The following is a 56542-nucleotide window of genomic DNA, read 5'->3' as shown; positions in this document are numbered from 1 at the left end:
ACTTCTCCCGGCGTTTTGCTGTTGATAAACACGGTGTATTCCGGCAGATAAATGGCCAGTATAGGCCGGACATTCCTGTATATATACAGCCGGCATTCACCGGTTTGATTCCCGTAGAATTTGCCGAGAAGATAGCCGCCTGTGGCGGCGCCGTTGGTCCTGCGTAGCGGTTCTTCCGGGAGGCTGTCGAGGAGCTCCGCCTCCAGAATGTCGTCTCTGGAAAAGGAGATATCATACATTCCCGCGGTCACCTCCACGTTGGCGCCGCGGAGGGAAAGCTGCGGCTGCACAAAATCCATCCGCACAAAGACGGCGCAGATCCAGACGAGGAGAAGGAGGGTTCCCGCCGTTATGGTGCCGGTTATGGCTTTTGCAGCCGGTTTGGCCATATTCATGCTGAAGTTGGCGCTGCACATGCGGTCCTGAACGAAGAAACGTTTATCGTCAGGATTGCTGTACCAGCCATTTTTCCAGTACAGGTCATCGTCTACCAGGAGCGGTGAGTGGTCGGCGGACAGGATATCATTCCGCTTATTTTCCAGCCACAGGATGGAGGCAGTAATCAATACGATCACAGTGATCTGAATGGTCAGGAAGAGGAATAATTCCAGTGTAGTTGTCGAACCGCGTACGGCCAGCGGAATCAGCAGAATGGCCATGGAGAGAAGCATAAGGTAATCGGAGGCGATCCACATCCCGGACCAGACACGCTTCGTTAAACGGTTGACTGCCAGATTGATCTTACTGTCATTGCTGTATACCACATTTTCCCGGTGACTGTACCAGACGTGTACGAACCAGAATATCGCTTCCATAAGAAGAACAGCGCCTGGCAAAAGAAAGCGCAGATAGCTGTCTCCGAAATATTCCCGGAGATGAGGAAGGAAAAACAGCGCCAGGATGCTGGCCAGAATTACCGGTAAGTGCCACCAGTGGGAAAACGGCAGCTTTTCAGACACGGAGGAGACTGAGGTATCCACGATCACCGTCCGGACGGGCTCGCCTACTATCCATTTCTTAGAAACTTTCAGGCTATACATGCGGCGGTGGGCAAAAGTCAGGAGCCCCATGGACACGATGCAGAATTCCAGGAGCCAGAGTGTCCAAACGATCATAAAGATGGAAAAATGTCCCAGGGAGAGAAGCGCAGCTCCCGTTCCTGCCACCAGATTGATGACGTAAAAATTCCGGTTTACTTTCCTGTAATGAGCGGTTAATGAAGCGGTGTCTTCATCCAGAACCGCCGATTCCGGGACATGGACACCAAATATCATGCCTTCCCGGTAGCGGTGTTTGCCGCCGTATACTGCGGCAGAGATTCCTACGATGCTCCAATCTGTGATTAAGAAAATGACAAATAGTGCAAAATCCATGTCTGTCCCTCCGTTGTTTCTGTCAGTGCTCTTATAAATGTGTCCTTATGAGCGTGTCCTTATGAATGTGTCCTTATAAACGTGTCCTTATGATGGCTCGATCGCCGGTTCCATATGCGCAAAAATTTCTTCGCAGATCGTCAGAAATTCCTTCTTATCCATTCCCTTTAAGCAGGCTTCCGCTCCAATCAGCTCCAGCTCTTCCTTTAGTTTTTCACGGTACTGTAAAGTCGTGTCCTTCATCGGACGCACGGTCGCGCCGTTTCTCCGGTCTATCTCGATAAAGCCCTCCGCACGGAGAATCTGATAAGTCTTGTTTACCGTCATGGTATTGACACCCGCATCGAGGGCCAGCTGACGTACCGTGGGAAGTTTTTCACCAACTTTCAGTTCCCCTCTTCCAATTCCGGTAACAATCTGGTTCCGCAGCTGGACGTATATGGGGACAGTGCAGGCCGTATTCAGACGAATAATCATGGAATAACCCCCTTTCTGAAATAAGTATTATTTGTATTATATATAGTAATACAAATAATACTTATTGTCAATAGAAATAGAAATAGAAATAGAAATAGAAATAGAAATAGAAACGGCCGCCGGACAATTCCGACGGCCATTCGTATGACTGTTACAGGGTTGGATAAACCAGTTCATGCAGAAGTTTAGGAAGCTGCTCTTCCATGGTTTCATCGCCAAACTGGCAGGTGCCGACGTTCTTGTGACCGCCGCCGCCGTATTTTAACATCAGGCTTCCGACATCGAGAGATGCGGTGCGGTTTAAGATGCTGTAACCGACTGCGACAGAGCAGCCGATGCCGCCCTTTCCATTGACGATCCATGCGGAAATATTCTGCTCCGGATACATGCTGTAGATCAGGAAACGGTTGCCCGTATAGATGGGATCGACTCCCCGCAGGTCTGAGATGATCACATCCTGTTCCACTCTGGTATGTTCGGCAATCATGGCCATGAATTTCTCTGTCTGCTCAAAATAGACCTCGATCCGCTCCTGTACATCCGGAAGATTTAAGATTTCCTCGGTGTTCATGGTGCGGCAGGCGTCGATCAAACGCTCCATTAACTGGTAGTTGGAGATTGTAAAATTTCTCCAGCGTCCCAGGCCGGTTCTCGGGTCCATGAGAAAGCCGATCAGTATCCAGCCCTTCGGATTCTGGATTTCATCGATGGTGAGGTGACCGGAGTCCACCTTGTCCACGGCCTCCATCATCTCATTAAAATGAGAGAAACGCTCATTTCCGCCGTAGTATTCGTAGATAATCCTGGCACAGGAAGGGGCCAGACGGCTCTCTCCTTTGTATTTACCTTCCAGCTCGAGTCTCTCGAACTCGCTGGAATGATGGTCGAACCAAAGGCCGCAGCCTTCTACAAAGGGGACATTTGCCAGACAGTCATCCTCTGTGATCTCGACGAGACCGTCCTGTAAGTCCTTCGGATGAGCAAATTTCCAATGGTCGATGACGCCTGCCTCTTTTAGAAGAGCGCCGCAGACGAGACCATCAAAGTCAGAACGTGTTACTAATCTCATGGTTTCATTTCCTCCTGCTTTTGACATTTTCGTACATTTTATGTAATTACTGTCTCTATCATATCACTTTTGAGGGCGGATGAACAGTAAATAAAAAAGTTTGCATCCTATGAAAAATGCTTGACAAGGCTTCCTTCATACGATAATATTAATATCGCAACAGAAGTAACAGGAAACAGAATAACAATTGAAAAGTACGTAATATCCCTTATTCAGAGTGATGGAGATAAAAGGATCTGTGAAGTCACGGCAACCCCGGCCTGAATGGCGCACATTGGTGTGCAGTCAGGAGAGGGCGGAAGGTGCCAACCTGAGCGAGAAATCGAGCAATAAGAGGATTTGATACATGATTTATCAAGTCCGCATTGCTGCGGGCTTTTCTTTTTGTTATTCCCGCGGACAACGAGCCAAAGTCAATCTTGTTTGAATTTGGCGACTGCCGCGAGGGTTGGAAAACCGGCAGCTGGCTACAGGCTATCTGACTCCCCCATGTACATAAGGAGGAAATGACAACATGGAGAAATTATTATTTACATCCGAGTCCGTGACGGAAGGCCATCCGGACAAAATGTGCGACCAGATTTCCGATGCGATTCTGGACGAGATGTTAAAGCAGGACCCGATGAGCCGTGTGGCCTGTGAGACTTGCTGTACCACAGGTCTTGTACTGGTTATGGGTGAGGTGACCACTCACGCATACGTGGATATCCAGAAGGTAGTCCGCGAGACGATTCGCCAGATAGGCTATGACCGCGCGAAATACGGCTTTGACTGCGATACCTGCGGTGTGGTCGTATCCCTGGATGAACAGTCCCCGGATATCGCTATGGGCGTAAACAAGGCTCTGGAAGCGAAGGAACACACGATGTCTGAGGCTGAGCTGGATGCAATCGGCGCCGGCGACCAGGGCATGATGTTCGGTTTTGCCAGCAATGAGACGGAAGAGTATATGCCTTATCCGATCGCCCTGGCTCACAAACTGGCGCTGCAGCTGACGAAGGTGCGCAAAGACGGCACATTAAAGTACCTGCGTCCGGATGGAAAGACTCAGGTTACGGTGGAATACGATCAGAATGGCCGTCCGATCCGTCTGGAAGCAGTGGTTTTATCGACCCAGCACGACGAGGCCGTTACTCAGGAGCAGATTCACAAGGATATCAAAGAGTATGTATTTGACGCTATTATCCCGGCTGATATGATCGATGAGGAGACCAAGTTCTTCATCAACCCGACAGGACGTTTCGTTATCGGCGGACCGCAGGGAGACAGCGGACTGACAGGAAGAAAGATCATCGTAGACAGCTACGGCGGATATGCGCGCCACGGCGGCGGCGCCTTCTCCGGTAAGGACTGCACCAAGGTAGACCGTTCAGCGGCTTACGCGGCCCGCTACGTGGCTAAAAACATGGTGGCGGCAGGTCTGGCGGATAAATGCGAGATTCAGCTGTCCTATGCCATTGGTGTGGCACATCCGACTTCCATCATGGTGGATACGTTCGGAACAGGTAAGTTAAGCAATGATAAACTGGTTGAGATCATCCGTGAAAACTTTGACCTCCGTCCGGCGGGAATTATCCGCATGCTCGATCTTCGCAGACCACTTTATAAGCAGACTGCCGCATACGGACATTTCGGAAGAAATGATCTGGATCTGCCGTGGGAGAAGCTGGATAAGGTGGAGCTTTTGAAAAAGTATTTATAAATGGAATAACGCGATCATTCCGGTGTCCGGCCGGGGTGGAAAATTAGTGAGAAAAGACAGGTGAGAAAGAATTGGCAAAGCGTTTCAAAGCGCTTGAAAGATTCTTTTTCACCTGTTTTTGTGTGATAATCCGCCAGGGACTGACAAGTGACTATCCTCTGGAGCGCCGCCGCGTGACTTTCCGCCATGAATATGTTATAGTCAGCTCAACAGATTATTAGAGGAAAATAAGGGATACATGAGCGTACAAGGACGTATGGTATCCATGAGAATGGAGGAATCGCAATGGGCTGTGACATACATCTCTTTGCAGAAGGGTATACCGCCGATGTTCGTGGCAACACGCTCTGGAACAGGGAGCCCGGTAACCGGCGCTGGAAGAACATTGAACACTGGTATCGGGACGATGTGTGGGCGGATTTAAGGATTCAGGGCGATGGCGGCTTCAGCCGTCGTGATTTGATCGATGGGCACCGCGATTATGGGTTGTTTTATCTGCTGGCCGGAGTCCGGGGAGAAGAGGAGGAAAGCTCCTGGCCCCCGATTGCGAAGCCGCGAGGCCTGCCGGAGCAGATGGACGACCTGGTTTTTCGGTATGAAACAGACGAGATGGAGATCGGAAGCATTGACTGCCACGATCTCTCCTGGCTGACGCTGCGAGAACTGAAGGAAAGCGGCTACGGAGGACGGATGCCGTTAAAAGGCTGGGTCAGGGAAGAGGACTACGAGAAAATGCTGGAGTTTGATGCGGCCGGGAAACCTTACCAGCTGGCGTTCATTGATGAAAAGAGCAAGGAGACACCGGATGCCGGGCTGGTCTACCGGGAATGGCTGGGGTACTTAAATCTGAACCTGACCATGCTGATCAGCCGGCTGGAGGCGCTGAAAGAGGAGTGGAGAATCAAAAGTGACGATGAGGTACGCATCGTGTTCTGGTTTGACAATTAGAGAGAGGCGGTGAGACCGGTTATGCCGGCATACTTTAGTGTGGTTTTTCAGTTTCGGAGAAAAGATCTGTATCCAGGTTTTGTATCAGATTTTTACCGTGATCTGGGGCAGGCTGGCTTTGCATTTCAGAGCGGATGCTATGAGGCGGAAAATATGAGTTTTGAAGAGATTGTCCGCTATAATCAGGCGCGCCTGGACGATAATTTTGAGTTGGGATACGAGGAGGATGGCAGGAATGATTATAAGCAGGTCTATTTCAGCCATCTGGAATATGAGGAGGTCCGGGGCTTTTGGATGAATTTCCGCGGAATCCGGGAAATCCGTTTTTGTCTCCTTATTCCGGAGTGGGAGATGATGGAGTGCGAAACGCTCTGGTATTTTAAAATGAAAAAACTCGCTCCGGTACAGCGCATGGCAGTATTGATGTGGTCCCGGGGCAGTGCGGCCGCAATTCAGACGGAACTGGAGCTGGATGACGGAGCCGTGAGAATGAGCGCACTCCAGAGCGGCGCAGAACCGTCAGTCAGACCATTTGCAGTGATTCCGGCCGCATGCGGCGGACATGCATACGTAAATCAGTACACGGTTCGGAATCTGGAGGCAAACGGCCTTCTGCTGACCGATGAAATGATTACAGAAGGGAACGGCAGTTTATAAAGGGACAGGCAAATTTTATAATAGTTTTATAAATGCGGTCTTCATTCTGTGTTATAATATTTTTGTATAAAATGGAATACTATAAGCAGAGGAGAGACGCACGTTGTGAAACTAAAATTAAGAACACGTCTGGCGGTCGCTTTTGTGATCATTACCGTGGTGCCGCTGGCGCTGATTTACGCGGTTGTGGCGGGACTCAGCAATTATCAGATGAAATCGTTCCGCAAGGCGTATAATTTAACGGAGCAGGTAAATCTCTTTTCCGGCAATTCCCTTCAGATTTTTAACCGGATGACGCAGGTTGAACAGAAAGAAATCGAGAAGATTTTAGACAGCAGCCCGGAGAAGTTTAGTGATATGGAATATATGCAGAAGCTGAATGAAAAGCTGTCGAATAAATATGCATATATGATTGTACGAAAAGACGACCAGATCGTATTTGACGGAAACAGTCATGTGACTCAGGAGCTCCTCGATCAGCTGCCCAAGTATGAAGACGTGGACAGCAGCATCGACGGAGCCATCTATCTGGATGGGGATACGCAGCATCTGGTCAAGCAGATGGATTTCCTTTACCCGGATGAGGGAAAGGGCAGTGTGTTCATTGTATCCAATGTAGACGGACTTCTTCCGGAGATCAAAGCCATGATGGCGGAGATGCTTCTGGCGGTAATACTGATCATCGTGTTTACGGACGCGATCCTGATGATGTGGGTCTACAGTTCTGTGGTACACCCGCTGGGGCGGCTCCAGGAGGCCACGAAGAAGATCAGGGACGGCAATCTGGATTTTGCACTGGAAGTGGAGAATGACGACGAGATCGGCCAGCTGTGCCAGGATTTCGAAGAGATGCGCATGAGGCTGAAGGAGAACGCGGAAGAGAAGATCCAGTATGACAAGGAAAATAAAGAGTTAATCAGCAATATTTCTCACGATTTAAAGACCCCGATTACAGCCATCAAGGGCTATGTGGAAGGGATCATGGACGGAGTGGCGTCCTCACCGGAGAAGTTAGACCGGTATATACGGACCATTTATAATAAGGCGAATGACATGGATAAGCTGATCGATGAGCTGACGTTCTACTCAAAGATCGATACGAACAAGATTCCGTATACATTTTCCAAGATCAATGTGGCAAGCTACTTCAGAGACTGTATCGATGAGGTGGGGCTGGAGATGGAAGCGAGAAATATCGAACTGGGATATTTCAACTATGTGGACGAGGACGTGATGGTCATCGCCGACGCGGAGCAGATGAGACGTGTCATCAACAATATTGTCAGCAATTCAGTGAAGTATATTGACAAGAAGAGCGGAATTATCAATATCCGCATCAAGGATGTGGGAGATTTTATCCAGATTGAGATTGAGGATAATGGAAAAGGCATTGCGGCCAAAGATCTGCCCAACATTTTCGACCGGTTTTACCGGACAGACTCTTCCAGGAACTCCTCTCAGGGTGGAAGCGGTATCGGGCTTTCTATCGTAAAGAAGATTATCGAGGACCACGGCGGAAGGATCTGGGCGACCAGCAAGGAAGGGATAGGCACAGAGATACACTTTGTGCTGAGAAAATATCAGGAGGTTATTGCAGAATGAGCAGGATACTGATTATTGAAGACGAAGAGAGTATTGCAGAGCTCGAGAAGGATTATCTGGAACTGAGCGGCTTTGAGGTGGAGATTGAGAATGATGGAGAAGCCGGACTTACGAAGGCTCTTCATGAAGACTTCGATCTGCTGATTCTGGATCTGATGCTTCCGGGCGTTGATGGATTCGAGATATGCCGTAAGGTCCGGGAAGTGAAGAATACCCCGATTATCATGGTATCTGCGAAAAAAGAGGATATCGATAAGATCCGCGGCCTGGGACTGGGCGCCGACGATTACATCACGAAGCCATTCAGCCCAAGTGAGATGGTGGCCCGTGTCAAGGCTCATCTGGCCAGATACGAAAGACTGATCGGAAGCGGAACTCCGGATAATGAGATTGTCGAGATTCGCGGCCTGAAGATTGACAAGACCGCGAGACGCGTGTGGGTCAACGGAGAGGAAAAGAGCTTTACGACAAAGGAATTTGATTTGCTGACCTTCCTGGCACAGAATCCGAACCACGTGTTTACCAAGGAAGAGCTGTTCAGCAAAATCTGGGACATGGAATCCATCGGAGATATCGCCACAGTCACGGTTCATATTAAGAAGATCCGCGAGAAGATCGAGTTTAATACGGCGAAGCCGCAGTATATCGAGACGATCTGGGGCGTGGGATACCGGTTCAAGGTGTAAGACGGGGCGATAACAATGAAGGAAAAACTATATGAAATACCAATGAATGACGCGATGGATGCGGATGACGAATGTCCATTCTGTTACGTGGAACGGAAAACGGAGCAGGAGTTAATGGACTTTGTCTTGGGTTCCTGTGCCTCGTATATGGAAAGTGATACGAGGGAAGCGACGGACAAGGCGGGATTCTGCCGGGTCCATCAGAAGAAGATGTTTGATTATGGCAATGCATTGGGGAACGGATGGATTTTAAAGACGTATTATAAGAAACTGATTCAGGAGATGAAGTCCGAGTTTAAGGATTATGCGCCGGGAAAAACCTCCATGATGGACCGGATTACGGGAAAGGCTGGAAAACGGGACAGCGTGAATGGGAATCCCATTGAAAAATGGGTGAACGAAAAGGAACGGACCTGCTATATCTGTGATCGTTTTAATCAGGTCTATGAGCGATATATCGCCACATTTTTTCATCTGTACAAAAAGGACGCGGCCTTTCGGGAAAAGGTTAAGAACGGGAAGGGCGTCTGTCTCCATCATTTTGCGGAGCTGTGCGCAGGGGCGGACCGGTATTTAAACGACGCCGAACGCAGAGACTTTTATCCCATGATTTTTGATGTGATGCAGCGCAACATGGAGCGCCTGTCCGCGGATGTGGACTGGTTTATTGAAAAATACGATTACTTAAACCGTGATGCAGACTGGAAGCAGTCTAAGGATGCCATTCAGCGGGGCATGCAGAAGATCCGCGGCGGATATCCGGCGGATCCGGTTTACCGTATGAAATAGGATATAGGTTGTGCCGAATCATATAGGAAATAGAATACAGGATATGCCTGTCAGAGATGGACATATTAAACAAAAAGCTGCCTGCTTATCGGAATGATAAACAGGCAGCTTTTTTACGTATAAAGACAGGGAAAAATAGTCGAAAATTATACGATATAAACGAAAAAAATATAGTTATTTCACTTTAATTGACACTAATTACTAAAGGTGCTATGTTAAAAACAAAGCTGACCGTCAGATTTTTAAACCAGGAGGAACGGGTATGGAAAATGAAATGTACCGCTATCAGAAAGTGAAGCAGGATCTTCTGCAGGAGATCAGGCGCATGGCCCCGGATTCCAGACTGAAGTCCAGGCCGCAGCTGGTAAAACAGTATGATGTGACCAGGACTACCATAGACAAAGCCATTTCAGAGCTGATTGGGGAGGGATACTTATACGCAAAAAATGGAAGCGGTACCTTTGTTTCCTCAGGCCGGATGCAGGAACCAGAAAATATGTTTCCGTCTGCCAGCTGGGGGGTAATCATTCCTGATATTCGAAAGGATGTTTACCCGGGCATGGTGAGAGGTATCGAGGATGTGGCAAATCGTTACAATATCAATGTGATAATAGGAAATACGGATTATGAGATGGATAAGCAGGATGAGTATATCAGCAAATTCATCAGGTCCGGTATCGGAGGGCTTATTATCGTTCCCACCATCCATGAATCCGGGCGTATTACCATGTTTTCTGAGGCCAGAGCGGCGGGAGTCCCCATTGTCTTCTGCAACAGAGGGGTATCCGGCTTCGAGGCGCCGCTGGTGCTGTCCAATGATTTTTATGGTGCGTATATTGCCACAAAGCACGCAATTGGCAGCGGGTATCAAAAGATTGCATTTTTAGCCCGGTATTGGTATTCCACCTCCAGGGCGCGCCTTCAGGGATATTTAAGCGCGATGACGGAACACGGGTTGATACCGGAGGAAATATATTACAGTTACAACGGGCAGAACAAGATTGATGTGGAAAAGGCAGCGGAGGAACTGCTGGCGAAACCGGGACGTCCCGATGCGATCATGTGCTTTAACGACAATATTGCAGAAATTGTATACCGGGCTGCAGAGCGGATGGGACTTTCCGTGGGATGCGATTTAGGCCTGATCGGCTATGATAACACGGCTGTATGCGAACAACTGCCCGTCAAGCTGACTTCGGTCAGCTTCAAGACTTATGAGATAGGAGAAAATGCAGCAAATCTTCTGCTGGACATTACCAATGGACGTCAGATATCCGAGAAAAAGATGGTAGTACTGCAGCCGGAACTTGTGGTTCGTCAGAGCTGCTCGGGCAGATGCCGCCGGTCAGGAGAGGAGCCAGCCAGATTGGAGGAGTTTATATGAGAAGGAGTATTTCAATTATAGTGGCGATGAGTATGGTTTTGTCGCTGTGTGCATGCGGCAAAGCAGATGTGAAGGCAACAACTGCCGGGACGGCGGCGGAGACAAAGACGGAGGCCGCAGTAAAGGAGAAAGCATCGGAGACTGCGGCGGAGGCAGCCCCGGAAGAAGAGTCAGGGCTTCCTGAAGGACCGGTGGAAATCCAGATGTGGACAGATTTTAACGTCAGCGAAGAGGTTCTGCAGGGAGTGATTGAACGGTTCGAAGAAGCCTATAAGGACCTGAATTACACTGTCGTTCTGGATAAGTTCGCGGGTTCCGACCGGGCGACGAAGCTGTCACTGGCAAAGGAATCAAAGACTTTGCCGGCCCTGTTCCTGTCTGCATGGTTTACCACCGCAGATGAAGTACATCAGGGAAACATTCTCGATATCGATGAGATTGCACAGACAGCAAAGAGCGACATCTATCCATCCGCTTACGATGCGACATGCATCAACGGGAAGAGTTATATGATTGGATTATACCAGTCGTATTTCGGGCTGCTTTACAATGCAGATTATTTCAAAGCGGCCGGCCTTGAGGAATTTGTTCCTGAGGACGAGCTGGAAATCGCGGCGTGGAAGCTTTCTGATTTCCAGGATAAGATTCTGCCGGCGTTAGGAGAGCAGTTTAAGGGGACGGAAAAATATCCGCTGGGGCTGTTTGCGGCTTCCGTACAGGCAGATACCCACATGATGAACTGGCTCAGTATGTATGGCGGCCAGATGTGGAAGGATGGGAGAAGCAATTCCGGTTCCGATGAAAATGTAATAAAAGCCCTGGATACCATGAAGGCATGGACGGACGCGGGATATACCAATACGGATGTCGTCACCAAGGATGGCACCGAAGTAATGCCGGATTTCCAGAACCAGCTCTGTGCCATTTCCCATGGACAGTATACCAACTATGTGGCCACCAAAGGAAAGATCGATTCCGGAGAGATCGGAAAGTTCGATGTCAGACTGGCTTCCGTACCTGTGGAAGACAATGGAACCGACAGAAATATTATGGCCAGTTACATATACGGAGCCTGTATTATGAATAACGGGAAAGAGGATGAAATCGAGGTGGCAAAGGAATTTTTGCGCTGGCTCCTTCAGGATAAAGAAAGCCTGAAGGCAATCAATACTGCCGGTACACCGTGTTTCCCGTCCATTGCAAAGGCCACAGAGGCGGAGCATCCAATTTACGCGTCTTATGAAAAAATGTCAGGAAATCTCTGGGATTTCACAGGAAACGTTCCAGGCTTTGTAGAGACGAGGAAGGATTTATTTCCTGCGATTCAGTCCGTATATTCGGGGGAGAAGACGGCGGCCGATGCTTTGGCAGAGTATTCTGAGAAGGCAAACAGAGTAATTGATGAATACGCACAGAATTCTCTGGTATTGAATCCATAAGCAGATTGAAAGGGGGACTGCCATGAAACGGAAAAAACTGATGGCAAATTTGCAGGCGTACCTCTTTGTGGGGCCGTTTGTGATCTTGTCGGTTGTATTTATGATTTATCCCATAATCAGCGGATTTATCAGCAGCTTTTATACCACGAGGTTCAGCCGCAATGCATTTGTGGGCCTGGAGAATTACGTAAAGATATTTACGGATGATATTTATATAATTGGAATCCGCAACAGCGTGTTGTTCGTGGTTACCGTGGTGCCGCTGCTCATTATTATGGGAATCTGGATAGCGGGGGCCATTTTCGACAAGATGCCGTCCTATATTTCGGCAGTGAGAGTCTGTCTTTATATTCCGGTGATCGCCTCCATGGTGGTTATGTCCATTATCTGGCGTTTTATTCTGGATTCACAGTCCGGCCTTGTAAAATATTTCAGCATGGTGTTCGGGTTCGAGGCGGTTAACGTCCTGGCGGACAGGACGTGGACCCTCGTGCTCCTGATCTTTATCCTGTTTACCATGAATATCGGCCAGAGTGTGATCCTTTATGTGGCCGATATGATCGGGATCTCAAAGGATCTGATTGAAGCCTGTAAAATTGACGGCGGTTCCAGACTGGATATGTACCGCTGCGTGCTGGTGCCGCTGACGAGGCCTACGACCATATTTATCTTTATCACACAGACGGCCGCGGTGATCCGGGTATTCGTGGTGATCCAGCTGCTCACACGCGGCGGCCCCAGCTATCAGTCCACTACGATGATGTACCTGATGTACCAGCAGGCATTTGAACAGGGCAACACAGGAGTGGGATCGGCGATCGGAGTACTGTTGTTTCTCTTTACACTGGTGCTTGTACTTTTGCAGCAGCTGGTTGCAGGAAAGAGAAAGGGGGACTGATGATGAATGGAAAGCTGTCCGTAAAGCTGAGACACGCGTCTAAATTTGATCTGGCGTCCAATGTGCTGATAATTTTGTTTTGTGTCTTTTCCCTGTTCCCTGTCTACTGGCTGCTCACCGGGTCTTTCAAGTACTCTTCGGATATTGTAAAGATTCCGCCGGATTGGATTCCCTCCAGGATAACGGTGCAGAATTTTCTCCACGTATTTGAGAAGAACCCGGCGTGGCGGTGGATGGGGAACAGCGTGGCAATCACCGTGATTACGGTGGCTCTTCTGGTGCTGGTATCTTCGGCAGCGGGATATGGACTGTCAAAAATGGAGTTTGCAGGCAGAAAGATTATTTTCGCCTTCATCATAGCGGCGCTACTGATTCCAAAAGAGATTTATATCATACCCTTATATAAGCTGATGGTGAAGCTTCAATGGGTGGGGACTTATCGGGCGATTATACTGCCCGATGTGGCAATGCCGTTTGGTGTTTACCTGCTGAAGAATTTTTATGATTCTATTCCAAATGAGATTATGGAGGCCACCGAGGTAGATGGCTGCAGTAAAATGCGGTTTTTTCTGGAATTTGGTCTTCCGCTGTCCAAGCCTGGTATCGGGGCACTGGCGATTCTGTCGGCGGTCCGTGTCTGGAACGGATACTTATGGCAGCTGGTAAATGCAACCGATAAATACTCCTATACGCTGCCGGTCGGTGTGGCCAAGCTGTTTGACACTACGGGAGGCGATGTGGATTACGGACTGAAATTCGCTGGTGCGGTCCTGACGGCGCTTCCGCTGTTTATTATTTTCTTTTCTTTCCAGAAATTTTTTACGGAAGGTGTATCGGCTGGAGCAGTTAAAGGTTGACATAAAATAAAGAACAATGAGGTATCAGTATGAAAAAGAATTTTAAAGGGATTTATGCAGCCCTGTTGACTCCATTCGACCAGTATGGCCAGGTAAACTTAAAAGAAATGAAAAAGCTGGTACGGTATCTGATCGGAAAAGGGATTGACGGGTTCTATGTGGCAGGGAGCAGCGGCGAGACATTCCTGCTCTCCCTGGACGAGCGGAAACGGGTTCTGGAGGCAGTGCTGGAGGAGAACAACGGGGAAAAGACGGTATTTGCCCATGTGGGGCACATCTCTACAGAGTTTGCCAGGGATTGTGCCGTTCATGCCAGACAGGCTGGAGCGGACGCGGTCTCTGCCATCAGCCCATTTTATTATAAATTCACTGCCGAAGAGGTTAAACAGTATTATTTTGATATTATGGATGCTGGGGATCTTCCCATGTTTATATACAATTTTCCGAGCCAGTCAGGTTTCTCACTGACGTCTGATCTGCTGGATGAACTGTGCGCTAACGGTCATGTGGCGGGGGTGAAGTTTACTTCCAATGAGTTTTTCCAGATGGAACGCATGAAGGCAGGCCATCCGGAGCTGACTCTGTTTAACGGATTTGACCAGATGCTTTTATCGGGGCTGGCAGCCGGAGCCGACGGCGGTATCGGAAGTACCTATAATGTCCTGGCGCCGGTTATACGGGAAATCTATGACGGTTTCTTAAACGGGGACATGGATACAGCCAGACGGAGCCAGGCACGCGTCAATGAGGTGATTTCAATCACCAGAAAATACGGTACCCTGAAATGCCTGAAAGCGATTCTTCAGATGGAAGGTATTGAAATGGGGGAAATGAGGCGGCCATTTTTGCCTCTGCCGCAGGAGGCCATGGCGGAGATGCGGCAGATTTATGAGGAGTATGTCATGCATCCTTAAAAACAGAACGGAGGTGTGGTATGGAACTTAGCAGAATGCCATTTGTACTGAAACGGAATAGAGTTGCCTATCTTATAAAAGGAGGAACCTTATTAAAAGAGTTTTTCAGGTACGAGGACCCGGATAACCGGTATTCCCAGGTATGGCTGGCCTCTACGGTTACATCCTCACTTCGGGAGGGGACGGAGGGTCTGTCTGTGCTTCGGGAAGATTACGGAGGGGGATATTTGAAGGAACTGCTGGAGAGGGAGCCGGAGGCATTTCTCGGAAGAGAACATACGGAAGTGTACGGCGCATCACCGGCAGTGCTGGTCAAGCTGCTGAATTCGGGAACACGTCTGCTGGTGCAGACTCACCCGACAAAGGAGAAGGCAAAGCGGTATTTCGGCCTGCCTTTTGGAAAAACAGAATGTTGGTATGTTCTGGCTGTGGAAAAGAACCGTCCGGCTTACATTTATGCAGGATTTCGTCCAGGGGTGACGCGTGAATGCTTTTGTTCTTATATAGAAGCGCAGGATACAGAGAAAATACTGAACTGCCTCCACTGTTTTGCTGTCGTGCCTGGAGACGTAGTCTATATCCCGGCGGGTACGCCACATGCGCTGGGGGCTGGCAGCCTGGTGGCGGAGATTCAGGAACCGGTTGACATAACGCTAAGGGCGGAGCGAATCCGCCCGGATGGCAGTGTGCTGCCGGAAGAATCACTTCACGGAGGAAAGGGCATGGATATTCTGCTGGACTGTTTTGATTTTACCTGCATGGAACGGGAACGGGCCAGGGAACGGTTCTTTGTAAAGCCACAGCCTTTGGTTTCTGATGGTGATGCAAGAGCTGTTCGTTTGATCGGACGCGGCACCACAGACCGTTTTTCCATGAACCGGATTTCTCTGTCGGACGGGGGTGGATACAATGCGGAAAATTACCATTTTGTCATTGCCTTTATCGCTGACGGTTCAGGGGAACTGCTGGCGGGTGATCAGTCCTTGAAACTGGAAAGAGGGATGGAAGTCTTTATCCCTCATGGAGTCAGGCAATATCAGTACCGGACGGAGCAGACCCTGGAGGTACTGGAATGCTTTCCGCCTGGGTGATATAGACAGACAGGGGAAGCGGGCGTCCGGTCAGAACACCAACGCCGCATTGAACCTGTCTTTTCTATACGGATCGTAAAAACCGTCGCTGATATCCCAGCCCTCGAATTCCTCCGGAGTAAACAGCAAATGCTCCGTTCTGTGGGAACGGATGGGAAGCTCACCGATCAGTACCCCCTTTTTTGCCACCCGTAAAAGTTCCTCCGCAGCCCTCTGAGCGTATTCCTTATCATCAAAATAAAGAAATACGCCGTAGCAGATGACCTTGTCAAAGGTCTTATCTTTAAACGGCAGATTGGCGGCCTCGCCGACCAAAACCGGATTGTGCAGCAGCTCGATGTGGCGTCTGACAAGTGTAGGGGAATAGTCGATGCCTGTATAATCGCAGTCCAGGTACTGGGCCAGGGCTCCGGCACCGCATCCGACCTCCAGTACCTTATCTTCCTTCTGAATATTGAGGCGGCGGCTGATCTCAGCAGCCACCTCTTCCATATCAACCTGAGTGCGCTCGTATCCGTCGAAGGCCAGAAGATCCTCTATGCCGCCCTCAGCCCTTCCCTTGCGCGTCCAGATCTGCTTCCAGGTTTCTTCTTCTGCGGGTATGATCTGCCCTGCCTCCGTTTGTATGATGGTGTGATCTGTCTCTGATTTCTTGCTGATGTTCTCCAATCCGTTCATGATTTGTCCTCCTTAAGGTATGCATTGGAATAAAGAAGTTGTTCAAAAATATAATGATTTATAAATTATTGAACATCCTAACAGCAAAAAAGCAGTTTGTCAATAGCATTTTACATTAAAATATTTTTACGCCTTTTTCTTTTCCTTCATTATCAGAAAGATACTGATACACATAGCCGCCAGCTGTGAGACTGGTACTGAGAGCCATGTTCCGCCGATCCCTGTCATTTGCGGCAATATGAGCAGCAGCAGGAACAGGATTATTACTTCCCCATAGATCATAATGCAGGCTTGCAGGTCTTTGTCTGTAGCGTAGAAATAGACAGTCGTCACCCTGGATATGCTGACAAATAAGTAACCGCTCAGGAATACAGGGAGAATATCTGCAACGCGTGCTGTAATCTGGGGAGAGGCGCCGAACAGCGCGGCCGCCTGTCCTCGAAGGAGAAACAGCACTCCCATACACAGGAGTGAGACTGCGGCGGCAAAGCTATACGCCAGGTTACGGAACTGCTTTGTACGGTCGTGATGGCCCTCACCGTAGGAGAGACTGATCAGCGGCTGACAGCCGTCACTGACACCCTGAAGCAGGAGGATAATGATGGCGGAAATATAGCTGACCGGCGCATAGCAGGTGACGGCCGCCGTACCGCCTGCCCAATAACCGTCGCAACGGCGGCTCCCATCATACCGAAGGGAAGATGCCATACGAACAAGTAATTGAGAAATATGTTCGTTAAAAAACCTGCGATCATAGCGGCCATGGCCGAAAACGCGCCTCCCATATTGCGAATGAAGGGGACGAGCCCCGTTCCCAGAACCTGAAAAATGGCTCCAAAAGCAATATAAAGAATGTACTCCTGCGCCAGCTCCCCGATCGTGCCAGACGCTCCAAAAAAGCGGAGGACCACAGGGGCGCTTAACAGCAGAATCACGGATAAAAGAATTCCGGAAATGGTTAACATAATGAGAGACATACCGAAATACTGGCGGCCCCTTTTATGATTTTCCGTGCCGGCGCTGATGGCGTACTGGATTGCGCCGCCATGCCGATTCCGGTGCCGACGGCCTGTAAAAAAGCTGTAAGCGGGTATGCAATATTGACTGCGGCCAGGGCGCTGTCGCCCAGGGCGTTGCCAACGAAAAAACCATCGGCGATGGCATAGACGCCTGACAGCGCAAAGGCCAGCATGGAGGGAATGACGTAGTGGAAAAATTCTTTATGCAGTTTCATTTGAGTCTGTCTCCTTAAATAGTTTGTTATAGAGCGCGGTGCTCTCTAACAGTGCTCTGGCATTCTCCTGGCCCATCTTTTGCCAGACGGACCTTTCATGGGACTGAAGATCGGAAGCCGTGGCCTCCATAAATAACCTGCCCGCGTCAGTCAGCAGAATGACCTTGCCCCGCCGGTCTTCCTCCGAAGGCACAAGTGTAATCCAGGCGCGCCCGGCAAAGTTTTTCAGGATGGTGTTGACCGTCTGTTTCGGAAGCTGCCAGTGGGTGCAGATGTCTTTCTAAAGACAAGGGCCGTCCGGCTCCATGATGGAAAGGACAACCAGGAGTTCATAATAGGACAGACCGCGTTTTTTGGCCCATTCTTCGTACAGGGCGCTGGTTTCCCGCCAGAGTACGGTGTAGTGTTTTAGCTGTTCTGTCAGAATATCGTACATGATTGAGTTGACCTCCGTTTTATAAATAAATAGTCTGGTAACGGACTAATCGCAACATGCAGAAAGAATTTTTGTCAAGGAAATATTTTCTGAATTTTTTTGTTTAGATGGTTCTGGATTTTGTTTGTCGGGCAAAGGTAAAGCAGGGGATTTTCAGAGTTGGGGTTTGTGACTTGCGGTAGTTTCTTCTATGATATATAATGGGGAGGAATAGGTGCTATGAAATGGAAGAGATATTTTGAAGAGGAAGAGATAGGACGATAGGAGAGAAATACATAAAGTACTGTGATAATAGAAAGGATAGGGGGGATCGCCAATGCGTGAACTCGAAGTTCAGCTTTCAAAAAAGGATATTCTGCGCATGATGTCGGATATGAGGCTTAAGAAGGACGGGATGAAGGAGTCAAAGATCCAGGCTGTCATGCTTATTATTGCCGGAATATCCCTGATCTACACCGTGGGTGTTGTGGCGATCGGCGGTCATGACCCATCCATTCTCTGGTGGATAACCGATCTGTGTGCCGGAATCGGGCTGTGGCTTGGCTTTGCCGTGATAATCACGGTTCTTATTAAAACGGTTCAATACTTCAGAATCATAAAAGGTCCGCTTATGCACCGGCAGTTGGTACGGTTTAGAGAACATCGGATTGAGATGTGTACGGAGGAAGGCGTAAGCTGTTATCCTTACGCTTCCATTTTATATGCAGAAAAGACGAGGCATCAGATCCTGGTTTATATGAAACGGATTGGGACGATAAAGACTCTGCTGACACTTCCGGATTCTGCGTTCACCGGCGAAGCCGAAATGGACTGCTGCCTCGCCTTTCTGCAGGAAAAGCAGCAGCAGGAGGCCTTTATGGATCCTCTGGACCAGCAGGCGGAGATCATATGCCCTGAAGAACAGGTATATTCCTTTGCATTTATTCAGGAGGAGGCAGAATGGCTGGATGTGCTGACTGCAGGCAAGTATTATATGATGCGGACGAGGTATGCACTTAAAATACCAGAAAGCATGACTATGATACTGTCGTTGTTACTGCTTACAGGCGTTGGAATCTTTTCATTTAAGCGGGACAGAGATCCGGTGCCTGCTGCGGTTTATGGTATTTTTATTATTCTGTTTATTGGCATGGCATATTGGAGATTTTGCAGCAGGAAATGGATTTACCGCGGCGTAAAACGAGCCTTAAAACGCCGAAAAACGGTGCCGGACAGGACTGGCCGTCAGGTGATTTCCTTCGATCGGTCGGGAATCAGCCTCTGTACGGATACGGAACAGTGGAATCTGGCTTATCCCACAATTTACAAGGTGGTGGAGAGTAAAAAAGAGGTATTTATTTTTACGAAAGGTCCGTATTTTTTGAATATTCCAGTTTGGGCATTTCAGACAGAGAGGGAAAAGCTGGAGGTCCTGAACTACTTAAGGGCGCGCGGAATTTGTGTGTTACAGAAAAATATATAGTCGGGATATCATGGATATAAAGAAAACTCCTTGACATGAAAAAATATTTCTGTTATAGTTTAAACTTGTGAAACGAGAGGATGAAGGTCTGAAACGTATACCTGACACCTCTCGTTTTCTTTGCGAAAAGTGTGTGTGCGGCCGTCGGCAACAGTTGAACCCGGCAGGCCTAGAAAGGACTTATTTATTTATGGAGACAATGAGATTTGATGAATTACAGCTAGACGAAAGAATTCTGCGGGCAGTTGCGGACATGGGATTTGAGGAGGCTTCGCCGATTCAGGCGCAGGCGATTCCGGTACAGATGGAGGGCAGGGACATTATTGGCCAGGCTCAGACAGGAACCGGTAAGACGGCCGCATTTGGTATTCCGCTGTTACAGAAAGTGGATCCGAAATCCAAGAAACTCCAGGCGATCGCCCTGTGTCCCACCAGAGAGCTTGCAATTCAGGTGGCTGACGAAATCCGTAGATTAGCAAAATATATGCACGGTGTCAAGGTTCTTCCAATTTATGGCGGCCAGGACATTGTAAAACAGATTCGCTCCTTAAAGGATGGTACCCAGATTATCATCGGAACACCGGGCCGTGTGATGGATCATATGCGCCGCAAGACGGTGAAATTTGACCATATCCATACCGTAGTTATGGATGAGGCCGACGAGATGCTGAACATGGGCTTTTTAGAGGATATGGAGACTATTTTAAGCCAGCTTCCGGAGGAGCGCCAGACTGTGATGTTTTCCGCTACCATGCCTCAGGCGATCGCGGACATTGCGCACAAGTTCCAGAAGGAACCGGTGACTGTGAAGGTGGTTAAGAAAGAACTGACTGTTCCGAAGGTAACCCAGTATTATTATGAAGTAAAGCCGAAGACAAAGGTAGAGGTTATGTGCCGTCTGTTAGATATGTACGCACCAAAGCTTTCCGTTGTGTTCTGTAATACGAAGAAGGGCGTGGATGAACTGGTACAGGCACTTCAGGGACGTGGCTACTTCGCGGAAGGTCTGCACGGTGATTTGAAGCAGATTCAGCGTGACCGCGTTATGAACAGCTTCCGTAACGGCAGAACCGATATTCTGGTGGCCACCGATGTAGCGGCCCGCGGAATTGACGTAGATGACGTAGAAGCCGTATTTAACTACGATCTCCCGCAGGATGACGAGTACTACGTACACCGGATCGGCCGTACCGGTCGTGCCGGCCGCGAGGGTATTGCATTCAGCTTTGTGGTTGGAAAAGAAGTTTATAAGCTTCGCGATATTCAGCGTTACTGCAAGACTAAGATCATTCCTCAGGCGATTCCTTCCCTGAATGACGTGACAGGCATTAAAGTCGATAAGATTTTAGAGAATGTGGCGGACACCATCGAAGAATCCGATTTAAGCGAAATGATCAATATTCTTGAAAAGAAGCTGTTGGAAGAAGATTATACTTCCCTGGATCTGGCAGCCGCTCTGTTAAAGATGATGATGGGCGAAGAGAGTGAGGATATTGTAGACACAAGAGAACCACGCTCTCTCGATGATTTAGACAGCTATTACAGCGGAGGAAGCCGTAATGGCAACGGACGCGGAAGAGGCAGAAACAGCGGCGGCCGTGATAGCCGGTATGACAGCGGTCGTGAAGATATGGCCCGTCTGTTCATCAACATCGGAAAGAACCAGAACGTGAAGCCGGGTGACATCCTGGGAGCCATCGCAGGCGAGTCAGGCATGCCGGGTAAAATGGTCGGAAGCATTGATATGTATGACAAGTATACATTTGTAGAAGTGCCGAGAGAAAACGCCGATGCAGTGTTAAATGCCATGAAGGATGTAAAGATCAAGGGTAAGAATATTCACATGGAAAAGGCGAACGGCGGCAAGAGCAAATAAGAAGCCGGGGACGAATTGGCGATAGTAGGCTGGTGAAGTCTGGATGGCGGATAGATAGAGCAGTTGATGAAGAACTGATAATTAGAATCGTAAGAGACGGTTGTGTAAGGGCGTAATGAAATGCGCTCGTATACAGCCGTTTTTGATTTGAATCAGTGGTTTGGAGGTCTGGCTTGGAGGTCTGATCTGGAAGAATGCTGCTGCTGTGTAGTTTCGATACTTGGCAGGGACGGAGATATTTCTTGCGTATTGAAAGGAAAGAGGATAGAATAAAACTTAGCTAAAAGAAATTTATATATGCTGGAATTAAATCGAATCGTATAGAAGAATCGGGGAGAACGATTAATATGGAATGGAAAAAGAATGACAGGATTCAGGTGACAATAGAGGATATGGGAGATACAGGTGAAGGAATCGGCAAGACCGATGGTTACACCTGGTTTGTGAAGGATGCGGTGATTGGTGACGAGGTGGAAGCCAAGGTAATGAAGACAAAAAAGTCTTATGGCTTTGCCCGCTTAGAGAAAATTATCAATGCGTCGCCAAACCGTGTGACGCCGCGGTGCCCGGTGGCCCGCCAGTGCGGCGGCTGTCAGCTCCAGGCAATGGACTACAAAGAACAGTTAGCTTACAAAGAACGGAAAATCTATAATAATATTACACGAATCGGCGGATTTGATGAGGTTCCGATGCTGCCCATCATGGGAATGGACGAACCATGGAGATACCGCAATAAGGCACAGTTTCCCTGGGGACTTGATAAGGACGGTAAGATTATAACCGGATTTTATGCAGGCCGGACCCATGCGATCATTGAAAACGGGGATTGCCTGCTGGGGATTGAAGAAAACAGAGAGATACTGAAGATAATCAAAAATCATCTGGAACGCTGCCATATAAGACCATACGATGAGGCAGCCCATTCTGGTTTAATCCGCCATACTCTGATTCGAAAGGGATTTCATACCGGCGAACTGATGGTATGTCAGGTGATCAATGGAAAAAGCCTGCCCCATCAGGATGAGCTGTCTGAGCAGCTGTTAAAGATACCGGGAATGACGAGTATTTCGGTTAACATAAATCGTGATCAGACCAATGTGATACTTGGAAATGAAGTCATCAACCTTTATGGGCCGGGTTATATTACGGATTCGATCGGCGGTGTGAAATACCGCATTTCCCCGCTGTCATTTTACCAGGTAAATCCGGTGCAGACGGAGAAACTTTATTCCACAGCCCTGGAATATGCGGGACTGACCGGCGGGGAAACCGTGTGGGATTTATATTGCGGGATCGGTACCATATCATTATTTCTTGCACAGAAGGCGAAGAAGGTGTATGGCGTGGAGATCGTGCCGCAAGCCATCGATGATGCCCGGGAGAATGCCAGGATTAATGGGATAGAGAACGTGGAGTTCTTCGTCGGAAAAGCGGAGGAGGTACTGCCCAGGGAATATGAGAAGAATCAGGTATATGCCGATGTGATCGTCGTGGACCCGCCGAGAAAAGGCTGTGATGAGGTCTGCCTGGATACGATTGTGAAGATGGGACCGAAACGGGTGGTCTATGTCAGCTGTGACTCGGCTACGCTCGCGCGGGATATGAAGTATCTGGCGGAGAGAGGGTATGAGGTGGTGAAGGTGAGAGGGTGTGATATGTTTCCGCATGCGGGGCATGTGGAAACAGTTTGCTTGTTGGAACTGAGCATGTTTCCTGTTACCGTGGCGGGGGAAGGAAAATGAATGTTTTAGTTAAATTGTAGAAAGTAATATAATTCCGATGTATTTGGTTTTGTTTTGATATAATACGGGGATAGTATTTATATAGTTACATTAGATAAAAAATAGAAGTCAATTGATGTTTGAATGTGGTTGAAGAAAGTGGTATTAATAATATGAGTAATTACATCAGAAAAACGCCAAGGAAAGAACAGAATTCCGATAAAAATTGGAGTAAAAAAGAAGATCATTTCTTAATAGAAAACTATCACACCCTTGGTTCTAAAGCTGTAGCTGAATTATTACACCGTGTTCCGGCAGCATGTCGAAATCGAGCATATCACTTAAACATAACCCGGGTTTTAGGCTGGTCTTTGGAGGAAGAGCAGATTCTTGTGCAAAACTACGCGAACAAAGGTGCTGGCTGGGTAGCCAAACAACTGGGGCGCTCCAAAAGCTGTTGCATTGCCCGGGCAGGGAAACTGGGTATAAAGCGGGATTACCATTGGACAAAAACACAAACGGATTATCTGAAGAAATATTATCCTATGGTAGGCGCGGTGGGGGTTGCTTCTTTTTTGAAGCGTTCGCCCAACACTTGTCAGGTAAAGGCATCAAGTCTTGGCATTCAGTATGTTGATCAGTTGAAATGGAGTAAGGAAGATGAGCAGTTACTAACGGAGCATTACCCTAGGGAAGGGGTAATCGCAGTGGCAAAACTTATTGGTAAGTCAGAGTCCGCTTGCCGCAGTCATGCAGCTACAATGGGATTGATTTTTGATAATTCATGGACGAAAGAGGAAGAGAATATTATAAAAGAATACTATCCAAGGTTTGGCCCTTCTGGTACTTCAGTACTTTTAAATCGCCCCCACAGCGCCTGTGTAAGCCGGGCCAGTAAGCTTGGTATTATCTTTGAAAATACCTTAAAATGGACGAAGGAGGAAATAGGCATCCTTCGGCAGTATTACCCGTTAGAAGGAGCTAAAGTGGCTGAGCGCATCGATGGGAGAAGTGCAAGTGCTTGTATGAATTGTGCAGGTCGCCTTGGTATTAGTTATAAGCAAACAGAATCTATGGGGGTTCATGTAATAAAAAAGTTTCTGGACTACAAAGGAATTCGATATCAGCAGGAAGTTGTCTTTGAAAATTGCAAATATAAAAACAAACTGCGGTTTGATTTTGCCATCTTCCTGGTGGAACAGGATTTCCCTGATAAGCCTACGGGATTAATAGAATTTGACGGCCTGCAACATTTTAGGCCAATACATTTCTTTGATTTTCAGGAATATAAGTATGAGTCGGCGTTGCAGAATCTAAGACTGCGAGATGAAATTAAAAATAATTTTTGTCAACAATTTTGCATCCCGTTGTTGCGTATTCGTTATAATCAAGGAGAACAAATTAATGAAATACTATCCGACTTTATTGCTCATGTGGAAACGTATCTTATCTCTTTTAATCCTTTTTTATCAAATGAAGAGTATTATGAAGGAGATGAGGATGCGAGCACCGCGATAGTCCAACACGAAAATGCTAAGAATATATCTAAATTGCAAACCAAAGGTGCATTTTACAGTTTTAGATGGACAAAAGATGAGTGTACATTTTTGAGGGATAATTATTCATATAAAGATGCCATGTGGATTGCAAATCGTTTAGGAAGGACTTGTAGTGCATGTGAGAATAAAGCTCGTAAGTTAAAATTGAAACGGAGAAGTCCAAACTGCTATCATCATCGTTGCGCTTGGAGTGTAGTTGAAGATAATTTATTAAAAGTGTATTATGAGGAGAAAGGTGCTCAGTGGGTTGCTGATCAAATTGGGCGTACAGTCAGCGCTTGTCAACATCGTGCCAGTAGAATGCAGGTTAAAAAGAAAAAGCATTTTACACGTTGGACTAAGGAAGAAGACGATATCTTAATAAAATTCCATAAAAAGAAAACACATCAGGATATAGCACAAGTGCTGATGCGCACAAAACAAGCCTGCGATAATCGGATGAGGATACTTAAAATAAAAAAGAAAATAAGCTAGAAGTTTTGAGAAGGGAATGATAAGATTGGGAGAGCCCTAAAGTCCCCTTACCCAACATCAACCCCATGAAACCCCAGAAAATTCCGTGCCGCCCGAGACAGCGGATACTCCTTATTAACAATAAATGCGCTGGTAATAAACAGATTGTCATCAGAAAAATGTTTCACTGCCAAATCCTTAATATGCTGAAAGTCGGCGGTTGTCAGTGAGGCCAGCGCGACGGTTCCGAAGGATCTGGCCCACTCGATGGCGGTCGCATTGGAGGAGGTAATGATAGAGATATTCGGCGCAAGCAGGCGGTGGCCAAAGGAAGAGCGGACCAGGTCCAGGCAGTCAAAGGGAACCGCCAGAGGGTAATCTGCCAGTTGAGCGATATCGAGAATATCACCTTTTTGCATCAGAGGATGATCCGGTTTACAGATAGCGACGATCTCCTCTTTCTCATAGGGGTAGACGGCCAGGGAGGCATAGCCGGGGAGGCTGGAACGTATGAGGCCGATCTCCGTTACGTGGTTTAAGACATTGGGAATCGCAAAATCACTGGGAATTTCATAAAAATCAAAATTGACATTAGGGTATGCCGCCCGGAAATCATCGAAGAGATGGTGCAGAAAATAGGCGGAGTTTCCCGCAGGGATTGACAGCTTTAGCAGTTCGGAAAAAGCTGTCTTTTTGTTGTGAATCTCGTTGTGAAGTTTCTCCTCGGCCTGGCAGATCTCTTTGGCATGCAGATAAAAGACTCGCCCCGCATCGGTCAGTTCCAGTTTGTGCCGGTTTCGGATCAGCAGCTTCGCCCCATAATAGGCTTCTATATTTTTTAGCTGATTGCTCAAAGATGGCTGAGCGATCAGCAATTGATTCGCCGCGGCCAAAATACTTCCGCATTCCACAATCGTAATAAAATTTCGGTAAGACTCTAAAGTCATAGAGCAAACCTCCTTACTAATATAATAAAAATATTATATAAAATATGTAAAAATGATAGTTTTATTATATTAAAAAATATGCTACAATGCAAATTGTTTTTAAAAATACATGCTTATAAAAGATACAATATTTATAAGTATAACTAATTAATGAAAATAAGGGGGACTAAAGATTACGATGAATGCTTTACTTACAGATTTACTTGCCGTATTTGGTGTTGTTTTGAACGCGCTTCCTCAGGGACTTTTGGCGCTGTCATTTGGATTTGCAGCTGTCCCGACGGCGATGGCGTTTTTTATTGGAGCAGCAGGGAATGTAATAACGGGAAATGTGGCGCCTATTTCATTTCAGGCGGAGACCATAACCTATGCGGGAACCAGCGGCAGGAACCGCTCGGAGCGGTGTACCATGATCTTTATAGGTGCGGTCATTCTTGCGGTGGTCGGCGCTTGTGGGATGCTCACAAAAATTGTGGATTTTATTGGGACAGATATTGCGAACGGAATGATGGCCGGCGTGGGACTGATCTTGACGAAAGCGGCTGTCAATATGGTGAAGGAGGATCACATTGCCGGCGGAGTGTCGCTGGCTGCGGCTGTCATCACCTATCTTTTGACCAGATCCAGTGCCAATACGCTGGTTTATACAATTGTTATTTCGGTTATCGCTTCCAGCATTGCTTCTGCGGTTCTGAATAAAGAAAAGAAGAATATTGTTATTGCCGACGATAAATTTAAGCGGCAGAAATTTACGATAAACGGAACAGTTATTTTTGGAGCACTCGGTATGGTATGCTTAAATATCGGGTCCAACATTTCCTTCGGGGCGATTACTGCCAGCATGGCGGGGGCAGATACTTTTAATGTGGATCATTTAACCCTGATCTCGTCCCTTGCGGACATCGGTTCCTCCTTCTTCGGCGGCGCACCGGTTGAGTCAATTATTTCCGCTACCGCAAATGCGCCCCACCCGGTATGGGCCGGCGTTGCGATGATGGTAGTGGTAGGCGTGATTCTTTTAAGCGGCCTGCTTCCGAAAATCGGCAATTACGTTCCGTCCTCGTCCATTGCAGGCTTTCTGTTTGTGCTGGGCCTGTTCAAGACATTTGTGCTGGATGCGCCTGCGGCGCTTGCGGTTAATCCGGCAGTGGGCGGAAGTGCACTCGTTGTCACGGCAATCTCCAATCCGTTTCTCGGAATGCTTGCCGGAATTGCAGCCAGAATTCTTGGCATGTAAAGGAGGAAATCATTGATGAAAAACTATGAACTAAATCTATTTGGTGTAAAACGGGAACTGCCTTTTATTGATCTGGAGGATAATCTGGCATTTGCAAGTTTTGTCATTATGGGGGATACGGAGCTTATTATGGCCTGCGCGCCTAAGCTTGCCGAGAAGATCGGGGATGTGGATGTCATTATAACCGCGGAAGCCAAAGGAATTGCGCTGACCTATGAAATCAGCAGAATTCTTGGAAAAAAAGAATTTATCGTTGCAAGGAAAAGCATCAAATCCTATATGAGCGGAGTCGTGTCGGTGTCGGTACACTCTATTACAACTTCAGGAGAGCAGCACTTGTACCTGGACGGCCATGATGCAGAGAGTCTCAAGGGGAAAAAGGTTTGTATTGTGGATGACGTCATTTCCACCGGAGAATCGCTTTACGCGCTGGAGGCACTGGTGGAGAGTGCCGGGGGAATCGTCACCAAAAAGGCAGCAGTGCTCGCAGAGGGAAATGCGGCGGAGCGGGATGATATTATCTTTTTGCAGAAACTTCCGCTGTTTCAGAAAACGGATGATGGCGGATATGAAATCAAGGAGTTATAAGGACAGAAGAAGCTTTAAATAAAAGCAGATATCATATCATTCCAAAGGGAATGGATCATATCTGCTTTTTATATCAAAACAATTCATAAAAGCGTGTTTTGAAGGAATCGAAGGAATCTCTTTACAACAGCAATCCAGGCAGTATAGAAGTAACAAAAATATACATTGATTATAAGCAAAAACGCTTTATAATAGAACTTAAGACGATTCAAAACCAATAACAGGAGGTATTCTTGTGACAGACAGATTGGAAACAGACCGATTGATTCTCAGACCATGGGATGAGGCGGACGCGGAGTACTTATACAACTATGCAAAGGATGACAGAGTAGGCCCCATCGCAGGATGGCCAGTACATACAAGCGTGGAGAACAGCCGGGAGATCATTAAGAATGTCCTGTCGAAGGAGGGAACGTATGCGGTTGTCTTAAAGGAGACCATGCTCCCTGTGGGAAGTATTGGATTGATGGCTGGCAAAGACAGCAATCTCAATATTCCCGATACAGAAGCGGAAATCGGATACTGGATCGGAGTTCCTTATTGGGGCCAGGGGCTGATTCCGGAAGCGGCACGCGAACTGATTCGGTACAGTTTCGAGGAACTGCATATGGAAAAGCTGTGGTGCGGATATTTTGATGGAAATGAGAAATCCCGCCGTTCTCAGGAAAAGTGCGGCTTCCTTTATCACCATACCAATGAAAATATTCACTGGGAACTGATGAAGGATACCCGCACAGAACATATCACCTGTATGACAAAGGAACAGTGGGAAAAGACAAATACACAGAGAGGTCAGGTAAAATCATGATATTTCAGCTGATGGGATTAATGGCGCTGCTCCTCTTTTATGGGGTTTATTTTGGAAAAATGGCAGCGCAGAGGAAGCAGGGCATACAAACCGATCACATTGCCAAAGGCGGAAAAAAGGGACGTCTGTTCTGGGTGGAAATGACCATGAAGGCGGCGACTTATGCGGTCCCTGCTGTGGAAATCATAAGCCTGCTCTCCGGAACCAGCCGGATGCCTGCTTTGATCAGATATTTGGGGGCGTTGGCAGCATTTGCCGGAGCGGCGTGTTTTGCAGCTTCTGTTTATACGATGCGGGACAGCTGGCGGGCCGGGATACCGGAAGGTGATAAAACGGAGATTGTGACGACTGGAATCTACAGTATGAGCCGCAATCCTGCATTTCTGGGATTCGATCTGGTGTATATCGGCTTGCTGCTCATGTTCTTTAATCCGGTGTTACTGGTGTTTTCGATTTTCGCAATGTTGATGCTGCACATGCAGATTTTGCAGGAAGAAAAATATATGGCAGATACATTTGGCGGCGAGTACGAGAAATACAGAGAACACGTTTACCGGTATATAGGGTCGAAAGGAAGATATGGAGGAAATACAAATGAAACGTGAAATGGGTATAGCGAGATGCGGGCTTGCCTGCTGTCTGTGTTCTGGGAATGAAACGTGCGCAGGCTGTAATTCCGGTGAATGTCCGGGCCGGGACTGGTGCGAGAAACGGAACTGTTCCATGGAAAAAGGAATTGAAGGCTGTTACACCTGTGGCGAATCCTGTTCCAAAGGGCTGCTGGGCAAAATAAAACCGCTTGGATTCCGCACATTTATTCAGCGGTACGGCGTGGAAGCGCTGCTGGACTGCCTGGAACGCAATGAAAAGAATGGAGTCCTTTACCACAGGGAAGGCATTAACGGGGATTACGATGATTTTGAAGATGTGGAAGCACTGATTTCCTTTATCCAGTCTGGAAATAAAGCGTAACAATGGTATACAGGGAGAATCAGAGAGGAACTGCGGTACGAGTCTGAACAGTGCCCGGACTGACAGCGTATAATTTATGGCTGTCAGGGAGAAAATAACAGGGTAACAATCAATTTCAGATCATTCATAGGGGGTGTATTTGCAGCTGCAAATATATCCTCTTTTTACAGAAAGGAGGTGGTCCTGTGGACAATCATAAAAATATACCCAATAGGTTAATCAATGAAAAATCGCCTTATCTGCTGCAGCACGCTTACAATCCCGTGCAGTGGTATCCCTGGGGCGGGGAAGCGTTTGAGAAAGCAGTGCTTGAGGATAAGCCTGTTTTCCTATCTATTGGGTACAGCTGACTTTTCTGCATGGAAGTACATGTCACTGGTGCCATGTGATGGAACACGAATCATTTGAAAACAATACAATCGCGAAGCTTTTAAACAGGGAGTATATCTGTGTAAAGGTGGATCGGGAGGAACGGCCGGATGTGGATGCTGTATACATGTCAGTCTGCCAGGCCATGAATGGACAGGGCGGATGGCCGCTCACGATTATTATGACGCCTGCGTGCAAACCGTTTTTTTCGGGCACGTATTTACCGCCTAAAGCACGGTACGGCCGGGTTGGGCTGGAAGAGCTGCTGACTGCGGTGGCAGGGCAGTGGAAAACAAACAGGGAAAAACTCTTAGACAGTGCAGGACGGATCGAAGCGTACTTGAAAGAACAGGAGCGGGCGACAGTGTCGGCGGAGCCAGGAATGGATCTGGTGCATCAGGCATTTCGGCAGTTTGCAGGCAATTTTGATAAGAAGAATGGCGGCTTTGGCGGCGCACCTAAATTTCCGACACCCCATAATCTGATGTTTCTGATGGAATATGGAACGAGAGAGAAGAAGCGGGAAGCTTTGACTATGGCGGAAACAACGCTGGTACAGATGTACCGGGGTGGAATTTTTGACCATATTGGCGGCGGATTCTCCAGATATTCCACGGACGAAAGGTGGCTGGTGCCGCACTTTGAAAAAATGCTTTATGATAATGCGCTGCTGGCGCTGGCTTATGTGGAAGCCTTCGGCCTGACCGGCCGTGAGTTATATGGAGGCGTGGCGCGTAAGATTCTTGCATATGTGGGTGCGGAACTGACGGATGCACAGGGCGGATTCTATTGCGGACAGGATGCGGACAGCGACGGCGTAGAAGGAAAGTATTATGTTTTCACTCCAAAGGAAATATGCAGAGTCTTGGGCGAAAACGCAGGGACGGCATTTTGTGACCGTTATGGGATTACGGAGCATGGAAATTTCGAAGGAAAAAGCATACCGAATCTGTTGGGAAATGAAGCGTATGAGGAAGATGTAAAAGCAAACACAAAAGCGGAATACACAAAAGCGGAACAGGCAGAAAACGATCTGAAAATAGCTGACCTTCAAAAACTATATGAATACCGTATCCAGCGGACCCGGCTTCACAAGGATGATAAAATTCTGGTTTCCTGGAATGGCTGGATGATCTGCGCGTGTGCGAAGGCCGGAGCTGTGCTGGGTGAGACGGAGTATGTGGATCTGGCTGTGCGGGCGGAAGCATTTATCCGTAAAAACCTTGCGAGGAACGGTCGGCTGATGGTGCGCTATCGTGATGGCGATGCTGCGGGAGAGGGAAAGCTGGACGATTATGCCTGCTATATTCTCGCATTGCTGGAGCTTTACAGGGTGACCTTCCAGGAAGATTATCTCGCGCGTGCGTCTGCTTGGGCGGAAACGATGATTGAGCAGTTTTTTGACTGGGAACGGGGCGGATTCTATCTTACAGCAAAAGATGGAGAACAGCTTATCGTGAGGACAAAGGAGACTTATGACGGTGCAATGCCTTCCGGGAATTCGACTGCTGCCCGGGGACTTCAGCAGCTGGCACAGATTACGGGGGAGTCAAAATGGCAGGAAATACTGGATCAACAGTTGCATTACCTGGCCGGCGCCATGGAGGGATATCCCTCCGGGCACAGCTATGCGCTGCTGACAATGATGAATGTTCTGTATCCGTCAAAGGAACTGGTTTGTACGATTTCACCTGCTGTCCGCGATACAGAGCAGAAGACACTGCTTAACCGTCTGGCGTATCTGTCAGAAACGGTGCCGGGACTGGCCGTCGTGGTGAAGACTGCGGACAATGAAATGGAACTGGCAAAGCTGGCGCCATATACCAGAGATTATCTGGTGCCGGAAGACGGTATGCTGTTCTATCTCTGCAGCGGAAGCAGATGTTTGCCTCCAGTAGAAAAACTGGAGCAGTTGACGGAGAAATGGTTATGAGCTTAAAAGACAGAAATGAAAAAGAGATATACAGGGAAGAGCAATACAGAAAAATAGAATCACATCTCCTTCTGGACGACCGTCCATCCGAGTATCTGGAGAAAGTAGGAGAAACGGAAGAATTTAATCATTTCCCCTTCGATCTTCTGAAACGAATGAAACAGACAGAGCAATCGCCGAAATACCATCCGGAAGGCAGCGTATGGATCCATACAATGATGGTAGTAGACGAGGCGGCTAAGCACCGGGAACAAAGCAAGAATCCGCAGGTATTTATGTGGGCTGCCCTTCTTCATGATATTGGAAAACCATCCGTTACCAGATTCCGGAATGGTAAGATCACCTCCTACAATCATGATAGGGAGGGGGCGGAACTGGCGCGTGAGTTCCTTCTGGTCTTTACAGAAGATGAGGCGTTTATTGATGCAGTCTGCGGGCTGGTGCGATACCATATGCAAATCCTATTTGTGACAAAAGGGACAGCACGCGCACAGCTGAAGGAGATGAAGCGTTCCGTGGACATCCGGGAGGCGGCGCTTCTGGGACTTTGCGACAGGCTGGGACGCGCCGGTGTGGATGTGGAGAAGGAGAAAGAGAGTGTCATGGCTTTTCTTCAGGTATGCGGCGTTCCAGGAAAGGATTTTGATTTCATCTAATAACCGGTCTGAAGATAATACCTCTTATAAAAACAGCAAATTAAGCGGCATAGGCTATATTGGCTATGCCGCTTTGTTTGCTGCGGTATATCGGACTTGAGATTTAAACCGTGATCTGATATAGTGTAACTATTTAGAAAAATGAATTTTAGAAAACTGTTATGAAACAAAAGATAAGCAGGATACCGCCTAAGCCGGATATGCAGGGCTCTTTCCGGCAGTTCTGTGGAAAAAAAGAAGGGGATAATGAAAATGGACGCTGTAAATATCAATATTGAGGAGCTGGAGCACTTTCTCCGGCAGGCAGGAAATCTGTTTCAGGATAGAACGGCCGCCGGACAGATTCAGACAAAGGGTATTGCGGATTACGTAACAGCAGTGGACTACGCGGTACAGCAGTATATTCAGGAGCATTTAGAGGCCTCTTATCCTTATATTCAGTTCTTGAGTGAGGAAAAGGCAAACCAGGAAATCGATCAATCTGGTCTCGTGTGGGTGCTCGATCCGGTGGATGGAACCACCAATCTGATTCACGATTACCATACCAGTTGTATTTCCCTGGCTCTGATGGGCGGGGGAGAGGTGGTGCTTGGTATGATCTACAATCCCTATAGTAAGGAACTATTTCAGGCGAAAAAGGGCTGCGGCAGCTATTTGAATGGGGAACGGATTAAGGTAAGCGGTGCCACGCAGATGGAGGAAAGTCTGATTGCCATAGGTACGTCGCCTTATCACAAAGAGAAGGCAGATGAAAACTTTGAGCTGTTTAAACGCCTGTTCCTGGACTGCCAGGATATCAGAAGGAGCGGTTCCGCAGCTCTCGATCTCGCGCATGTAGCCTGCGGAAGGCTGGAAGGCTATTTTGAGATCGGCCTGAAGATCTGGGATTTTGCGGCAGGTATGCTTTTGGTGCGGGAGGCTGGCGGAAGCGTCCTTGATTACAGCGGAGCCCAGGCAGATACCAGCATGGTTAATAACATTGTGGCGGGCAATTCTGAGGTATCCCGTCTCTTGGCGTCTAAATACCTATAAAATCGAAAGCGTACCGCAGATGTAACTATCGAAAATGAACGAAGCATTTGTAACAGTTCAGCCTTCGCCATAAAGGATATGCAGGAGCGCTATTTGCAGAGTGTGAAGACTGGGCGAAGTCAAAGGGATGTAAAGAGAGACCGGTCGTGTTACCGAACCAGCAGGAGATTGACTCTGGGCCCGATGGTACAATTTAGACGGCGGGCGATCATACCCACAAGGACAGCGGCCACAATGGTCCCTTCCCTCACTCCGGCCAGTTCTCTGTAAAGGACGATGCCAATGATGGCGGCGGCAGCGGTGACTGAGGTATCGAAAGCCACCTTGGTTCTGCCAAAATCGGTATGGAATGTCCTGGAAATGGCATTGACGAAGCATTCGCCAGGCAGCATGACCACGCCTGCGGCCATTTCCATAAAGACTCCGAACCCCAGAATGGCACAACCCAGCAGCAGGCATATGACCTTGGCCGGGTAAGCAGCAGGTGAAAGGAATCCCAACAGTTCCATGGTCATGTCAATGAACCAGGAAAACAGAAAGGAAACGGGAATCTGCAGCAGATACTGGCGGGGAAAATCTTTGCGCAGCAGAATCATCTGAATCAGGATCAGCACAATACTCATATACAGGGTAAACATACCCAGGGTAGGGGAAAAACCAAGACTTAACGTATAGGGGACACTGGATATTGGAGAAGTCCCTAAAGCGGCCTTGGTTATAAAACTGACGCCGAATGAGTTAATAAAAAGTCCGGCGAGAAAAAACAGATATCGTTTGCACCATTCTCTGCGGGTCATTGCAGTACCTCCAAATCAGTCATATTGCGGCATAGGGCCGTCAGTGTTTCTTTGAGCGTTTCCGTCTGTGGAACGCTTAGCCCGCCGCAGATTTCTTCTTCACATTTTTGAAAAACTTCCATTACCTCCCGCTGCTTTTTCCAGCCAAGCGGTGTTAAATAGACGTGAAAGGAACGGCGGTCACCGCCTTCGGTCCGGCGTTCAATCAGCTGCTTTTCCTCCATGCGGGTAAGAAGACCGGTCAGTGTGGCCGGATCGATCTGGCAGCCCTGAGCGATCCGGCGCTGCACACTTCCGTCATGAAGCCCGAGATAGTCCAGAATCTTCGGCTGCCCGGGACCCAAATCGCTGAGCCCGCTGAATACCTTTTTTTGAAATAGTGAGTGGGTTGCCATCAGTAAATAGTGAAGACTTTTATCCATAAGACCTCCATATGATTTATTTAGATAAAATAGTTTGCATATGAAAAGTTTGTATACAAACTATTGGGAGCCAGATATTAGTCTACCACAAATATCGGAATTGTCAAGAAAGGCTTGTGAGGAGTTAATAGGGCACATGAAAAAGCGACCGGTTATACGGCCGTCTCAGACTGTAGACAAAGTTCATTTGATTGTATAGCAGTGTATTTTCAAAAATAAGTATGCGCCGCTGTATTTCTGGTCTGAACTATTGTATAATTAAGATAAATGGAAATTATCTGACGTCTCTATATATAGAATTAAAACCAATGCAGCTGGCCACATGGAACGTAGAGGCAGCTCAGAAGGGAGTTATAATGGAAATAAATAATAAGAAAAATCATTTGTTCCGTATTTTAATCTTTTTCATTATGATTCTTTTTGCTATGGGCTTAACTATGAATGTGCTCTTTTGTAGTAATTATAATCTTTATGAATTATTAGCTAAGCCAGCTGTAATTGAGTCGATGGCGATTTCTGAAGGTATCGTTACCAGTGAAGACGGTGATGATACTACCCATTTTAAAGCATCATTTTTGAACAAAAATAATTCTCATACGGAAATGATAACAGCAGCTGTTCCAAAAGGATTCGGCCCGCTTCTTTTTCTTATCATAGTTTTTCTGTTTTACTTTTCGGCCTTATTCATATTATTGCCTGATGAGTGGACATTAATTAATCAAAAGGTACGTCTGAACGATTGAATCAAATCTTTTTCCAAGCATTGCAAGTGTGCTGGTGGTTGTAAGCCATTTTTAAAATCAAACAATGGCTTTCTTTTTGTATGCAAACAGATAGTGAGTATAAGCCGCATACTTATTATGAGAGTAAAGAAAAGAAGAGATTTAATTGGAGGAAGGAATGAAAGAAAAGATATATAAATTATTTCTCATCTTAATGGTGAGTCTGTCCTTGGGTTCAGGTTCCCTGGCCCAAAATGAGATACGCAAGCTGCTTGAAGCTCTTTCGGGAACAGGTGATATACAGGTGGTTCAAGAACTCGATGAAGAAGAAAAACATAAAGAGTCCGAAGAAATAAGAAAAAAGAAGAACTTTCTAAATTATTTTCAAGATATTCTATGATAGATATTGTTTGATTCCAGTTTAATGAATAGTATAAAGGACACCAGATAGCTTGAATTATCTGGTGCCCTTTCGTTTTATACATTATAAATATTATACATTTATCAAAAAATTATAAAAACTGTGTTTGTCTGCAGTCTGCAGCGACCGATTATACGGCCCCCATGGATACCTCTGCCTCCGATACTCCCGCCTCCGATACCTCCCAGTTCGATATCTTCCAATCCGATACCTCTCTCCACTACACTTCCCGCCGGTCGAACACCGACGGTTTATTTATGCGTCCCAGAGACACAGCCCTCGAATCTCGGCCAGCGGCCGCAGGGAGCTTCGCGGCTGTAACCCGGCTGTTATCGTAAGTCCTAAAAAAGTATTCCTGCGTGGAAAGATTCATAAATGCAGTATACTGCGTATAATCAGGTGTACCGCGGGAGGTCATGACGGCGCCCTTCGGAATGGTAACGCTGTTCATGATATGAAAACAGGTATTGACGGCTTCCTGTTTGTTTTCCGGAATCGGAGTATGGCTCTTCATCCAGGCCGCCCTCACAAATCTCGAAGGAGGCGTGAAGTCACCCGGAAGTCCAAAGGTGCCGCCGCCCTGTCCGAACGGCGTAAGGCTGACAGAATTCCACTCTTTTTCAGGAGTCTGAACAGAAGTCACGTTCATAAAGTTGCGCAGATTCGTCAGGTGCCATGGGAGGCCGGGGCTGTTAGATAGTACCCCCATGGGATTATCCATTAAATGAAGGCCGGAGGCTGTCTTCTCCGCAACCATACATTTCCCGCTCTTATCCGTCAAAATCCAGTGGAGCGGGGCGATGGAATGCGTAATGGAGTCTTCTACCCCCACGATTCGGATGGTCCGGAGCAGGGAGGCGGCATGATCCACGGAAGCACACAGGCCCAGCAGAAATCCGACAAGCTCGATGGCGGCCACAGAGATTCCCTTCGAATCCGGGGCGGCGATGGGATCATACGCGGCATAATCCGGGAAATATAGAACTGCGGCCGCAAATCCCATTTCATTCACTCCGTCCGCAAAGAAGACCCTGGAAATATCCTGGCCAATCCCCATAAAACTATATTGGTTCCGGATTTTGTGCGTATTCAGAAGATTCTTCCACTCATATCCTTTCGGAATAAAATACAGTTCCGGATCCAGTGGATAAGAAAAATCCATGGTACGGCCAAAATAAACTTCTCTTTGCGGTGTCTGAACAGCGATTGCAGTGCACATATCTCTCCTCCATATTTTGTCCCAACAGATATGGTTAAATATATTCCTGCATCTCTGCAAATATTCAGTCAGCGGGGGAGTATGGATTATCTGCCCGTAACAGTATGGTAGATCGTGATAAATCCCGTGATAGTAACGATCGCCACCATCACCGGCGTAATAAACTTAATCAGGAAAATCCAGGCTTTAGCCAGCTTAAACCGCACTCCGCCGTGTTCGATTTCCTCGACCAGCTTTCCCGGATTCCATTTCCATGCGACGTAGTAGCACATGAAGATGCCGCCCAGAGGCAGGAAGATATTATCCGTCAGCATGCAGACGAAATCGAAAATGTTATAGTTCAGTATGGAGATATCCGCCAGCGGCCCAAAGGACAGGGAGCTGGGAATTCCAAGAAGGAAGATCGCCGTGGTTAAGAGAAGCACGGCTTTTTTTCTGCTCCAGTGCCAGGTTCCCATGACGAAGGAGGCGCATACCTCCAGGAGTGCGACAGCACTCGTCACGGCCGCAAAAAATACCAGCAGGAAGAAAAGGGTTGCGAAAACGGATCCGCCCTTCAGCGCATCAAATACTTTTGGAAGTGTGACAAAGATCAGGCTGGGACCGGAGGCCGGCTCCAATCCGCTGGCAAATACAGCAGGAAAAATGGCGATTCCCGCGAGAACCGCGATTACGGTATCCAGGGCCGCGATGTTGATGCAGCTTTTAGGGATGCTGATATCTCTGTCCAGATAGCTTCCGTAGGTGATGGTGATTCCCATACAGAGGCTTAATGAGTAGAAAACCTGTCCCAGCGCCGCGCTGACGGACGTAATGTTAAATGCATCGAAACGCGGAGAGAGGATAAACGCAAGCCCTTCCCCGGCTCCTGGCAGAGTAACGCCGCGGACAATAATAATTATCAGGATGATAAACAGCGCAGGCATCATGAATTTACTGGCCTTTTCGATTCCACTGACACCGAAATAACAGATCAGGCCGGTAATCAGCATGAATAAGAAAAACCAGACCAGCGGTTCCACAGGCTTCGCCGTAAACGCACCAAAATCGGCCGGCGGCTGAAAGGTGGTGGCATAGCTGGCAAAGTATTTGATGATCCAGCCGCCGATAATGGCGTAATAGGATAAGATGACGAAGGCGGCAAGCACGCCGAAGCAGCCGACGATCCGGGCATGCGGATGAATCGTATCATACGCGAGAACGGGATTCTTCCCGGTCTTTCTTCCCAGGGACATCTCCGTAATCATAACGGGAACACCCAGGATGCAGATAAAAAACAGATAAGCGATCAGGAACGGAAATCCGCCGTTGCGCCCCATTAGATACGGAAATTTCCAGAGATTCCCAAGGCCGATGGCCGCGCCGGCGGTAGCCAGGATAAAGCCCATCTTGCTGGCCCATTTGTTGTTCGTTTTCATAAGTAGATCTCCCCCAATAATATGTTCTTTTCTCGTGTGTACACGCCGAAGGCCGGAGCCTGGAAAAGGGCGTACGGATACACAGCTTTTCTATTATACTGAATATTGGGGGAAATATCAATTCTTAAGACCTTTTTTTCACTGGAGGCCGGTCGCAGCTTTCCCTGACAGCCAGGTAGAATGGCAAGTAGAGCTTCAAGGGAATGGTGTGCTCTCCCTCAATCCTGTCGATCAGGATTTTTGCGACCATCTGCCCCATCTCATCCACAGGCACATGGACGGTTGTGAGCATCGGCGATAAATACTGTACGGTCTCAATATCATCGATGCTGATCAGGGACAGATCATCGGGAATCCGGATCTTCGCTTCCTTTGCTGCCTTCATGGCGCCGATAGCTGTGATGTCATTTCCGCAGAAGAGCGCTGTCATATTGGGATTCTTTTCGAAGAGAGACTGGGCGCCTAAGTACCCGCTCTCTCCGGAGAGATGCCTGACTGTGTTTACAAGCTTCTTTGATATCAGCAGATGGTGTTTGGTCAGACTGTCCTCATACGCACGGTATAAATTTTCATTTTCCCGGTCTCCGATATAGCCAATGCTGGTGTGCCCCAGAGACAGCAGATGTTCCATGGCACAGCAGCCCGCGCCGTAGGCGTCACAGATAATCTGGTCATAGTTGGCATCTACCGGATTCAGCCCGGTATAGGCTACACAGCGAAAATGTTTCTTTAAAAATTGAAAGAGTTTCTTATCGCCGCGCCCGAGCACTACCACTCCGTCGACCTGATTATCCTCGATCATACTCAGCGTACTGGTGTTGTCGATGTCAAAGGCGCTGAAAGAGTATTTTATGATGTATCCCCGTTTAAATACCTCCTGCTCAATGCTGCGGGCCAGTGACGAAAAAAATATATCGGTAAAGGTGCTTGTACGCGCAAACAGACAGGCGATGTTCCCATTTTTCTTAAGAGGGGCGTCGTCCTGATTTTTTTTGCGCAGATTTCTTGCTGAATCGTTAGGGACATATCCGTATTTTCTGACGACCGTCCAGATTCGTTCCTGGACCTCCTTGCTGGCGGCATTGGTGTGCTTGTCATTGAGAACACGCGATACCGTAGATATGGATACTCCGGCCTCCTGAGCAATGTCTTTCAGTTTCATATTTCCTCACACTCCATTCTTCCGCCCTGCAGCGGTATCTTTCATACTATCTTTTTTTAGTATAACAAATGTCTGGGAAAACGCAATATGATTGAGCAAATTAACGAAAAAATGTAAAGAAAATAAAACGAAAACAAAAATAAAATACAAAAACGTTTGCGTAATTCGCTAATGACTTGTGCAAAAATATGTGTTATCATAAAAAATATAAAGAGAGATAATTTTAATATTTTAACGAGTTTTTAACGAAAATTATGCTGGTATAAAATGGAAAATCTTGAAACTAAGGGAAAATATTGCTTAAACGCAAAAGAAGTACCTATTTATTAAAATAAAAAAGGAGGAAGCAACATGAGAAAAATGCATCAACGCAATCTTGCAATGGGTCTTTGTGCAATGCTGCTGTTAGGCAGCACCGGATGCAGCAATCAGGGGGGGAATACGGAGACTAAGCAGGTACCCCAGACGGAAAAGGAGCAGGCGGCAGAAAACACCGTCGCCGGAGAGGAGAGCCGCTTTGACTGGAAACAGTTTGACGGTACCACCATAGTTGCCAGTGTCCCCAACAACGTGCACTGGAATTCCGTCAAGGAGTACATACCGGAATTTACGGAATTGACGGGAATAAATGTAGAGCTGGATGTGCTGGCTAATAACAATCTGCATGATAAACAGCTTCTCGAATTCAGCAAACCGGAGTCCGATTTTGACATAGTGGCTTATATTGTTTCCTGGAAGTCGGAATACAACCGTGCCGGTGGACTGGAAGTACTCGATCCCTATTTTGAAGATCCCTCTATTACATATCCTGAATACGATATTGAGGATTTCGCTCCTGCCTTTTTTGAACTGGCCGGAAAAGTGGACGGTGTTAAGGACTATTTAGATGGTCCGGATGCAAAACTGGTAGGACTTCCGTTTGGAACGGAGACATCAATTATGGCATATCGAAAGGATCTGTTCGAAAAATATGACATAAAGGTCCCGGAGACTTATGGGGAAGTGATGGAAGCGGCTCGTATCATTCATGAGAAGGAACCAAATATGTATGGGCTGTCCATGCGTACCTCCAGCGGTGCGGATTCCTGCCACAGTTGGTTTACACTGGGGAAATCGCTGGGAGCAGAGATGTTTGATGATAACTGGGAACCGGCTTTTGATAATGAAGGTTCTCTGGCGACTCTGGATTTCATGAAAGAAATGCTGGTCTACTCGCCGCCAGGAGCTGAGAGCTTTGACCTGGGAGCCTCTGACAATGCATTCCTTCAGGGGCTGACCTCCATGATTATTGACCGGGACAAGCTTATAGGAATGTGTCAGGACCCGGAGAAGTCGAAGGTGGCCGATACGGTTGGATTTGCGCTCCAGCCAAAGGCGGATGATGGCTATCTTGAGACTGAGGCTGGTGGATTTGCCGTGGGAATTCCGGCTAATTCCCAGAATAAGAAGGCAGCTTTCCTCTTCCTTCAGTGGCTGACAAGCAAGGATACAGACAAAAAACTGGCGCTTAAGGCGGTGACGCCTTCCAGACTCTCCACCTTCAGTGATCCGGACGTATTAGAAGCGCAGCCTGCGTTTGTAGTGGTAAAAGAAGCGGTCAGCCATGCGAATCCGGACTGGCGTCCGGGTATTCCGGAAATCACAAGGATTCAGTCACAGCTTCTCGGTGTTGCGATCAATCAGGTGATGACAGGCGCAAAGGACGCGAAAGCGGCTATGGAAGAGATCAAAGAGCCAGTGAGAAAGATTATGGTTGAAGGCGGATATATAAAATAGGCTAAATGGAGGAGGATACTCAATGAAAAAAGGCATATCGAAAAGACTTGCTCCATACATTTTTTCGGCGCCTACTGTGATTGTAATGACCATTTTTATGGGATTTCCCATCCTGTACGGGTTAATTCTCGGATTTTTCCAGTGGTCTCTGGTTGATTTAAAAAATGCCCCTGCCTTTGTAGGGCTGCATAATTTCAAAACACTCTTTCAAAATCCGCAGTTCTGGTCAAGTATGAAGACTACGCTGATCTTCGTGGTATCTGTTATCTTTGTGCAGCTCCTTCTGGGAATGGTCATAGCGCTTCTTCTGGAGAAGAACCTGCCGGGCATCCGCTTCTTCCGCAGTATTTTCATGCTTCCAGTCATGATCTCCCCTGTGGTGGTAGGCGTTATCTGGAAGTATATCTACGATGCTAACTTCGGGATGCTGAACTATCTGCTTGGCCTTATTGGCGTGCCGGCGGGAACGTGGCTGTCCAGTGAGGGAACGGCTTTGCTGTCTGTAATCATCACGGAGATTTGGCAGTGGACCCCTTTTGTATTTTTAATTCTTCTATCGGGCCTGCAGAGCGTTCCCAGTGATTTGATGGAGGCGGCAGTAGTTGACGGGGCTTCTTATTTCCAGACGCTTGTCCATGTAAAACTTCCATGTATGAAGAATATCATACGCCTGGTACTGACTCTTCGTATGATTGAATCCATGAGAAGCATGGTGGTCATATTTATCATGACGGGCGGTGGACCCGGGATATCGACGATGACGCTTCCGATGTCTATTTACAAGGACGCATTTGTAAATCAGGACCTTGGGTCTGCGTCTGCAACTGCAATTATTCTGATGATTATGCTGATTATGCTGACGGTGTTCGTAAAGGGCGGCAAAGAAGCAGATGACAAGCATTAACGGGAGGAGAGCGATAATGAAGACACGTTCCGCATTATGGACTATGCTGCGTCTGCTGGTAGTTCTTCTGATTGCCATAGTGGTTCTGTTTCCTGTCTATATTATGGTAATCACATCTTTTAAGACCAGCAGCCAGGCATTTGATATGCCGCCGGAATTCCTGCCGGCCCCCGCGCTTTTTAACTATCACGCGGTGCTGACAGAACTGAATTTTACGCGGTACCTTTATAACAGCCTCGTCATCTCCCTTGTCACCACGGCAGTCAGTATTCTGGTGTGCATCATGTCGGGGTATGCGCTGGCCAGATTTAACTTCCGGGGGGTCGGCCTCCTCTCCATGGGTACGGTGCTGATTCGTATGGTGCCGCCGGTAGTGGTCGCGGTGCCGATGTATGTACTGTGGACTAAATTCGGACTGACCGGAGGCCTTAGTGGACTGGTCCTGGCATATTTGGGGCTGACGATCCCGTTAAATGTCTGGATGCTTTCTATATTTATTAAAGAGATACCCTTTGAACTGGAGGAAGCAGCCGCGATTGACGGATGCAGCTATATGAGAATTCTTTGGGGAATTGTGGTTCCGCTTATTAAGCCGGGAATCTCCGTGACCAGCGTCTTTACGTTCCGGACGGCGTGGAATGAATTCCTTCTGGCAATTATTTTGAGCAACCGCAGCACGAGGACACTTCCGGCCGCAGTATCACTGATGATCAGTGACCTTGGAATCAATTGGGGGCAGATTATGGCGATGGCGACCATTATAGCAATACCGGCATTTATCGTGACCTTTGCGTGTTCGAAGAATCTAATAACCGGTATGACGGCAGGAGCAGTAAAAGGATAGAGGGGGATGAGTATGAGCGATATCAGACTGCTTGAGGAGAAGGCAGGAGAGATCAGAAAACTGGTTATTACATCGGTCAGCAGGGCGGGAAGCGGCCATCCGGGTGGCGCGTTATCCTGCGCGGACTTATTGGCGGCTCTGTATTTTGAAGTGATGAACATCAGGCCGGAGGAGCCTCTGTGGGAGGAGCGGGACAGATTCGTCCTGTCCAAGGGACACTCCTGTCCGGCACTGTACGCGGCATTGGCGCTGCGCGGGTATTTTCCTGTAAAGGAAATGGACACGCTCCGTTCACTTGGTTCCATACTTCAGGGACATCCCTGTGCGGAGAAGACACCGGGTGTCGATGTGTCCACCGGATCGCTGGGACAGGGACTTTCCATTGCAAATGGAATCGCCCTGGGGGCAAGACTGGATAAAAAAGAGTTCTACACCTACTGTCTCATGGGAGATGGGGAGACGGAGGAAGGGCAGGTATGGGAGGCGGCCATGACTGCATCCCATTATAGACTGGACCATGTCATCGCATTTGTAGACTACAATCATCTGCAGATAGACGGCTCCATAGAGGAAGTCATCGGAAACCGGAATTTGGCGGCAAAATTCCAGGCGTTTGGCTGGAGGACGATCACGGTGGATGGGCACAGCATGGAGGCGGTTCTCGGTGGAATTCAGGAGGCGAAACGCAGCAGGGGAACTCCGGTCTGCATAATCTTAAATACCATTAAAGGAAAGGGCGTCTCCTTTATGGAGAATCAGGCCGCCTGGCATGGATGTGCGCCGACGCCGGAACAGGCCGCACGCGCACTCTCAGAACTGGAGGGAAATTAATATGGGGGAAATGATTGCGACGAGGGAAGCCTTTGGCAGAGCATTGGCGGCGTGCGGAGCAGAAAATCGTGACATTGTTGTTCTGGATGCGGATTTATCAAAGGCTACCATGAGCTCTGTATTCCAGAAAGCCTTTCCAGAACGTTTTTTCAATGTGGGCATCGCGGAAGGAGACTTGATCGACACGGCCGCGGGGCTGGCGGCTGCGGGGAAAATACCATTTGCGTGTACCTTTGCGGTATTTGCCGCGGGCAGGGCCTTTGAACAGATACGCAATTCGGTGGCGTATCCCAAACTGAATGTGAAAATCTGCGGCAGCCACGGAGGCATTGCAGTGGGCTGGGATGGGGCTACCCATCAGGCGGTGGAGGATCTGGCCATCATGGCGGCAATTCCCAATATGGTGGTGCTGTATCCGGGCGATGCGGTTGAGATGGAGGCGGCGGTAAAGGCGATGGTATTCTATGACGGACCTGTCTATATCCGGTTTGGAAGGCAGCCGCAGCCGGTTTTATTTGACAGATCGTCCTATGAATTCAGGATTGGTAAAGGCATTGTCATGAGAAACGGGCGTGATGTGACTCTGGTGGTGACTGGTTCCTTACTTGCAGCAGCCATGCAGGCAGCCGACGATTTGGCAGCCGGGGGAATTGAGGCGGAAGTGCTGCACTTGCCGACGGTAAAACCGCTTGATGAAGCACTGCTTGTGGAATCGGCATCCAGAACCGGCAGGGCGGTGGTCATTGAGGAGGGCGTAATACGCGGCGGACTGGGGTCCGCAGTCGCAGTGACGCTTGCACAGCATTGCCCGGTGCCAATGGGATTCATTGGAATGGAAGATACCTTCGGCCAGTCGGGATCACCGGAGGAACTGCTGGAGTATTACCATTTGACCCCGGCGGCTGTTGTGGAGCGGGTAAAGGGATTGATGAAATAAAAGAACAGGGAGGAAGTCGTATGTTTTCTGTGACAAAAAGGGTTTTGGCTGAATTTGACAAACTCTATGCAATCGCCGGAGTGGTGGATCAGGGCCATTTTAAGACGTGTTATGCGGCTTCGGAGGGCCGGGAGGGCCGATGTGTCCAAATCGATCTGGAGGACGGCAGAGTAAGCGAACGATGGAGTTCCCCGGGAGGTACGATGACACTGTGTCCCACCGGGAAGGAAGGGGAGTTTCTGGCGACGCAGGGCTTCTGGCCGGTGTTTGACGCGGCGGAATCGGTAATTGTAAGATCTTATAGGGAAGGAAATGGATATGTGACAGAACCAGTGCAGAAGATTCCCTATCTCCACCGGTTTGAGCTTCTGAATCTTTCGTGGGGAAGGGTCCTGCTGGCGGCCACTTTATGCGGCGGGAAAGAGAATAAAGATGACTGGAGCAAACCGGGGGCAGTCTATGCAGGAGCCTATGCGGAGACAGCAGGGAATCACAGGACAGAGCCGGTGTCTCTGGAGCCTGTTCTGACGGGGCTGACAAAGAATCACGGATTCTGCCAGACCTCATTTCGTGGGAGAGAGGCAGTACTGATCGCGGCTTCGGAGGGTGTATCTGCATTATATCCGCCGGCGGGAAAAGAGGATAAATGGGAAACCGAGAAGCTCTTAAGCAGGGAGGCCAGCGATGTGGTGTGCTGCGACCTGGATGGTGATGGTCAGGATGAGCTTGTGATTATAGAAGGATTTCATGGAAATCTGGTTACTGTAAATAAATGGACAGACGGCGGCTTTCAGACCGTATGGAGTACGCCTGTCACATTCGGACATGCGCTCTGGTGCGGAGAGATCGCGGGAAGGAGATGTCTGATCACCGGCTACAGAAGAGAGGGGATGGAGCTTACTCTGTTTGACTTCACAGAAGACAGCAGAAATCCTGCCAGGCTTACGATCGGAAACGGCGGACCGAGCCAGATCTGTGTCTGCCCCAATGAGAATGGGGCGGAAATTTTAAGCGCAGACCGGGAGAGAGGACAGGCCGTATTATACACAGTAACAGCAGAAAATAAAGGAGGTTGACATAATATGACGGATATTAAAGATATAACATGGGAGACGTGGGCAAAAGACGTTTTCCCGGAATGGGGAACCTGGTTAAATGAAGAGATTGAACAGACCGTTGTGCCGGACAATCATTTTTGTATGTGGTGGCTGGGCTGCACCGGACTGTGGGTAAAGACGCCGGGAGGTGCCAATATCTGTATTGATTTGTGGCTGAATACAGGGAAAAAGACCAGGAACTGGCCTTATCCGTACGGACAGGGAAGGGATTTCCAGATGACGCGGATTACCGGAAGCCGTGAGATACAGCCCAATACCAGAGTAGTGCCGATGGTTATGAATCCTTTTGAGATCCATGAGATTGACGCGGTACTCTCCACACATTTTCACAGAGACCATATTGATCAGTATGTAGCCGCGGCCGTATGCAGGAATACAAAGGATGTGCCCTTCATCGGACCGGAATACAGCGCGAATATCTGGCGGAGCTGGGGTGTACCGGAGGAGCGGATCCGTGTAGTGAAGCCGGGGGACACCATAAAGATCAAGGACCTGGAAATCACCGCTGTGGACTCCTTTGACCGGACAGCCTTGATTACAGACCCGCCGCTGGGCGATATCAGAGGCAGAATGCCTGATGACATGGATGTCAGAGCCGTAAACTACGTGATCAAAACGCCGGGAGGAACGATTTACCACAGCGGAGATTCTCATTTCTCCAATTATTACCGGAAGCACGGAAATGATTATGATATCGATGTGGCGCTGGCAAGCTTTGGTGAGAATCCGCCGGGCTGTACGGATAAGATGACTTCTGCCGACTGCCTGAGAATGGCTGAGAACTTACGGGCAAAGGTTCTGATTCCGTTCCACTACGATATCTGGTGTAATATGCTGGCCGATCCGGCTGAAATCGAGCTGTTGTACAACTTTAAAAAGGAACGTCTCGGGTATGTGTTCCATCCCTACATATGGCAGGTGGGTGGAAAGTACACGTATCCCCAGGACAGGGACCGTACCCGCTATATGTATCCGCGGGGATTCGGCGATGCCATGGCTGATGAACCGAATATCCCGTTTAAATCATTTTTATAGTGTGAGGTGAGTATGAACTTAGCTGAACTGAAAAAACAGGTGTATGACTGTAATCTGGAACTGGTACGGAGAGGGCTCGTGATCTATACGTGGGGAAATGTCAGTGCGATTGACCGCGGGAACGGACTGGTGGTTATCAAGCCGAAGGGAATTGAGTATAACCTTCTGACGGCAGACGATATGGCGGTGACGGATCTGGACGGAAATCTGGTGGAAGGAAGCCTGCTTCCTTCCGTGGATTTAGATATCCATCTGGAACTATATAAAAAGTTCCCGAATGCGGGCGGGATCGCCCATACCCACTCCACGTGGGCCACGGCCTGGGCCCAGGCCGGCGTGGATATCCCCGTGATGGGAACGACTCATGCAGACCATTTTTACGGGCCGATTCCGTGTGTCCGGCAGCTGTCCAGGGAAGAAGTGGAGCATGACTATGAGCGGAATTTGGGCCGTGTGATCGTGGAACGGTTTGAGGCCATTGATCCGGTTTCTATGTGCGCGGTGCTGGCTCCGGGACACGGTCCGTTTACCTGGGGAAGTAGCCCTGAGGAGGCGGTGGAACACAGCGTAATTCTGGAGGAACTGGCCAGAATGGCGAAGCTGTCTGCAGATATCAATGGCGGAAAGGCTCCGGTTCTTCCGGAATATATGGCGGAAAAACACTATATGAGAAAATTCGGACCGGAAGCTTATTTTTATCAGAAACGGTGAGGAGGAGTTTATGAAAAAATCGGCAGCACTCTCTCTGTTTGCAGGCTGGAAGGGAATGCCTGCACTCTACTATGGAACTGATGAAAAAACGCTGGCGGAGATAAGAGGATTTGGCTATACCGGCGTGGATTTATTTGTAGACGATCCGTTTCTCCCGGAAAACCGGGCGGCACTGGGGAAGTTAAGGAGGCACGGTCTTGGGGTTGGAGCGGTCATGCCGGCGCTGCTGGCCAAACAGGGGTTATCTCTGGGGGACAAAGATCCTGAGATGCGTAAGTATGCGGTGGAACGGATCGGTGATATGATCCGTTTTGCCTCGGAAGCCTCCGGCATGGTCTCCCTTGGACTGGTGCGCGGCAGAGCCGGAGCGGGTGCTGGCCGGGAGGAGTTTTTTAAACGTCTGGCCGGAAGCTTTGAGGAACTGCTTAAGACCTCTTTGCCGCTGGAGGTTCCGCTGATTCTGGAGCCGATCAACCGTTATGAATCGGATCATTTAAATTCCAGTATGGAAGCCCTTGATTTTATTGAAAAGAGCGGGCTTCCGCTGTATTTGATGCTGGATACATTTCATATGAACATTGAGGACGTGGATCTGGCGGAATGCTTCCGGCGGTGTGCTCCCTATACAAAACATGTCCATTTTGTGGATTCCAACCGGCTGGCTCCGGGAATGGGGCATTTGAATATGGCAGAGCTGTATCGAACACTGGAAAAGCTGGATTACAGCGGATACCTCTGTCTGGAGGCTCTGCCCCTGCCTTCCGGAAGCGAGTGCGCCCGGATGGGGGCGAAGTTTTTTGGTTCTCAGGAAAGCTCGTCCTGTAAAACAAATAAACTCTTCGTTCCTTATGGCAGCGTCTGAAAGCGGGAGAATGGCTGTTTGGCGAACATTTAATATAAAATCAACCTCCTGTTTCAGTTTAAATACTCAAAGTGTCTGTTATAAATTGCCTTTATTTCACATCTTTCGGCTAAGGTAAATATTTTTTATTGATATTAGTTAAGAAAATGGCTCGTATTATCTCTACACGTTTTATATCTACGCCCCGCAAACACGCATGAAATCTAGGTTTTCTCATAACTCTATCAATGGGCGCAATATCTTCTTATTGGTCTTTTTCATCGGGTCGGGCACCATTTGGGCACCACAAATTGATTGTCACATAGCGCACAACAGCTATATTTTTAGCGGTTCGCTCCGGGCTTGTCACCCCTTTTGGGGTAGTCGGTATCTTTTCCCATGCCGGAAAAGTAGTCCGATTTATGCCCGGAGCGAACTGCTGCTTTTTGCCTATATGCCCGGAAGTATCGATCTATACCGCTCAAAGCGTCCACAGGACGCGCAGCCGCCCCGCAGGGGCGTTTCGGCAGGGGGCGCAGCGCACTTGTCCGGGGGATTGGGGGCGGGCCACCAACAAGCAGATTTTTCTGTTTTGCGCGGCAGCGAAAAACGGAAAAAATGGCCCCGTGTGTACCACGGGGCATTACTTACCACTTTGTCCTTCATTTCCAGCCCTCCGGAGAGGCGTGAAAAATCAAGGTCGGTGGAGACTTCCATTCCTTGTCTTTCAAACGATTACCTGACCTTTATGTATTCCCTCGGGGAAACATGGTAGTAATCCCGGAAGGCTTTGTAAAAATTGCTGCTGTTGCTATACCCCAATACCGAGGAAATTTCCTCTACTGGCAGGCTTGTCCCTTTCAAAAGAATGACCGCCCGTTCCATTCGTAACGCTAATAAAATTTCTGAAAAGGACTTCCCAACTTCCCGGTGCAACAGGGTTGAAACATAATTCGGGTGATACGAAAAATGCTTTGCAATTTCTTTGAGTGTTACGGTGTCAACGTGTTCCCCAATATACTGTACGATCTTTTCCGAAGGGCTTTCGTTTGCAGGCTCCCGATTTGAATGGACATACTGACGTGCAATCTGAATGAGAAACGATAGTGTGAGTGACTTCAAGACAACCTGTGTATCCTCCTGCCGGTTGGCATACTCTACCACCATCATTTCAAGGAGCGCCCGTATGTTGCAGTCGTCCTCAACTTTGTAATGGATATATTCATCAGAAAATTGATTGGTTGACGGGTCAAGCAGAAAATGAAATAGCTTTGTATTTGCAGAAAGCATTGGCAAAAAGGCCCGACAAAACGTGTCTTTCTGAATCAGTACGCCGATAATCGTTGTTTCCTTGTCATCGTGGACGCAAAGAGCGTGACCAGCAAAGGGCTGGCCCGCATACAGCTCTCCCTCCCGAATCGTAATACGGTTATCGTACTTAAAGCTAATGGAATCATATTCACCCTGATAGGTGTAATTGAAATAGAAATAATCGTGCCGATGAAACAGCTCTTGCCGTCCTCTGCTCTGATGTACGACAACCATAATTTCATCTTCCGGCGCACCGGGCCAATAAAACATTTTTTCCTCTGGATTTTCACCAGCACAATTATGATACGTCCAGTCCAACACCCCAAATTCTTCCCGCAATCTCTCGACCGCTGCACATAAAGTTTCTTGTCCCACCTTGCCACTCCTTTACTCAAATGCCCTCCAATTTTTAATTTTATTATACCACGCTACATGAGAAAATACCACTGTATATATTAAGATTTGGCGCTGTTTCTTTAACCACAATCTTCTATACTAAAGATTGTTATGAAAAACAGACGGGAGGTTATTCGATGGAGGAAAAAGAGTTAGGCGGTGGGAAAACAATCTTCTATAAAAAGCTGTTTTCCCTTGTACTGCCAATCGCATTTCAACAATTTATGCTGGCGGCGGTGAGTGCTTCGGACGCTCTCATGCTGGGCTTTGTCAATCAGGATTCTCTGTCGGCGGTTTCGTTGGCCGGACAGATCACCTTTGTGTTCAATCTGTTTATGGGCGGACTGACCATGGGGACGAGCATTTTAGCCGCACAATACTACGGGAAGGGCGACGTGACCGCGATTGAAAAAATCTTTGCGTATGTAACTAGGGTTTCTTTCCTCATTTCAGCCGTTTTCTTTCTGACGTCCCTTTTCATGCCCAATCAGTTAATGCGGATTTTTACCAGCGAGCCGCAACTGATCGCGGGCGGCAGTATTTATCTTCGGATTGTAGCAGCGTCTTATCTGTTCACCGGTATTTCGCAAATTTATCTTTGTATCTTGAAAAATACAGGGTATGCCATGAAAAGCATGGCGATTGGGTCAAGCGCCGTTGTTATCAATATTTTCTTAAATGCCGCGCTGATCTTTGGGCTGCTCTTTTTCCCTAAAATGGGGATTGCGGGCGCTGCCCTTGCCACCTCTATTTCAAAGCTCATTGAAATGCTTTGGGCCTATGTGGAATCCTTGCGGGAAAATCGAATCAGACTGCGTATGAAGTATTGCTTTGCAGTAGATCGGCTTTTGGTTCGGGACTACTGGAAATATACAGTGCCTATGATGGGTGATTATCTGGTGTGGGGGTGTGGCTTCACCATGTATTCCGTCATTATGGGACACTTAGGCAGCGACGCCGTGGCCGCTAATTCGATTGCAAATATCGTAAAGAATTTGATTGTTAGTTTTTGTACCGGCCTTGCCAACGGCGGCGGCATTATTGTGGGCAACGAGTTGGGCATGGGAGATTTGAACCGAGCAAAGCAGTACGGCGGTCTGCTCTGGAAAATGGCGATCATCGGGGGCGTGGCGTCCGGCCTACTCCTGCTTGCGCTGTCCCCGTTGATTTTGAATGTAACGGTTTTAAGCTCCCAAGCGACCGAATACTTAAAATGGATGTTACTATTTTGTGCCTGCTATATGGTTGCAAAGGCAATTAACATGACAACGATAGCCGGGATTTTCCCCGCTGGCGGTGATTCTAAGTTTGGCTTGGTTTGCGACGCAATTACCATGTGGATTTTTGCTGTTCCAGTCGGTTTTCTTGCGGCGTTTTATTGGAATCTGCCCGTTGTCGTCGTGTTCCTGATTATCAACTTAGATGAAGTCGTCAAGCTGCCCGCCGCAATTATCCATTATCGAAAATACGGCTGGCTAAAGAATATTACAAGAGAATTAGGAGAGAGAAACAGGAGGTTTGAACATGACAGAACTTGAAAAATTGGATGCCGGGCTGGAATACTGCTTTTTTGACGCTGATGTTGTCGCCCGCAAAGAGAATGCCTTAAAGGGCTGTGCGAAATTTAACGCCATTGACCCCGCCGACTACGCGGCCCAGCTTGCGGCAATCAAGGAGCTGTTCGGCTCCACCGGAGAAAACGTCTATATCCAGCCCAATTTCAACTGTGACAGCGGCAAGAATATCCATGTTGGTGAGGACTTTTTGACGAACTACAATGTTACGATTTTGGATATTGCCCCGGTACATATTGGCGATTATTGCATGATTGGGCCGAATACCCTAATCACGACTGTCGGACACCCACTCACACCAAGGGGCAGACGGGAGAAAAAGGCATATAGCAAGCCTGTGACGATAGGAAATGACGTGTGGATTGGCGGTAACTGTACCATACTCCCCGGCGTTACGATTGGAAATAACGTGATCATGGCCGCCGGAGCGGTTGTAACGAAAGATGTGCCGGATAATTGCGTCGTGGCAGGCGTACCGGCAAAAATCATCAAGAAATTAGAACAGGACGTTGAATAAATTTTCTTCCGGTACTAACGAAACAAAAAAGTTAAAATTCCGCTGCTTTAGCGGGTATTGAGCTTTCAGCGGCGGCGCAAGGAGGACGCCACATGCCGGGAGCCTATGCCGTAACTTTCGCACAACCGTATCGTGTTTTCTCATTCCGTTTCCAGCTAGTAAACGGGGTGTCCTTCGCCGCGCGCTCCTGCGCTTTCGGGTATGGGCCGATCTCTGTCTTGGCAGAGGCCGGTTCTTTTCATATCCCCCTATTCCACGGGAAAGGGGGTGATTCCATTGGGCTACTTGAAAAGCCTCTTTTGGCTGCCGTAAAATCCGACACTCGTAAACCTAAATCAATTTTGAAACACGCCGTTCATGGCGTGTCGCTATGGGCGGCGCGTCATGGAGGCAAGCTCAATGGAAAAACAGAATGAAAGAACTCGAAAATTTGCTGAAAAAGCTGCGGCGGAATCGTCCGCCCGTGAATATGAATTATTTGGTGCAGCTGAACGAACTGCTAAGTTTACGGCCTATCTGGAAAAGGTCGTCACTCACGCAAAGATTGATTATCTGCGCCACATGGAAAAACTGAATGACCGGGAAGAACTGGCCGAAGATATGTCGAATGTCGTCGAACATGGGGAACTGCCCTCCATGTCCGACGATTTTTTGTTTGAGGCTGTCCGGGCCGTGACGTTGGAGCAGATCGCCACGGGCGAAGATTTGTATGCCGCAATTCTTACCCTGTCCCAGCTGGAAAAGGAAGTCTTGTTTCATACATACGTGGAGGATATGCCCCCGAAGGAGGCGGCCCGGCTCATGGGGCTGTCCGTCGTTTGGATACGGCAGGTGAAGAACCGCGCGTGGACAAGCTTCGGAAGGCCATGATGGAGAAGGAGGGATTTTGATATGGCAAACTACGACGATTTGATTACCCGCGCCCAGTGTGGGGACAAGCTGGCTCTGGAAAAGCTGCTGTTGCTGTATCAGCCGATGATTGACCGGCATAGCCGGATTCATGGCCGCATTGACGAGGCTTTGCGGCAATTCATTTACCTGCGGATTCTGGTAAATCTCAAATACTTCCGGGGCTGATAGCCGCATGACCGGGCGGGCCTCCCTGCACTTGCGGGGAGGCCCAAACTTTTTGAAATTTTTTCTGGAAACACCATCGTTTCAGACGCTCCATAACGTCTTTTATCATTGGGGGACTGTGCCCCAATGCCGCATGTACAACCTTGGATAGGAGGCTCTTTTTACTATGCTGGAAAGCCAAGCGGACGGCAGCCCTTATCTTTACTTAAAAGTCCTTACAACCCCTTATAAAATCCGGGCACCATTTCACGATTTGACCTCGATAATCCCGCATAAAACGATGGCGAGAAAGAAAAAGAAAAGTCGCACAAACCAAGTGTTCATGCGGCTTTCCGGCACTTTATTCGATTGTATAAAGTACGTTAAACCTTTTGCAAGTGACGCAAAAGAATACTATTTTTTATTGCCTGTATAGTTATTTCAGGTGTCATAAGACGGCAAACATACCTGCCTTATCGCGCCATATTTGAAATTATCATACCACTTTGCCATTTCAACGTCGCTATCCACTTTTAGTATTTTGAAAATTTCATAAGCAAATTCAACCGCCGCCGTTTCATTTGCAGTAATAAAACCGCCATCCACCACTACCTGAGCAGGAACATAGAGTGCCTGTCCACAATACCCACATTGACTTTGAAACAGTTCCAGGCTATCACCTGTATGCTTTATATCATTCAGAAAACCATGCCTGCATAAAAATGTTGTTGCACCGCAAATAGCGGCTACAGGAACACTGGCATTTGAAATTCTTCTGATAAACTCCGCAATTTTATCGTAGTCATTTTCTTCCCAAGAAAGACCACCAGGTAAAATAATAATTGCAGTATTGGAGAAATTCAAATAATCATCTATGCTGTAATCAATGTTTACACACAGGTTGCCCATAGAAACTTTAGGACTAGTATCAAGAGCTATCGTTTTTACAACATAATCTGAAAACACGTTGGCAACAGCTATCGCGTAGCTCGCCTCCCAATCGCACCATCTATCGGTCAGCAGTAACAATATTTCATTTTTCTTATTCATTAAATTTCCTTTCATTAACACAGGTATGCGCCTTATCCGCCTAAGGCGTACAAACCCATAATCTTTTTTCATTTTAATATGACCGCATGGAAATGTCAAACAGCTCATTTTGTTTCCTTACTTCATGCTGCAGCTCATAACTCGGTTTGTTTGCTTGGGCACCATTTTACCCTTTGCAGGACGGTTTCTCACATGGCAGAAATGCTGATTTCATTGGCCTTTCCGGCTGGAAAAAGGATTTTATGGTTCCTTTTTGGTTTCCGGAAATATGAATTTTGCATATAAGTGATCCGCCCCACACAACTACCCGCGTTTTATCAGGAAATATCTGTAAAAAAACAGCATTTAATGGTAGAATGGTTAATAACACAAGCAAAGTGACTATTGCAAAGACGGGAGACGATCATATGGAGAATCAGAAAATCAGAATCATAAAGAAAAACAACGATTTTTCCCTGGAATACCAGCCGGGCGATATTTTTACGGTAGACAGCACCTGGTACGGAGGGGTCAACGTGACCAGCAAATCCGGAATCCCGCTGTCGCTCGACCGGGAAGAATACGAGCTTTATCAGGAGGAAGAGGAGCCGCGCCGCGAGATCGACAGGTATTCCTATCATCTGGGCGCGATAGACAGTTTCTGCGAGATGGTGGCGGCGGGAGTAAAAAAGCTGGCTATGAGCCACCCCTGTGCCACAAAGGAGGAACGGGATTTATTTCTGCCAGAGGTGAAGCGGATCTGTGATTCGTACGGGATACGGTTCTATCCGGAGGATGAAGCGTTTCTGACGGACTTATTTCCTGAGGAGCTGAACCGGGGGACGTATAACTATCTGTTTTACAGCGCAGACGAGGTGCTGGAATCGTATCTGGGGCTGAAAGAAGAGCAGAAGCGGCTTATGGAAAACGGCACTTACACCAGACAGCAAAGCTATGAGACTGCCAGGAAGTTCGGACAGCTTCTTTCCTATACGGAGGAGGGAACCAGGCGGCTGATCGAGAAAACAGAGAAGCAGAAGGCGGAAGGAGACACGTGCCATGGCTGATCAAAAGAATCAGGAACGCTGCCAGGAAGTCGATGATTATATCGCCGGTTTTGAGGCTCCGGTGCGGGAGCGTCTGGAGGCGGTCCGATCCCTTGTCCTGGAGACTGCCGCCGGATGCAGCGAGAAGCTGGCGTGGGGCGCCCCAACGTACTACTTAAACGGATATCTCTTACAGTTTGCCGCGTATAAGAAGCATCTGGGCTTCTACACCACTCCGGCCACGCTGGAACATTGGAAAGAGGCGCTTTCCGGTTATAAGACAAATGAGAAGAATACGGTGCAGTTCCCTCATAATAAGGAACTGCCGCTGGATCTGATGAAAGAAATGATTCTGTTCCGGATCCGTGAGAAGGAGACTGATGCGGATGGCTCTGTTAAAATGTAAGATGTGCGGCGGAACGCTCACAATTGATAAAGACAGCAGCCTGGCTGTCTGTCCTTACTGTGGGACGAAATCCACAGTATACGATCAGGACAGAAAACTGTTCGAGCAGTTTCAGACCATGTTTGCGGCTCTTTTGAATAAAGATGCGGACGCGGGAAAGACGGAGGAGGGCTTCTGGGTGGAGGCCACGGACGAGGAGCTG

General features: G+C 48.1%; 61 protein-coding genes, 1 pseudogene and 1 riboswitch (2 of these 63 cut by a window edge). Of the genes and pseudogenes, 45 read left to right on the top strand and 17 right to left on the bottom strand.

Annotated features, from left to right (window positions below):
• From H8S75_RS07910 to H8S75_RS07900, 3 genes are all read right to left on the bottom strand, one after another.
• Nucleotides 1-1373: the 5' portion of a hypothetical protein gene (locus tag H8S75_RS07910; RefSeq protein WP_187020545.1), read on the bottom strand. Its footprint begins 70 nt before the window's first position; only the first 1373 of its 1443 coding nucleotides appear in the window; the start codon lies at nucleotides 1371-1373; its stop codon lies off the left edge, out of view.
• An 87-nt stretch (nucleotides 1374-1460) separates the two neighbouring features.
• A complete protein-coding gene (locus tag H8S75_RS07905) occupies nucleotides 1461-1850 on the bottom strand; it encodes a GntR family transcriptional regulator (protein ID WP_187020543.1) in 390 nt (129 codons plus the stop codon).
• A 151-nt stretch (nucleotides 1851-2001) separates the two neighbouring features.
• Entirely contained in the window at nucleotides 2002-2919 is a 918-nt protein-coding gene (locus tag H8S75_RS07900; protein WP_002605025.1) for a hypothetical protein, read from the bottom strand.
• Between the two features lie 205 nt (nucleotides 2920-3124).
• Nucleotides 3125-3255, top strand: a riboswitch (SAM riboswitch).
• Between the two features lie 178 nt (nucleotides 3256-3433).
• Between H8S75_RS07900 and metK the strand changes: the two genes are divergently transcribed.
• The 12 genes from metK to H8S75_RS07840 all read left to right on the top strand — a co-directional run bounded on the left by metK (nucleotide 3434) and on the right by H8S75_RS07840 (nucleotide 15886).
• Nucleotides 3434-4621, top strand: coding sequence for a methionine adenosyltransferase (gene metK, locus H8S75_RS07895; protein ID WP_187020541.1), 1188 nt, complete (start codon nucleotides 3434-3436; stop codon nucleotides 4619-4621).
• A 285-nt stretch (nucleotides 4622-4906) separates the two neighbouring features.
• Nucleotides 4907-5569, top strand: coding sequence for a hypothetical protein (locus tag H8S75_RS07890; protein WP_187020540.1), 663 nt, complete (start codon nucleotides 4907-4909; stop codon nucleotides 5567-5569).
• Nucleotides 5570-5590: 21 nt separating this feature from the next.
• A complete protein-coding gene (locus H8S75_RS07885) occupies nucleotides 5591-6226 on the top strand; it encodes a hypothetical protein (RefSeq protein ID WP_187020538.1) in 636 nt (211 codons plus the stop codon).
• A 105-nt stretch (nucleotides 6227-6331) separates the two neighbouring features.
• Entirely contained in the window at nucleotides 6332-7828 is a 1497-nt protein-coding gene (locus H8S75_RS07880; protein ID WP_187020537.1) for a sensor histidine kinase, read from the top strand.
• Nucleotides 7825-8514, top strand: a complete 690-nt coding sequence (locus tag H8S75_RS07875) for a response regulator transcription factor (RefSeq protein WP_002605020.1) — start codon at nucleotides 7825-7827, stop codon at nucleotides 8512-8514. The genes H8S75_RS07880 and H8S75_RS07875 overlap by 4 nt, the downstream gene beginning before the upstream one ends.
• A gap of 15 nt (nucleotides 8515-8529) precedes the next feature.
• A complete protein-coding gene (locus H8S75_RS07870; protein ID WP_187020535.1) occupies nucleotides 8530-9303 on the top strand; it encodes a DUF6062 family protein in 774 nt (257 codons plus the stop codon).
• 262 nt (nucleotides 9304-9565) lie between these two features.
• Nucleotides 9566-10687 (top strand): GntR family transcriptional regulator, encoded by a 1122-nt coding sequence (locus tag H8S75_RS07865; RefSeq protein ID WP_187020533.1) that lies wholly within the window; start codon nucleotides 9566-9568, stop codon nucleotides 10685-10687.
• Entirely contained in the window at nucleotides 10684-12126 is a 1443-nt protein-coding gene (locus H8S75_RS07860; protein WP_187020532.1) for an ABC transporter substrate-binding protein, read from the top strand. The genes H8S75_RS07865 and H8S75_RS07860 overlap by 4 nt, the downstream gene beginning before the upstream one ends.
• A gap of 22 nt (nucleotides 12127-12148) precedes the next feature.
• Nucleotides 12149-13024: a carbohydrate ABC transporter permease gene (locus H8S75_RS07855; protein WP_187020530.1), complete on the top strand. Its 876-nt coding sequence runs from the start codon at nucleotides 12149-12151 to the stop codon at nucleotides 13022-13024.
• Nucleotides 13024-13881 carry a carbohydrate ABC transporter permease gene (locus H8S75_RS07850; protein ID WP_187020528.1) on the top strand — a complete coding sequence of 286 codons (858 nt, stop codon included), beginning with the start codon at nucleotides 13024-13026 and terminating at the stop codon, nucleotides 13879-13881. The genes H8S75_RS07855 and H8S75_RS07850 overlap by 1 nt, the downstream gene beginning before the upstream one ends.
• A 29-nt stretch (nucleotides 13882-13910) precedes the next feature.
• Entirely contained in the window at nucleotides 13911-14795 is an 885-nt protein-coding gene (locus H8S75_RS07845) for an N-acetylneuraminate lyase (RefSeq protein ID WP_187020526.1), read from the top strand.
• 20 nt (nucleotides 14796-14815) lie between these two features.
• On the top strand, nucleotides 14816-15886 hold the full coding sequence (locus tag H8S75_RS07840; RefSeq protein WP_187020525.1) for a class I mannose-6-phosphate isomerase: 1071 nt from the start codon (nucleotides 14816-14818) through the stop codon (nucleotides 15884-15886).
• A 30-nt stretch (nucleotides 15887-15916) separates the two neighbouring features.
• On the opposite strand, the gene H8S75_RS07835 is transcribed toward H8S75_RS07840, so the two are convergent.
• The 6 genes and pseudogenes from H8S75_RS07835 to H8S75_RS32615 all read right to left on the bottom strand — a co-directional run bounded on the left by H8S75_RS07835 (nucleotide 15917) and on the right by H8S75_RS32615 (nucleotide 18234).
• On the bottom strand, nucleotides 15917-16564 hold the full coding sequence (locus H8S75_RS07835; protein WP_187020523.1) for a class I SAM-dependent methyltransferase: 648 nt from the start codon (nucleotides 16562-16564) through the stop codon (nucleotides 15917-15919).
• Nucleotides 16565-16690: 126 nt separating this feature from the next.
• Nucleotides 16691-17272, bottom strand: a complete 582-nt coding sequence (locus H8S75_RS32630; RefSeq protein WP_243270198.1) for an MATE family efflux transporter — start codon at nucleotides 17270-17272, stop codon at nucleotides 16691-16693.
• Nucleotides 17273-17337: 65 nt separating this feature from the next.
• Nucleotides 17338-17529: pseudogene (locus H8S75_RS32625) on the bottom strand (MATE family efflux transporter); the annotation flags it as partial.
• The gene (locus H8S75_RS32620; RefSeq protein WP_243270197.1) at nucleotides 17523-17798 is read right to left on the bottom strand and encodes an MATE family efflux transporter; all 276 of its coding nucleotides are present in this window, start codon (nucleotides 17796-17798) and stop codon (nucleotides 17523-17525) included. The pseudogene H8S75_RS32625 and the gene H8S75_RS32620, both read right to left, overlap by 7 nt.
• Nucleotides 17785-18072 carry a MarR family winged helix-turn-helix transcriptional regulator gene (locus tag H8S75_RS33315; protein ID WP_349768886.1) on the bottom strand — a complete coding sequence of 96 codons (288 nt, stop codon included), beginning with the start codon at nucleotides 18070-18072 and terminating at the stop codon, nucleotides 17785-17787. Before H8S75_RS33315 ends, H8S75_RS32620 begins: the two co-directional genes overlap by 14 nt.
• 6 nt (nucleotides 18073-18078) lie before the next feature.
• On the bottom strand, nucleotides 18079-18234 hold the full coding sequence (locus H8S75_RS32615) for a hypothetical protein (protein ID WP_243270196.1): 156 nt from the start codon (nucleotides 18232-18234) through the stop codon (nucleotides 18079-18081).
• Between the two features lie 316 nt (nucleotides 18235-18550).
• Here H8S75_RS32615 and H8S75_RS07820 point away from each other — a divergent pair, with 316 nt between their 5' ends.
• The 4 genes from H8S75_RS07820 to H8S75_RS07805 all read left to right on the top strand — a co-directional run bounded on the left by H8S75_RS07820 (nucleotide 18551) and on the right by H8S75_RS07805 (nucleotide 25326).
• Complete coding sequence (locus tag H8S75_RS07820) at nucleotides 18551-19696, top strand: YcxB family protein (protein WP_187020521.1); 1146 nt, start codon at nucleotides 18551-18553, stop codon at nucleotides 19694-19696.
• A gap of 190 nt (nucleotides 19697-19886) precedes the next feature.
• Nucleotides 19887-21572: a DEAD/DEAH box helicase gene (locus tag H8S75_RS07815; RefSeq protein WP_187020520.1), complete on the top strand. Its 1686-nt coding sequence runs from the start codon at nucleotides 19887-19889 to the stop codon at nucleotides 21570-21572.
• Between the two features lie 347 nt (nucleotides 21573-21919).
• Nucleotides 21920-23314, top strand: coding sequence for a 23S rRNA (uracil(1939)-C(5))-methyltransferase RlmD (gene rlmD, locus H8S75_RS07810; RefSeq protein ID WP_187020518.1), 1395 nt, complete (start codon nucleotides 21920-21922; stop codon nucleotides 23312-23314).
• Between the two features lie 119 nt (nucleotides 23315-23433).
• Nucleotides 23434-25326 carry a hypothetical protein gene (locus H8S75_RS07805; RefSeq protein WP_187020517.1) on the top strand — a complete coding sequence of 631 codons (1893 nt, stop codon included), beginning with the start codon at nucleotides 23434-23436 and terminating at the stop codon, nucleotides 25324-25326.
• Between the two features lie 47 nt (nucleotides 25327-25373).
• Here the strand turns inward: H8S75_RS07805 and H8S75_RS07800 are convergent, their stop codons facing one another.
• Nucleotides 25374-26252, bottom strand: a complete 879-nt coding sequence (locus H8S75_RS07800) for a LysR family transcriptional regulator (RefSeq protein WP_187020515.1) — start codon at nucleotides 26250-26252, stop codon at nucleotides 25374-25376.
• 178 nt (nucleotides 26253-26430) lie between these two features.
• Between H8S75_RS07800 and H8S75_RS07795 the strand changes: the two genes are divergently transcribed.
• The 9 genes from H8S75_RS07795 (at nucleotide 26431) to H8S75_RS07755 (ending at nucleotide 33847) form a co-directional block, all read left to right on the top strand.
• The gene (locus H8S75_RS07795) at nucleotides 26431-27489 is read left to right on the top strand and encodes a guanine permease (RefSeq protein WP_025529996.1); all 1059 of its coding nucleotides are present in this window, start codon (nucleotides 26431-26433) and stop codon (nucleotides 27487-27489) included.
• Between the two features lie 15 nt (nucleotides 27490-27504).
• Nucleotides 27505-28077 carry a phosphoribosyltransferase family protein gene (locus H8S75_RS07790; protein WP_187020514.1) on the top strand — a complete coding sequence of 191 codons (573 nt, stop codon included), beginning with the start codon at nucleotides 27505-27507 and terminating at the stop codon, nucleotides 28075-28077.
• A 235-nt stretch (nucleotides 28078-28312) separates the two neighbouring features.
• A complete protein-coding gene (locus H8S75_RS07785; RefSeq protein WP_187020512.1) occupies nucleotides 28313-28885 on the top strand; it encodes a GNAT family N-acetyltransferase in 573 nt (190 codons plus the stop codon).
• Entirely contained in the window at nucleotides 28882-29490 is a 609-nt protein-coding gene (locus H8S75_RS07780) for a methyltransferase family protein (RefSeq protein ID WP_187020511.1), read from the top strand. Before H8S75_RS07785 ends, H8S75_RS07780 begins: the two co-directional genes overlap by 4 nt.
• Nucleotides 29480-29857 carry a DUF3795 domain-containing protein gene (locus H8S75_RS07775; protein WP_187020509.1) on the top strand — a complete coding sequence of 126 codons (378 nt, stop codon included), beginning with the start codon at nucleotides 29480-29482 and terminating at the stop codon, nucleotides 29855-29857. The genes H8S75_RS07780 and H8S75_RS07775 overlap by 11 nt, the downstream gene beginning before the upstream one ends.
• A 185-nt stretch (nucleotides 29858-30042) precedes the next feature.
• On the top strand, nucleotides 30043-30207 hold the full coding sequence (locus tag H8S75_RS07770; RefSeq protein WP_080633338.1) for a DUF255 domain-containing protein: 165 nt from the start codon (nucleotides 30043-30045) through the stop codon (nucleotides 30205-30207).
• A gap of 38 nt (nucleotides 30208-30245) precedes the next feature.
• Nucleotides 30246-32159, top strand: a complete 1914-nt coding sequence (locus H8S75_RS07765) for a thioredoxin domain-containing protein (RefSeq protein WP_187020507.1) — start codon at nucleotides 30246-30248, stop codon at nucleotides 32157-32159.
• Nucleotides 32156-32815, top strand: coding sequence for an HDIG domain-containing metalloprotein (locus H8S75_RS07760; RefSeq protein ID WP_187020506.1), 660 nt, complete (start codon nucleotides 32156-32158; stop codon nucleotides 32813-32815). Before H8S75_RS07765 ends, H8S75_RS07760 begins: the two co-directional genes overlap by 4 nt.
• A gap of 252 nt (nucleotides 32816-33067) precedes the next feature.
• Complete coding sequence (locus tag H8S75_RS07755) at nucleotides 33068-33847, top strand: inositol monophosphatase family protein (protein WP_187020504.1); 780 nt, start codon at nucleotides 33068-33070, stop codon at nucleotides 33845-33847.
• Nucleotides 33848-33996: 149 nt separating this feature from the next.
• Here the strand turns inward: H8S75_RS07755 and H8S75_RS07745 are convergent, their stop codons facing one another.
• Entirely contained in the window at nucleotides 33997-34644 is a 648-nt protein-coding gene (locus tag H8S75_RS07745) for a YczE/YyaS/YitT family protein (protein ID WP_187020502.1), read from the bottom strand.
• A complete protein-coding gene (locus tag H8S75_RS07740) occupies nucleotides 34641-35066 on the bottom strand; it encodes a MarR family winged helix-turn-helix transcriptional regulator (RefSeq protein WP_187020501.1) in 426 nt (141 codons plus the stop codon). Before H8S75_RS07740 ends, H8S75_RS07745 begins: the two co-directional genes overlap by 4 nt.
• 356 nt (nucleotides 35067-35422) lie before the next feature.
• Between H8S75_RS07740 and H8S75_RS07735 the strand changes: the two genes are divergently transcribed.
• Nucleotides 35423-35809, top strand: coding sequence for a hypothetical protein (locus H8S75_RS07735; RefSeq protein ID WP_187020499.1), 387 nt, complete (start codon nucleotides 35423-35425; stop codon nucleotides 35807-35809).
• A gap of 157 nt (nucleotides 35810-35966) precedes the next feature.
• Nucleotides 35967-36188: a hypothetical protein gene (locus H8S75_RS07730; protein WP_187020497.1), complete on the top strand. Its 222-nt coding sequence runs from the start codon at nucleotides 35967-35969 to the stop codon at nucleotides 36186-36188.
• Nucleotides 36189-36429: 241 nt separating this feature from the next.
• Here H8S75_RS07730 and H8S75_RS07725 read toward each other — a convergent pair whose 3' ends face one another.
• From H8S75_RS07725 to H8S75_RS07715, 3 genes are all read right to left on the bottom strand, one after another.
• Complete coding sequence (locus H8S75_RS07725; RefSeq protein WP_187020496.1) at nucleotides 36430-37428, bottom strand: choloylglycine hydrolase family protein; 999 nt, start codon at nucleotides 37426-37428, stop codon at nucleotides 36430-36432.
• An 86-nt stretch (nucleotides 37429-37514) separates the two neighbouring features.
• On the bottom strand, nucleotides 37515-38846 hold the full coding sequence (locus H8S75_RS07720; RefSeq protein WP_187020494.1) for a sodium-dependent transporter: 1332 nt from the start codon (nucleotides 38844-38846) through the stop codon (nucleotides 37515-37517).
• Between the two features lie 124 nt (nucleotides 38847-38970).
• A complete protein-coding gene (locus tag H8S75_RS07715) occupies nucleotides 38971-40008 on the bottom strand; it encodes a LacI family DNA-binding transcriptional regulator (protein WP_187020492.1) in 1038 nt (345 codons plus the stop codon).
• Nucleotides 40009-40359: 351 nt separating this feature from the next.
• Here H8S75_RS07715 and H8S75_RS07710 point away from each other — a divergent pair, with 351 nt between their 5' ends.
• The 9 genes from H8S75_RS07710 to H8S75_RS07670 are packed head-to-tail and all read left to right on the top strand — an operon-like array spanning nucleotide 40360 to nucleotide 49026.
• The gene (locus H8S75_RS07710) at nucleotides 40360-41784 is read left to right on the top strand and encodes an extracellular solute-binding protein (protein ID WP_187020491.1); all 1425 of its coding nucleotides are present in this window, start codon (nucleotides 40360-40362) and stop codon (nucleotides 41782-41784) included.
• Between the two features lie 22 nt (nucleotides 41785-41806).
• Nucleotides 41807-42688, top strand: a complete 882-nt coding sequence (locus H8S75_RS07705; RefSeq protein ID WP_187020489.1) for a carbohydrate ABC transporter permease — start codon at nucleotides 41807-41809, stop codon at nucleotides 42686-42688.
• 16 nt (nucleotides 42689-42704) lie between these two features.
• Nucleotides 42705-43532, top strand: a complete 828-nt coding sequence (locus tag H8S75_RS07700) for a carbohydrate ABC transporter permease (protein ID WP_187020487.1) — start codon at nucleotides 42705-42707, stop codon at nucleotides 43530-43532.
• A 12-nt stretch (nucleotides 43533-43544) separates the two neighbouring features.
• Nucleotides 43545-44363, top strand: a complete 819-nt coding sequence (locus tag H8S75_RS07695; RefSeq protein WP_187020486.1) for a transketolase — start codon at nucleotides 43545-43547, stop codon at nucleotides 44361-44363.
• A gap of 1 nt (nucleotide 44364) precedes the next feature.
• The gene (locus H8S75_RS07690; RefSeq protein WP_187020484.1) at nucleotides 44365-45300 is read left to right on the top strand and encodes a transketolase family protein; all 936 of its coding nucleotides are present in this window, start codon (nucleotides 44365-44367) and stop codon (nucleotides 45298-45300) included.
• Between the two features lie 20 nt (nucleotides 45301-45320).
• The gene (locus H8S75_RS07685; protein WP_187020483.1) at nucleotides 45321-46376 is read left to right on the top strand and encodes a hypothetical protein; all 1056 of its coding nucleotides are present in this window, start codon (nucleotides 45321-45323) and stop codon (nucleotides 46374-46376) included.
• A gap of 6 nt (nucleotides 46377-46382) precedes the next feature.
• Nucleotides 46383-47453 (top strand): L-ascorbate 6-phosphate lactonase, encoded by a 1071-nt coding sequence (gene ulaG / locus H8S75_RS07680; RefSeq protein WP_187020481.1) that lies wholly within the window; start codon nucleotides 46383-46385, stop codon nucleotides 47451-47453.
• Nucleotides 47454-47465: 12 nt separating this feature from the next.
• Entirely contained in the window at nucleotides 47466-48164 is a 699-nt protein-coding gene (gene araD / locus H8S75_RS07675; RefSeq protein WP_187020479.1) for an L-ribulose-5-phosphate 4-epimerase AraD, read from the top strand.
• A gap of 10 nt (nucleotides 48165-48174) precedes the next feature.
• Entirely contained in the window at nucleotides 48175-49026 is an 852-nt protein-coding gene (locus H8S75_RS07670) for a sugar phosphate isomerase/epimerase family protein (protein WP_187020478.1), read from the top strand.
• Between the two features lie 714 nt (nucleotides 49027-49740).
• Here the strand turns inward: H8S75_RS07670 and H8S75_RS07665 are convergent.
• Nucleotides 49741-50691, bottom strand: a complete 951-nt coding sequence (locus H8S75_RS07665) for a helix-turn-helix transcriptional regulator (protein ID WP_187020476.1) — start codon at nucleotides 50689-50691, stop codon at nucleotides 49741-49743.
• A 158-nt stretch (nucleotides 50692-50849) separates the two neighbouring features.
• On the opposite strand from H8S75_RS07665, the gene H8S75_RS07660 reads away from it, so the two are divergent.
• From H8S75_RS07660 to H8S75_RS07635, 6 genes are all read left to right on the top strand, one after another.
• Complete coding sequence (locus H8S75_RS07660; RefSeq protein ID WP_187020475.1) at nucleotides 50850-52250, top strand: MATE family efflux transporter; 1401 nt, start codon at nucleotides 50850-50852, stop codon at nucleotides 52248-52250.
• Nucleotides 52237-52803, top strand: a complete 567-nt coding sequence (locus H8S75_RS07655; protein WP_187020473.1) for a sugar O-acetyltransferase — start codon at nucleotides 52237-52239, stop codon at nucleotides 52801-52803. The genes H8S75_RS07660 and H8S75_RS07655 overlap by 14 nt, the downstream gene beginning before the upstream one ends.
• A 92-nt stretch (nucleotides 52804-52895) precedes the next feature.
• On the top strand, nucleotides 52896-53219 hold the full coding sequence (locus H8S75_RS07650) for a hypothetical protein (protein WP_187020471.1): 324 nt from the start codon (nucleotides 52896-52898) through the stop codon (nucleotides 53217-53219).
• Nucleotides 53203-53673 carry a sigma-70 family RNA polymerase sigma factor gene (locus H8S75_RS07645; protein WP_187020469.1) on the top strand — a complete coding sequence of 157 codons (471 nt, stop codon included), beginning with the start codon at nucleotides 53203-53205 and terminating at the stop codon, nucleotides 53671-53673. Before H8S75_RS07650 ends, H8S75_RS07645 begins: the two co-directional genes overlap by 17 nt.
• 21 nt (nucleotides 53674-53694) lie before the next feature.
• Nucleotides 53695-53880: a helix-turn-helix domain-containing protein gene (locus tag H8S75_RS07640; RefSeq protein ID WP_187020467.1), complete on the top strand. Its 186-nt coding sequence runs from the start codon at nucleotides 53695-53697 to the stop codon at nucleotides 53878-53880.
• 166 nt (nucleotides 53881-54046) lie between these two features.
• Complete coding sequence (locus H8S75_RS07635; protein WP_187020465.1) at nucleotides 54047-54295, top strand: hypothetical protein; 249 nt, start codon at nucleotides 54047-54049, stop codon at nucleotides 54293-54295.
• 5 nt (nucleotides 54296-54300) lie between these two features.
• Here the strand turns inward: H8S75_RS07635 and H8S75_RS07630 are convergent, their stop codons facing one another.
• The gene (locus tag H8S75_RS07630) at nucleotides 54301-54909 is read right to left on the bottom strand and encodes a type 1 glutamine amidotransferase family protein (protein WP_055653228.1); all 609 of its coding nucleotides are present in this window, start codon (nucleotides 54907-54909) and stop codon (nucleotides 54301-54303) included.
• A gap of 407 nt (nucleotides 54910-55316) precedes the next feature.
• Between H8S75_RS07630 and H8S75_RS07625 the strand changes: the two genes are divergently transcribed.
• The 3 genes in view from H8S75_RS07625 to H8S75_RS07615 are tightly spaced (each overlapping or abutting the next) and all read left to right on the top strand, a layout consistent with a single transcriptional unit that may run on beyond the window.
• On the top strand, nucleotides 55317-55955 hold the full coding sequence (locus H8S75_RS07625) for a hypothetical protein (RefSeq protein ID WP_187020464.1): 639 nt from the start codon (nucleotides 55317-55319) through the stop codon (nucleotides 55953-55955).
• Nucleotides 55948-56340 (top strand): iron chaperone, encoded by a 393-nt coding sequence (locus tag H8S75_RS07620; protein WP_187020462.1) that lies wholly within the window; start codon nucleotides 55948-55950, stop codon nucleotides 56338-56340. The genes H8S75_RS07625 and H8S75_RS07620 overlap by 8 nt, the downstream gene beginning before the upstream one ends.
• Nucleotides 56321-56542: the start of a TFIIB-type zinc ribbon-containing protein gene (locus H8S75_RS07615; RefSeq protein ID WP_147338527.1), read on the top strand. 780 nt of this gene lie beyond the right edge of the window; 222 of the gene's 1002 nt are visible here — the first part of the coding sequence; its start codon is at nucleotides 56321-56323; the stop codon falls past the right edge of the window. The genes H8S75_RS07620 and H8S75_RS07615 overlap by 20 nt, the downstream gene beginning before the upstream one ends.

The sequence above is a fragment of the Hungatella hominis genome, assembly GCF_014288005.1.
In the GTDB taxonomy this organism is placed as follows: domain Bacteria; phylum Bacillota; class Clostridia; order Lachnospirales; family Lachnospiraceae; genus Hungatella; species Hungatella effluvii.
The sequence above is the reverse complement of the archived record's forward strand: the minus strand, read 5'-3'. Positions and strand labels throughout refer to the sequence as shown.

Excerpts from the sequence above, each read along its gene's own strand:
- H8S75_RS07905 (WP_187020543.1), bottom strand. The coding sequence starts at position 1,850 with ATGATTATTCGTCTGAATACGGCCTGCACTGTCCCCATATACGTCCAG.
- H8S75_RS07900 (WP_002605025.1), bottom strand. The coding sequence starts at position 2,919 with ATGAGATTAGTAACACGTTCTGACTTTGATGGTCTCGTCTGCGGCGCT.
- metK (WP_187020541.1), top strand. The coding sequence starts at position 3,434 with ATGGAGAAATTATTATTTACATCCGAGTCCGTGACGGAAGGCCATCCG.
- H8S75_RS07890 (WP_187020540.1), top strand. The coding sequence starts at position 4,907 with ATGGGCTGTGACATACATCTCTTTGCAGAAGGGTATACCGCCGATGTT.
- H8S75_RS07885 (WP_187020538.1), top strand. The coding sequence starts at position 5,591 with ATGCCGGCATACTTTAGTGTGGTTTTTCAGTTTCGGAGAAAAGATCTG.
- H8S75_RS07875 (WP_002605020.1), top strand. The coding sequence starts at position 7,825 with ATGAGCAGGATACTGATTATTGAAGACGAAGAGAGTATTGCAGAGCTC.
- H8S75_RS07870 (WP_187020535.1), top strand. The coding sequence starts at position 8,530 with ATGAAGGAAAAACTATATGAAATACCAATGAATGACGCGATGGATGCG.
- H8S75_RS07865 (WP_187020533.1), top strand. The coding sequence starts at position 9,566 with ATGGAAAATGAAATGTACCGCTATCAGAAAGTGAAGCAGGATCTTCTG.
- H8S75_RS07860 (WP_187020532.1), top strand. The coding sequence starts at position 10,684 with ATGAGAAGGAGTATTTCAATTATAGTGGCGATGAGTATGGTTTTGTCG.
- H8S75_RS07855 (WP_187020530.1), top strand. The coding sequence starts at position 12,149 with ATGAAACGGAAAAAACTGATGGCAAATTTGCAGGCGTACCTCTTTGTG.
- H8S75_RS07850 (WP_187020528.1), top strand. The coding sequence starts at position 13,024 with ATGATGAATGGAAAGCTGTCCGTAAAGCTGAGACACGCGTCTAAATTT.
- H8S75_RS07845 (WP_187020526.1), top strand. The coding sequence starts at position 13,911 with ATGAAAAAGAATTTTAAAGGGATTTATGCAGCCCTGTTGACTCCATTC.
- H8S75_RS07840 (WP_187020525.1), top strand. The coding sequence starts at position 14,816 with ATGGAACTTAGCAGAATGCCATTTGTACTGAAACGGAATAGAGTTGCC.
- H8S75_RS07835 (WP_187020523.1), bottom strand. The coding sequence starts at position 16,564 with ATGAACGGATTGGAGAACATCAGCAAGAAATCAGAGACAGATCACACC.
- H8S75_RS32630 (WP_243270198.1), bottom strand. The coding sequence starts at position 17,272 with ATGGCATCTTCCCTTCGGTATGATGGGAGCCGCCGTTGCGACGGTTAT.
- H8S75_RS32620 (WP_243270197.1), bottom strand. The coding sequence starts at position 17,798 with ATGAAACTGCATAAAGAATTTTTCCACTACGTCATTCCCTCCATGCTG.
- H8S75_RS32615 (WP_243270196.1), bottom strand. The coding sequence starts at position 18,234 with ATGTACGATATTCTGACAGAACAGCTAAAACACTACACCGTACTCTGG.
- H8S75_RS07820 (WP_187020521.1), top strand. The coding sequence starts at position 18,551 with ATGCGTGAACTCGAAGTTCAGCTTTCAAAAAAGGATATTCTGCGCATG.
- H8S75_RS07815 (WP_187020520.1), top strand. The coding sequence starts at position 19,887 with ATGGAGACAATGAGATTTGATGAATTACAGCTAGACGAAAGAATTCTG.
- rlmD (WP_187020518.1), top strand. The coding sequence starts at position 21,920 with ATGGAATGGAAAAAGAATGACAGGATTCAGGTGACAATAGAGGATATG.
- H8S75_RS07800 (WP_187020515.1), bottom strand. The coding sequence starts at position 26,252 with ATGACTTTAGAGTCTTACCGAAATTTTATTACGATTGTGGAATGCGGA.
- H8S75_RS07795 (WP_025529996.1), top strand. The coding sequence starts at position 26,431 with ATGAATGCTTTACTTACAGATTTACTTGCCGTATTTGGTGTTGTTTTG.
- H8S75_RS07790 (WP_187020514.1), top strand. The coding sequence starts at position 27,505 with ATGAAAAACTATGAACTAAATCTATTTGGTGTAAAACGGGAACTGCCT.
- H8S75_RS07780 (WP_187020511.1), top strand. The coding sequence starts at position 28,882 with ATGATATTTCAGCTGATGGGATTAATGGCGCTGCTCCTCTTTTATGGG.
- H8S75_RS07775 (WP_187020509.1), top strand. The coding sequence starts at position 29,480 with ATGAAACGTGAAATGGGTATAGCGAGATGCGGGCTTGCCTGCTGTCTG.
- H8S75_RS07765 (WP_187020507.1), top strand. The coding sequence starts at position 30,246 with ATGGAACACGAATCATTTGAAAACAATACAATCGCGAAGCTTTTAAAC.
- H8S75_RS07760 (WP_187020506.1), top strand. The coding sequence starts at position 32,156 with ATGAGCTTAAAAGACAGAAATGAAAAAGAGATATACAGGGAAGAGCAA.
- H8S75_RS07755 (WP_187020504.1), top strand. The coding sequence starts at position 33,068 with ATGGACGCTGTAAATATCAATATTGAGGAGCTGGAGCACTTTCTCCGG.
- H8S75_RS07745 (WP_187020502.1), bottom strand. The coding sequence starts at position 34,644 with ATGACCCGCAGAGAATGGTGCAAACGATATCTGTTTTTTCTCGCCGGA.
- H8S75_RS07740 (WP_187020501.1), bottom strand. The coding sequence starts at position 35,066 with ATGGATAAAAGTCTTCACTATTTACTGATGGCAACCCACTCACTATTT.
- H8S75_RS07735 (WP_187020499.1), top strand. The coding sequence starts at position 35,423 with ATGGAAATAAATAATAAGAAAAATCATTTGTTCCGTATTTTAATCTTT.
- H8S75_RS07730 (WP_187020497.1), top strand. The coding sequence starts at position 35,967 with ATGAAAGAAAAGATATATAAATTATTTCTCATCTTAATGGTGAGTCTG.
- H8S75_RS07725 (WP_187020496.1), bottom strand. The coding sequence starts at position 37,428 with ATGTGCACTGCAATCGCTGTTCAGACACCGCAAAGAGAAGTTTATTTT.
- H8S75_RS07720 (WP_187020494.1), bottom strand. The coding sequence starts at position 38,846 with ATGAAAACGAACAACAAATGGGCCAGCAAGATGGGCTTTATCCTGGCT.
- H8S75_RS07715 (WP_187020492.1), bottom strand. The coding sequence starts at position 40,008 with ATGAAACTGAAAGACATTGCTCAGGAGGCCGGAGTATCCATATCTACG.
- H8S75_RS07710 (WP_187020491.1), top strand. The coding sequence starts at position 40,360 with ATGAGAAAAATGCATCAACGCAATCTTGCAATGGGTCTTTGTGCAATG.
- H8S75_RS07705 (WP_187020489.1), top strand. The coding sequence starts at position 41,807 with ATGAAAAAAGGCATATCGAAAAGACTTGCTCCATACATTTTTTCGGCG.
- H8S75_RS07700 (WP_187020487.1), top strand. The coding sequence starts at position 42,705 with ATGAAGACACGTTCCGCATTATGGACTATGCTGCGTCTGCTGGTAGTT.
- H8S75_RS07695 (WP_187020486.1), top strand. The coding sequence starts at position 43,545 with ATGAGCGATATCAGACTGCTTGAGGAGAAGGCAGGAGAGATCAGAAAA.
- H8S75_RS07690 (WP_187020484.1), top strand. The coding sequence starts at position 44,365 with ATGGGGGAAATGATTGCGACGAGGGAAGCCTTTGGCAGAGCATTGGCG.
- H8S75_RS07685 (WP_187020483.1), top strand. The coding sequence starts at position 45,321 with ATGTTTTCTGTGACAAAAAGGGTTTTGGCTGAATTTGACAAACTCTAT.
- ulaG (WP_187020481.1), top strand. The coding sequence starts at position 46,383 with ATGACGGATATTAAAGATATAACATGGGAGACGTGGGCAAAAGACGTT.
- araD (WP_187020479.1), top strand. The coding sequence starts at position 47,466 with ATGAACTTAGCTGAACTGAAAAAACAGGTGTATGACTGTAATCTGGAA.
- H8S75_RS07670 (WP_187020478.1), top strand. The coding sequence starts at position 48,175 with ATGAAAAAATCGGCAGCACTCTCTCTGTTTGCAGGCTGGAAGGGAATG.
- H8S75_RS07660 (WP_187020475.1), top strand. The coding sequence starts at position 50,850 with ATGGAGGAAAAAGAGTTAGGCGGTGGGAAAACAATCTTCTATAAAAAG.
- H8S75_RS07655 (WP_187020473.1), top strand. The coding sequence starts at position 52,237 with ATGACAGAACTTGAAAAATTGGATGCCGGGCTGGAATACTGCTTTTTT.
- H8S75_RS07650 (WP_187020471.1), top strand. The coding sequence starts at position 52,896 with ATGCCGGGAGCCTATGCCGTAACTTTCGCACAACCGTATCGTGTTTTC.
- H8S75_RS07645 (WP_187020469.1), top strand. The coding sequence starts at position 53,203 with ATGGAAAAACAGAATGAAAGAACTCGAAAATTTGCTGAAAAAGCTGCG.
- H8S75_RS07640 (WP_187020467.1), top strand. The coding sequence starts at position 53,695 with ATGGCAAACTACGACGATTTGATTACCCGCGCCCAGTGTGGGGACAAG.
- H8S75_RS07635 (WP_187020465.1), top strand. The coding sequence starts at position 54,047 with ATGCTGGAAAGCCAAGCGGACGGCAGCCCTTATCTTTACTTAAAAGTC.
- H8S75_RS07630 (WP_055653228.1), bottom strand. The coding sequence starts at position 54,909 with ATGAATAAGAAAAATGAAATATTGTTACTGCTGACCGATAGATGGTGC.
- H8S75_RS07625 (WP_187020464.1), top strand. The coding sequence starts at position 55,317 with ATGGAGAATCAGAAAATCAGAATCATAAAGAAAAACAACGATTTTTCC.
- H8S75_RS07620 (WP_187020462.1), top strand. The coding sequence starts at position 55,948 with ATGGCTGATCAAAAGAATCAGGAACGCTGCCAGGAAGTCGATGATTAT.